Below are 57,671 nucleotides of genomic sequence, written 5' to 3'. Positions count from 1 at the left end.
AAGCCCGGCATTGCCCGGCTTTTCACTGGTAGGCGTACGTGCGTGGCGGGCCTAGAACGTCGCGGTGATCTGCGGTGCGACCTGCGCCAGGTGCTTGCGGAACTCGTCCTTGATGCGCTCCAGCGCCTGCTGGTTGTCGGCTTCGAAACGCAGCACCAGGATCGGGGTGGTGTTGGAGGCACGCAGCAGGCCCCAGCCGTCTTCCCAGTCCGCGCGCAGGCCATCGATGGTGGTCAGGCGTGCGCCTTCGAAGCGTGCGTCGGCCACGAACCGGGCCGCCAGGTCATGCGCGTTGCCGGCTTCCACCGGCACCTTGATCTCCGGGGTGGACAGGGCATTGGGCAGTGCATTGAGGACTTCGCTGGGGGTCTCGGCCCGCGCGGCCAGGATTTCCAGCAGGCGCGCGGCCGCATACATGCCGTCATCGAAGCCGTACCAGCGCTCCTGGAAGAAGAAGTGGCCGCTCATCTCGCCGGCCAGCTCGGCGCCGGTCTCGCGCATCTTGGCCTTGATCAGCGAGTGGCCGGTCTGCCACATCAGCGGGGTACCGCCATGGCGCAGGATCCAGCCCTGCAGCTTGCCGGTGCACTTCACGTCGTAGATCACCAGTGCGCCCGGGTTGCGCTCCAGCACGTCGGCGGCAAACAGCATCAGCAGGCGATCGGGGAAGATGATCGCGCCTTCCTTAGTCACTACGCCCAGGCGGTCGGCATCGCCATCGAAGGCCAGGCCCAGGTCGGCATCGAAACGCTTGACCGTCTGGATCAGGTCCTCGAGGTTGTGCGCCTCGCTGGGATCGGGATGGTGGTTGGGGAAGGTGCCGTCGACTTCGCAATAGAGCGGGATGACATCGGCGCCGATGGCCTCCAGCAATTGCGGCACGATGCTACCGGCCACGCCGTTGCCGGCATCCACCACCACCTTGAGCGGGCGGTCCAGCTGCACGTCATCGGCAATGCGTTGCACGTAATCGGCCGAGACATCGCGTTCCTGCAGCGTGCCCGGGGTAGCGGTCTGATGCAGCCGGCCTTCGTTGATGCGCGTGTACAGGTCGGTGATGGCCTGGCCGGACAGGGTCTGCCCGCCAATGACGACCTTGAAGCCGTTGTAGTCCGGCGGATTGTGGCTGCCGGTGACGGCCACGCTGCTGCCGGTGCGCAGGTGATAGGCGGCGAAGTAGGCCACCGGGGTAGGCGCCAGCCCGATGTCGATGACGTTGCGACCGGCCTTGCGCAGGCCCTCGATCACACCGGCAGACAGTTCCGGGCCCGAAAGCCGGCCGTCACGCCCGACCACGATGTCGACCAGGCCCTGGTCTTCCATCACCGAGCCAATTGCCTGGCCGATGCGTTCGGCCACCTCGACGCTGAGGGTGGAGCCGACCACGCCGCGGATGTCGTAGGCGCGGAAAATGCCCGGGTCCACTTCGATGTGCCGGCCCGAGGCGGGCACGACGCCCGAATCGGCATCGGCGTCGGCATCTGCCGTGTTGCGTGCGCCGGCGACCGGCAGCGGCTCCAGCTGCAGGGTCTGGCCCAGGGTCGGTTCGCTGTCTTCGACTGCAAAGACGCGCCCGGGACGCCGCAGGTTGAGCTTGCCCTTGGCAACCAGCAGGGCCGCAAGGGCCAGCAGCGCCAGCAGCACCGAGGCCACCAGCGCGGGAATCGCACCAAGCCCCAGGGGCGCTTCGATGCCATCGGGAGTGGCTGCGACCACGCGCAGGCCGGTCTTGCCTACCGGCCTGGCCAATGATTCGGCGCCACTGGCCAGGCTGGCATCGCCCAGTTCGCGAACCGTGTAGGCGCCCTGGCGCAGACCCACATAGCCGCGTCCTGGAACGCTGGCCTGATCGAAACTGGACGTCAGCAGGCTCACGGGCAGATGCAGGTAGACGACCTTGCCGGTACCCGCGGGGGCCGCCAGCCCCAGCCGGCTTTCCTTGCCTTCGCGCACCACCCGGGCCACCGGCTGGCCCTGGCTGAGGGCGGCTTCCAGCAGTGCCAGCTTGCTGAATCCGAATTCGGCCGGGGCGCCATACGAGGCGTCCAGGTCCGCGGTCAACACCAGCGGCGCGCTGGCATCCTTCCAGCCCTGGCCGATCGCGCGCGCCAGTGCGGCATCGTCGCCGGCGCGCAGCGCGGCCTGTGCCGGCGCAGAGGCCAGGCGCCCGGCCAGCTGCGTGTTCTGCGCGGAGAGGGTTTGTTCCGCCGCCGCCAGCGCGTTATCGCGCGCACGGCCGACTTCGTCGGAGAGGCCAGCATCGCGCCATTGCTGCACCCCGCCCCAGCCCAGCCATGCCGCCAGCAAGGCAAACAGGATCGCCAGCATCGGCAGCACGCGTCGCAGGTCCGTCGCCGGCAGCTGTGCCTTGCCGGGTTTTTTGTCAGCCATGATTGATCGCCCTGTTCAGCGGACGCCTGTGTGGCCGAAGCCCCCTTCGCCACGCGCGCTGTCCGCAAAAGTATCCACTACCTGCAAGCTTACCCGCGTGATCGGCAGCACAACCAGCTGGGCAATGCGATCGCCCGGCTGGATGGTGAAAGGCTCGGGACTGCGGTTCCACACGCTGATCAGCAAGGGCCCCTGGTAATCGGCGTCGATCAGGCCGGTGCCGTTGCCCAGCACGATGCCATGGCGATGACCCAGGCCCGAACGTGGCAGCACCACTGCGCACAGGTGCGGATCGGCAAGATGGATGGAGATTCCACTGGGTAGCAGCGCGGTATCGCCCGGCCCCAGCAGCAGCGGCGCCTCGATGGCGGCGCGCAGGTCCATGCCCGCGCTGGCTTCGGTGGCGTAGGCCGGCAACGGCCAGTCATCGCCGAAGCGCGGGTCCAGCAACTTCACTTCGATGGACTGGACGGCCGCAGGTCGGGTGGCGTTGCTCATGCGTCCAGGCGCTCCACGATCAGGTCGATCAATTCGTCTGCCAGGCGGGTCTTGGCACCCGGGGTGAAGACGCGTTCGCCCTCCTGCCAGTAGGCGGTCATGGCGTTCTGGTCGCTTTCGAAGCCGCCATCGGCCACGCCGACGCGATTGGCCACGATCAGGTCCAGGTGTTTGGCCACCAGCTTGCCGCGCGCGTAGCCGGCGACGTTCTCGGTTTCGGCGGCAAAGCCGACCACCAGCTTCAGGCCCTGCGTCTGCGCGGCGACTTCGGACAGGATGTCGGGCGTGCGCACCAGGTCCAGCGCCAGCGACTCGTTCGACTTCTTGATCTTGTTGGTGGCCGGCGCACGCGGCGTGTAATCGGCCACCGCGGCGGCGCCTATATAGATGTCGGCCGGGAAGGCGGCAAACACCGCCTCGCGCATCTGCGCGGCCGAGCGCACATCCACGCGGGTCACGCCCGCCGGTGTCGGCAGGTGCACCGGCCCGGACACCAGCACCACTTCGGCACCGCGCCGGCGCGCACTGTCGGCGACCGCGAAGCCCATCTTGCCGCTGCTGCGGTTGCCCAGGTAGCGCACCGGATCCAGGTCTTCATAGGTGGGACCCGCGCTGACGACTACCTTCAGTCCATGCAGCGCCCCGGGTGTCGTGGTCGGCAGCGCCTCTGCGACCGGGGCGAGCGAGGCCACGATCGCCTCCGGCTCGCTCAGCCGTCCGGGGCCCGATTCGCCTTCGGCCAGCGGGCCGTCCTCGGGGCCGATTACCTGCACGTTGCGCGCGCGCAACGTAGCCAGGTTGGCCTGGGTGGCCGGATGCAGCCACATGCGGTGGTTCATGGCCGGGGCCACGGTGATCGGCGCGGTAGTCGCCAGGCACAAGGTGCTCACCAGGTCGTCGGCGAAGCCATGCGCCAGCTTGGCCAGCAGGTCGGCCGTCGCCGGTGCGATCACGATGCGGTCGGCCCAGCGCGCCAGCTCGATATGCCCCATCGAGGCTTCGGCGGCGCTGTCCCACAACGTGGTCCGGGCCGGATGGCCCGACAGGGCCTGGAAGCTGAGCGGGGTGACGAACTGCTGGGCCCCGGCGGTCATTGCCACCTGCACCTCGGCGCCGGCGTCGCGCAGGCGCCGCACCAGTTCCAGCGACTTGTAGGCGGCTATGCCGCCGCCGACGCACAGCAGCACGTGCTGGCCTTTCAGGTGGCTTGCTGATTCTTTTGCCACGTCGGGCAATTCCTATCCCAGTACAGGCACTCAGCTTACCCGATGCTTATGCAGCGGCTGATGCCCAACGGGAATAAGACAAGGCAAGCTGGTCCTATGCACATACGCGATTGGCCCAGCAACGAACGTCCCCGCGAAAAACTGCTGGCCCACGGCGCCAGCGCGCTGTCCGATGCCGAGTTGCTGGCGATCTTCCTGGGCTCGGGGCTGCGCGGCCGTGACGCGGTGCAGACCTCGCGCGAACTGCTGGCCCAGCACGGGCCGCTGCGCGCGCTGCTGGAGAACGACGCCGCACGCCTGGCCCGGCTGCCCGGCCTGGGGCCCGCGCGGGCGTGCCGTCTGGCCGCCGCACTGGAACTGGGCCACCGCCACCTGGCCGCTGCCCTGGAGCGTGGCGAGGTGCTGACCGACCCGGCCGCGGCAGGCCGCTATTTCGCCCAGCGCCTGCGGTCCCGCGGCCACGAAGTGTTCGCGGCCCTGTTCCTGGACACCCGCCACCGCGCGCTGGGCTTCGAGGAAATGTTCCAGGGCACGGTCGACGGCGCCGAGGTCCATCCGCGCGAAGTGGTGCGGCGGGCTTTGGCGCTGAATGCCGCGGCGGTCATCGTCGGCCACAACCATCCCTCCGGTGATGCCGAACCCTCGGCCGCCGACCGCGCGGTTACCGCCCGCCTCAAGCAGGCCCTGGCGCTGGTGGAGGTGCGCCTGCTGGACCATTTCGTGGTGGGCGACGGGCCGCCGGTGTCGCTGGCCTCAAGGGGATGGGTCTGAACACGGCAGCCACAGGCCCACCCTGATCGGCCCACTCGGTTAAAATCGCCGACCCGCCCCGCAGCAGAACCCCGTGAAATCCCAACTCCGCGCCCTGATCACCCAGGGCATCGACGCCCTGCGCAGCGCCGGCACCTTGCCGGCCGACACCGCCACCCCGGATTTCGTGGTCGAACGCCCCAAGACCCGCGAGCACGGCGACTTCGCCAGCAATGCGGCGATGCTGCTTTCGAAGGCGGCCCGCAGCAATCCGCGCGCCCTGGCCCAGGCGCTGCTGGCGGCGCTGCCGCCCAGCGACGACATCGCCAAAGTCCAGATCGCCGGACCCGGTTTCATCAATTTCCACATGAGCCCGGCGGCCTACCAACGCGAAGTGGCGGCCGCGCTGCAGCAGGGCCAGGCCTACGGACTCAACACGTCCGGCGAGGGAAAGATGGCCGGCGTGGAATATGTTTCGGCCAATCCCACCGGCCCGCTGCACGTCGGCCATGGCCGCGCGGCGGCGATCGGCGATTGCATCGCCCGCGTGCTGCAGGCCAATGGCTGGAACATCCGCCGCGAGTTCTATTACAACGATGCCGGAGTGCAGATCGAAAACCTCGCCCTGTCGGTGCAGGCGCGCGCCAGGGGCCTCAAGCCCGACGACGCCGGCTGGCCCGAGGCCGGTTATCGCGGTGACTACATCCAGGATGTCGCCGACGCCTACCTGAAAGGCGAGACCGTCGAGTCCGACGGACACGCCGTCACCGGCGCCGGCGATGCCGACAACCGCGATGCGATCCGCCGTTTCGCGGTAGCTGCGCTGCGCCGCGAGCAGAACGGGGACCTGGCCGCGTTCGATGTCTCCTTCGACACCTATTTCCTGGAAAGCTCGCTGTACGAGGACGGCAAGGTCGCCGAAACGGTCGAGCGACTCAACGCGACCGGCCATACCTACGAGGAAGGCGGCGCACTGTGGCTGCGCACCACCGATTTCGGTGATGACAAGGACCGCGTCATGCGCAAGTCCGACGGCACCTTCACCTATTTCCTGCCCGACGTGGCCTACCACCTGTCCAAATGGCAACGCGGCTACGGCCGCGCCATCACCGAGCTGGGCGCCGACCATCACGGCTCCCTGGCCAGGGTCAGGGCAGGCCTGCAGGCACTCGACGTGGGCATTCCCAAGGGCTGGCCCGAGTATGTGCTGCACCAGATGGTCACGGTGATGCGCGGCGGCGAGGAAGTGAAGCTGTCCAAGCGCGCCGGCAGTTACTTCACCCTGCGCGACCTGATCGAGGAAGCCGGCCGCGATGCCACGCGCTGGTTCCTGATCGCGCGCAAGCCCGATTCGCAGCTGACCTTCGATATCGACCTGGCCCGCCAGCAGAGCAACGACAACCCGGTGTTCTACGTCCAGTACGCCCACGCACGCGTCTGCAGCCTGCTGCGCCAGGCGGGGGAGAAGGGCTATGCCTACGACCAGGGCAACGGCCTGGCGCACCTGGCCGCGCTGGGTGACGAGACCTCGCTGATGCTGATGGTCGAGCTGTCGCGTTTTCCGGAAGTGGTGGAGAACGCCGGGCAGTTGCTGGAACCACACCTCATCGCGCAATACCTGCGTGAACTGGCCTATGCTTTCCACACTTGGTACCACGCCACGCCGGTATTGGTGGAAGACCCCGATACGCGCGATGCGCGCCTGGCCCTGGCCTGCGCAGCGCGCCAGGTGCTGGCCAACGGACTGGAATTGCTGGGCGTCAGCGCCCCTGAAAAAATGTAGTTGCAAGCAGTAATCGGAGATCAGCGGGATGGCGGCACGACGCAACAAGACCCAGGCACGACGCAATACGGGCAACGGCACGCCCGGCTGGGTATGGCTGATCGCAGGACTGGTGCTGGGCGCGGCCGCGTTCTTCATCGTGCCCGGCCTGATCAAGAAGGACGGCGACGGCTTCTTCCGTCCACAGCCCAATCCGGATGCGCGGCCGGCACAGGTGGCCGATGCGGACGGTAATTTCGACGAAGCTGCGCCCGAGACCTCCACCGCCACTTCCCAGCCCGACGCCAAGGCCGAGGAAGCGGCGGCCAAGGAAACCCAGTACGACTTCTACACCCTGCTGCCCGGCAAGGAAGTGCAGATGTCCGACGCCGAACTCGCCGCCAGTGCGCGCGAGGAGCAGGCCCGCGAAGCGCGCGCGCAGAAGGCGGCGGCCGCAGCGGCCGCGACCCCTGCCGCCGGTGAGCCGGTGCCGATTGCGGAAACGACGGCCAAACCCACCAGTGCAGCGACGGTCGCGACCACGGCCACCGCGCCGGCGGCAACGGTCGCGGCCAGCAAGCCGGCGGCGGTCGTCGCCAGCACCGGCAGTGATGCGCGTTACATCCTGCAGGCCGGCGCGTTCGGCGCTTCCGGCGATGCCGAATCGACCAAGGCCAAGATCGCCCTGCTGGGGTTGTCGGCACGGGTAGAGTCGGCGCAGATCGGCGGCAAGACCGTGTATCGCGTGCGCATGGGTCCGTACGGCACCGCGAGCGAGCTGGCCGAAGCCAAGCAGAAGCTTTCCAGTGGCGGCTTGCCGGCCATGGCGATCAAGGCCCAATGAAGCCGTTGTCGCCCGTCGGCCGCCTGCTGGTCGCCTCGGCGGCGGCGATCGCGGTGATGTGGCTGCTCGGTTTCCTGGGCAGCCTGGCCGCCGGAGCCGGCGGACTGTTGTCGGCTGCGGACAACAGTCGCACCAATCCACTCAGCCTGCTGGTTACCGCCATTGCGATGTGCGTGGGCGGCGGCATTGCCGGCAAGCACTTCATCGCGGTGGCATTGGGGCTGATGGTTTTGCTGTGGCTGGGCATCGTGCTGGTGCTGCTGCAGATGGCCAACCCTGCACAGCCCAACGCGCTCGCGCACATCCTTTCCTACAACGGCCTGCAGATCGCGCTGTCGATGCTGGCCGCCTGCGCAGGCGCGGCCGTGGGTGCGTGGCTGCGCATGCAGCGCGCGGCGCGCACGGCCTGATCGCCGGGGGCGACTGCTGATGACCGGATTCGGCTCGCCCCACGGAACACTGTTCGCCACGCTCACCGTGGCCTGGGCCTGCAGCGAGCTGTGGCTGGCCTGGAAGCGACGTTCGGCCGACCGTTCGCGCAGCCGCGACGCCGGCACCCTGCGTCTGCTGCTGATCACCGTGTATGCCTGCATCGGCGTTGCCATCTGGCTGTCACTGCAGTCGCGCGGCCACATTGGCAATGCGGCCATCCGCCTGCCGATGTTCTGGGCCGGACTGGCGCTGATGGCAGGTGGCCTGGCGCTGCGTTTCTGGTCTATCCGCGTGCTGGCCCGCTTCTTCACCATCGACGTCAACATCCAGGAAGGCCACGAACTGATCCGGCGCGGGCCCTATCGCTGGCTGCGCCATCCTTCGTACACCGGCTCGCTGATGACCTTCCTGGGTTTCGGGCTGGCGCTGGGCAACCTGTGGTCGCTGGTGGTGCTGATGGCGCCGGTCACGGTGGCTTTCATCTGGCGCATGCGCGTGGAAGAGCGGGTGCTGGCCGAAGCCTTCCCCGACCAGTACCCCGACTACGCGCGCCAGACCAAGCGGCTGATTCCCTTCGTCTGGTGATGAAGCCGGCGCCTGCCAAACACCTTCCCCTCGATCCACACACTCCATGACCAAGACCGTACTCATCACTGGCGCCACCTCCGGCTTCGGCGCCGCCGCGGTCAGGCGCTTCGCCAACGCCGGCTGGCGCATCGTCGCCACCGGACGCCGGGTCGAACGGCTGCAGCCGCTGGTCGAGGAATATGGCGCCGACACCGTGCATGCGGCCGCCTTCGACATCCGCGACGAGACCGCGCTTGAAGCGGCGTTGTCCGCCCTGCCCGGACGCTTCGCCGACATCGACGTGCTGATCAACAACGCCGGACTGGCCCTGGGCACTGCGCCTGCGCAGACCGCCAGCCTGGCGGACTGGCGCACCATGATCGACACCAACATCACCGCGCTGGTCACCCTGACCCATCGCCTGCTGCCCACGCTGATCGAACGCAAGGGCGTGATCATCAACATGAGTTCGGTGGCGGCCAGCTACCCGTACCCGGGTGGCAACACCTATGGCGGCACCAAGGCCTTCGTGAAGCAGTTTTCGCTGGGCCTGCGCTCGGACCTGCACGGCACCGGCGTGCGCGTGACCAGCATCGAGCCGGGCATGGCCGAAACCGAATTCACCCTGGTGCGCACCCATGGCGACCAGACCGCCTCGGACCGCATGTACGGCGGGGCCGCGCCGATGACCGCCGAGGATATCGCCGAGCAGTTGTTCTACATCGCCACGCTGCCGCCGCACCTCAACATCAACCGGCTGGAGATCATGCCGGTGACGCAATCGTTCTCGCCGTTCCAGGTGGACCGGAAGGCCTGAGCGCGGGTCAGCTGGCGGACGCCTGTGCTTCCGCTGCGCGCCTCGACACCGGCATGCGTGGGCGCAGGCGCAGGAACGGCCGCTCCACAGCGTAATGCAATGCCGCGCCGGCCACGACAGCCGCCGCAGCATAGGCGCAGAACGCCAGTAGCCCCACTCCCTCCAATACATCGCCCCATTGCGCCTGGACCACATGGAACGCGGCCTTGTGCACCAGGTACAGACTGTAGGAAATTGTGGCCAGCCAAGTCGCTCCCGGCACGCGCCCACGCGCGATCACGCTGCGGTGGCCGGCACCGGCGAACACCAGCAAGGCCAGCCCCAGCGACAGCACCGGCCAGCCGATCGCATTGCCAATCAAGCCGGTGCGTTCCTTGAACAGCCACATCGCCGCAGCCACCACTAGCAGGCCGAGCAACAGCGCCGCGTTGGCCCGCGCCTGCACGCGCTCCCAGAGCTGCGGCCGGAATACCTTCACCGTGGCCAGCACTACGCCGGCCAGCAGGCCGTCCAGGCGCGCCCACGTCGGGTAGTAGAGGTCCTCGACAAACCAGTTGCGCTGCATGCCGCCGTTTTCCGCCAGGGCGGTGTCGTGCAGCCAGACCGCACTGCGCAGTGCGATTCCGGCCAGCACCAGCAACAGGCACAGGCTCATGAATTTCGCTGGCGACGGTTTTCGCAGCATCGCCCAGGCCAGCACCGGGAACACCAGGTAGAAATGTTCTTCGACGCACAGCGACCAGGCGTGCGAGAACGCGGCGTTGCTGGCGTAGTCGATCGACAGGTTCAAAGTGAACGTGGCGAACTTCCACCACGGCTCCAGCCCCGGCGCTTCGCGCAACACCGGGAACGCCAGGTACAGCGCCAGCACCACCCAGAACGCGGGCAGGATGCGGAACGCGCGCTTGAGGTAGAAATCCCGGAACGACAAGCGCCCGTCCCGCACGAGCGCCGCCAGCACCTGGGTGCCGATCAGGAAGCCGCTGAGCACGAAGAACAGGTCCACGCCCATCCATCCGTAACGCGACAGCCAGCCGTAGTCCTCGCCCAGGCCGCCGACGAGGAAGGAATGGAACAGCATCACCCAGACGATGGCGATGGCACGCAGGAGGTCCAGGGCGGGGTATTTCACGTGGGTGGGATTTTTTGCAGGAAAAGTAGAGACGAGGCTAGTTCGTATGCGCAGGCAGCCAGGCTCTGGCCCCTCCCCTTGCCCGCACAGCGGGTAGGGGGAGAGCCTGCCCCGGACTTGATCCGGGGTTGGGAGGGGGTGCTCTGCACGAGTTATGGGAAGAACAGCAAGGGCAAGATCAACAGCAACCCCTCCCCCTCAGCCGCTTGAAGCGGCTTCGAGCTCCCCTGCTTCGCAAGGGAGGGGGCCGCAATTTCAGCTCAGCGGCTCGTCGGACAAGTAGGTATACCCGGTCAACCCCGCTTCCAGCGCATCGGCAAGCGCCTTGGATTCTTCCGCCGGCAACCCCGCCTTCGCCACCCGCTCGGCATAGGCCGCCCGCAGATCGGCCAGCGCATAGCCCACGTAATCCAGCATCACGTCGGTGGTATCGCCACTGCGCTGCTGGCTGATGCTGAAGCCGTCGCCATCGCGCTTCACTTCCACCGTGTCGGTGTCGCCGAACAGGTTGTGGATATCGCCGAGGATCTCCTGGTAGGCGCCGACCAGGAAGAAGCCCAGGCGGTAACTCTCGCCGTGGTTCAGCGAATGCAGCGGCAGCGAGGAATCCAGCCCTTCGTTCTCCACGTAGGTCTTGACCATGCCGTCCGAATCGCAGGTCATGTCGCAGATGACGCCGCGGCGCAGTGGCGCCTCGTCCAGGCGCTCGATCGGCAGGATCGGGAACACCTGGTCGATGGCCCACACGTCGGGAATCGATTCGAACACGCTGAAATTGACGAAATACTTGTCGACCAGGCGCTCGTTCAATTCGTCCAGCAGGTCGCGGTGGTTGCGCTCGTCGCTGCTCAGGCGCGCGCGTACCGCGTGGGCGATGGCATAGAACAGGTCGTCGATGCGCGCGCGGTGGGTCAGGTCGATCTGGCCCAGCGCGTACAGCGACAGACCCTCGCTGTGGTGGTGCTGGGCATCGTGGAAAAGTTCCACCGCCGGGCGTGAATCCAGTTCGTCGTGGATCTCGCGCAGGTGCCGGATCACCGCGGGCTCGTCCGCATGCGAGGGCGGCACCCGTCCTTCCGGCGCCTGCTCCACTTCGGACACATTGGCGATCAGCACCGCGTGGTGGGCGGTCATCGCGCGGCCGCATTCGGTGACGATGCGCGGCGGGGTCAGCTTGTGTTCCTCGCAGGCCTCGGCCAGCGGCTGCACGATGTTGCTCGCGTACTGGTTCAGGCCGTAGTTGATCGAGCAGTAGCTGCGCGAACGGGTGCCTTCGTAGTCGATGCCCAGGCCGCCGCCGACATCGACATGGCTGATGTTCGCGCCCAGCTTGGACAGTTCGACGAAATAGCGCGTGGCCTCGCGCATGCCGTTGGCGATGTCGCGCACGTTGGAAATCTGCGAACCCATGTGGAAATGCAGCAGGCCCAGGCAATCCTGCAGGCCGTTGTCGCGCAGCTGTTTCCACAGGTCCAGCACCTGGCGCGGGGAAAGCCCGAACTTGGCCTTGTCGCCGCCGCTGTTCTGCCACTTGCCGGCACCCAGCGAGGCCAGGCGCATGCGCACGCCCAGGCCGGGCTTCACGTCCAGCGCTTTGGCTTCCTCGATCACCAGCGCCAGCTCGGACGGTTTCTCGATGACGATGAAGGTCTGCAGGCCCAGCTTGCGGCCGATCAGGGCCAGGCGGATGTATTCGCGGTCCTTGTAGCCGTTGCACACGATCAGCCCGCCGGGCCGCGACAGAGCCAGCACCGCCATCAGTTCCGGCTTGCTGCCGGCTTCCAGGCCGAAGCCCTCGCCGCTGTGCGAAGCCAGCGTGCCGGCCACGCCGCGATGCTGGTTGACCTTGATCGGATACACCGCCGTGTAGCCGCCGGCATATTCCCATTCCTGCATGGCCTGGCCGAAGGCCGACTGCAGCTTGCCCAGGCGGTCGCCGAGGATGTCCGGGAAGCGCACCAGCAGCGGCATGCGCGCGCCATTGGCACGCGCGCTGTCGACCACCTCCGGAAGCGAGATCGAAGGGCCTGCCGGACCCTGCGGACTGACCACCACGTGTCCGGCCGCATCCACGTCGAAATACCCTTCCGCCCAATGCGGGATGGAATAGGTCTTGCGGGCTTGGTCGAGGGACCAGGTGGTCATGGGCGCAATCCGGCTGGGAAATATCGAGGGACGCGCATTCTAACGTCCTGCATCACATGGGTTCGTTACAATTCGCGGCCGCGCCGCAAGGCAATGGCGGGCGCGACGGGAAGGAACGCGTCGCAACGCGCCAGCAATGGCGAACTGCCGCACCTGCATTGCCGCCCACCCTTGCCCCGGCGGGAGAATCGATCCTCTCGCCCTTCACATCCGGAAACCCCCGCATGACCACCAACGACACCTGGTACATCGAACACTTCCAGCCCACCGGCTCGGCCATCGGCTTCCGCACCACCGGCAAGCTGGACGAAGTGCAGTCGCCGTTCCAGAAGATCGAGATCTACGCCACCACCGACTGGGGCAACCTGATGCTGATCGATGGCGCGGTGATGCTGACCACGCGCGACAATTTCTTCTACCACGAGATGATTTCGCACCCGGCGCTGTACACCCACGCCGATCCCAAGCGCGTGGTGATCATCGGCGGCGGCGACTGCGGCACCCTGCGCGAGGTGCTCAAGCACCAGGGCGTGCAGAGCGCCACCCAGTGCGACATCGACGAGCAGGTCACGCGCATGTCGGAGAAATATTTCCCCGAGCTGTGCGAGAGCAACAGCGACCCGCGCGCCGAACTGCTGTTCGATGATGGCGTGGCCTACATGGCCAACTGCCCGGCCGGCAGCGTGGACGTGGTCATCGTCGACTCCACCGATCCGGTGGGTCCGGCCGAGGGCCTGTTCAACAAGGCGTTCTACGATTCCTGCTTCCGCGCGTTGAAGGACGACGGCATCCTGGTGCAGCAATCCGAGTCGCCGCTGGCCTTGCTGGAACTGATCAAGGAAATGCGCGGCGAGATGCGCAAGGCGGGCTTCACCACCTTCAAGACGTTGCCCTTCCCGCAGCCCTGCTACCCGACCGGCTGGTGGAGCGTGACCCTGGCCCGGAAGTCGGGCAACTTCGATTTCCGCGAAGGCGACGCCAGCAGCAAGACCTTCGAAACGCTGTACTACAGCGCGCACCTGCACACCGGCGCGCTGGTAGCGCCGCCGTTCGTGGCCAAGGCGTTGAGCGAATAACGCCTTCGACCCCATCCGCGCAGCGCCGGGCTTGCCCGGCTGCTCTTGATACGCAAAAAACGATAGACACGGCGTAGGGCGGGCCGCCCGCCATTGCCATCTCTGCGATCGCAATCGAGCTCAAGGCCTGGCCGGACCGGCAGCCGTGCAGGCGCGCTGCACGCCGGCCGGCTGCAATTTGCTACAGGGCGTCCGCATCCAGCTCGCCGGTGCGGATCCGCACCACCCGGTCCAGCGCCGACACGAACACCTTGCCATCGCCGATCTTGCCGGTGCCGGCGGCCTTGACGATGGCTTCCACCACCTTGTCGACCTGGTCGTCGGCTACGGCGATTTCGATCTTCACCTTGGGCAGGAAATCCACGACGTACTCGGCACCGCGATACAGCTCGGTGTGGCCCTTCTGGCGGCCGAAACCCTTCACTTCGGTCACCGTGATGCCGGTGATACCCGCTTCGGCCAGGGCTTCGCGCACGTCGTCCAGCTTGAACGGCTTGATGATGGCCATGATCATTTTCATGCGTCGGTCCCTCCAGGAAGCTGGCCGCAGGATATATCGGTTGCCGGCCGTGCGCTTGCGGGGCCGCCACGCCTCGGGTCCAATGGCCTTCCCGAGGCGCGGCGTGGGATTAACCTGACGCCACGCCGCAACAAGCGCCGATGGCGCGATCACGGCGAGCCGTGCAGGCTGTCCCCCACAGCCGGAGAAAACCACATGATCGACCTCAACCATCTCGATGACCTTGCCCGCCGCCTCAGCGACCTGGTGCCACCTGGCCTGCGCGAGTCGCAGGAAGAGTTGCAGCAGACCTTCAAGAGCACGCTGCAGGCGGGGCTCTCGAAGCTGGACCTGGTGACCCGCGAGGAATTCGATGTGCAACGCGCGGTGCTGCTGCGCACGCGCGAGAAGCTCGAAGCGCTGGAGCGCGCGGTGGGCGCTGCGCTCGAAGCCGAACGCAACCCGCCGCCGCAGCACTAGGCCGCCCCGATGAGCCTGGCGCTGGTGCACAGCCGTGCACGGGCCGGCGTGTCCGCGCCACCGGTCCGGGTGGAAGTACACCTGTCCGGCGGCCTGCCGCAGACCCACATCGTCGGCCTGCCGGAAGCGGCGGTGCGCGAGTCGCGTGACCGCGTGCGCGCCGCCATCCTGTGCGCGCAGTTCGAATTCCCCGCGCGCCGCATCACCGTCAACCTGGCCCCGGCCGACCTGCCCAAGGACGGCGGGCGCTTCGACCTGCCGATCGCATTGGGCATCCTGGCCGCCAGTGGCCAGATCGATCGCAACGCGCTGGGCGAATACGAATTCCTGGGCGAACTGGGACTGACCGGCGAACTGCGCGCGGTCGATGGCATCCTGCCGGCGGCGCTTGCGGCCGCGCGCGCAGGACGCAAGCTGATCGTACCGCTGGGCAGTGGCGCCGAAGCCGCACTGGCGCGCGAAGTCGAGGCCTACACCGCGCGCACCCTGCTGGAAGTCTGCGCGGCATTGAACCGCACGAAGGCGTTGCCCGCCGCCATTGCGCCGCCGCCGCTACCCAGCCTGATTCCGGACATGGCCGATGTGCGCGGCCAGCTGCAGGCCCGCCGCGCACTGGAGGTGGCCGCGGCGGGCAACCATCACCTGTTGTTGCTGGGCACGCCGGGGTGTGGAAAGACGCTGCTCGCCTCGCGCCTGCCCGGCCTGCTGCCAGAAGCAAGCGAGGCCGAGGCACTGGAGACGGCCGCCATCGCCTCGGTCAGCGGGCGCGGGCTGGACCCGGCACGCTGGCGGCAACGACCCTATCGTTCACCGCACCACACCGCCAGCGCGGTGGCGCTGGTCGGTGGCGGCGCCGATCCGCGGCCCGGTGAAATATCGCTCAGCCACAACGGGGTGCTGTTCCTGGATGAGCTGCCGGAGTGGGATCGCAAGGCGTTGGAGGTGCTGCGCGAACCGTTGGAGTCGGGCACGGTCACGGTGTCGCGCGCGGCGCGCAGTTCCGAATTTCCGGCGCGTTTCCAATTGGTCGCGGCCATGAACCCCTGCCCCTGCGGCTGGGCCGGCGATCCTTCGGCGCGCTGTCGTTGCAGTCCGGAGAATGTACGCCGCTACCGCGCCAAGATTTCCGGGCCGTTGATGGATCGCATCGACCTGCATGTCGAAGTGCCGCGCCTGCCGCCGCAGGATCTGCGCCCCGATGCGCCCGCCGGCGAACCCACCCTCCCCATCCGCCTGCGCGTGGAAGCGGCACGCGCCATCCAGCACGCCCGCGCAGGCAAGGCCAACGCGCAGCTGGGCCAGTCTGAAACCATGGCGTTCTGCCGCTTGGGCGAGCGCGACCAGGCGCTGCTGGAACGCGCCATCGAACGCCTGCAGCTGTCGGCGCGTTCCATGCACCGGATCCTGCGCGTGGCCCGCACCATTGCCGACCTGGCCGGCAGCCAGGACATCCAGACCGCGCATCTCACCGAGGCGCTCGGCTACCGCCGCATGGACCGCGGCGCGACCCGCAGCGCAGCCTGACCGACCCCTGCCTTGGGTCACATGCGCGACCCGGCTGAGGCATGCTCCACTGACTTGGCGTTGCGCGCCTGCCGCTGTCCTTGTCGGCATGGCCGCCGGCCCGTCGCCCTTCGCACCTATCCCTTGCACGCATGGAGAAACGCCCGATGCATCGTCATTCGATCACCGCCACGGCACTGCTGCTGTCGCTTTCCATTTCCACCGCCCTGGCCCAGGACCAGGCTGCCGCTGCGCAGCAGGTGGCCGGCACCGAGCTGATTCCGCGCGACCTGCTGTTCGGCAATCCCGAGCGCTCGAGCGTGCTGATCAGTCCCGATGGCAAGACCCTGAGCTGGCTGGCGCCGGTCGACGGCGTCATGAATGTGTGGGTGGCCCCTGCCGCCGATCCCACCCGGGCCAAGGCGGTCACCGCCGACAAGGCGCGCGGCATCCGCAACTATTTCTGGTCCTACCAGCCCGGCGTGCTGCTGTACCTGCGCGACAGCGGTGGCGACGAGGACTTCCATCTCTTCAGTGTCGACGTGGCTTCCGGCAAGGCCACCGACCTGACGCCGTTCCCGAAAACCACCGCCCAGGTGGTCGGGACAAGCCATGCCCATCCCGAATCGATCCTGGTCGGCATGAACGACCGCGACCAGAAGTGGCATGACCTGTATCGCGTGGACCTGGCCAGCGGCAAGCGCACGCTTGTGGAAAAGAACGAGGACGAGATCGGCGGCTATCTGGTCGATGACGGCTACGCGCTGCGCTTCGCCACCAAGTCCCGGCCCGACGGTGGCCAGGAAGTGCTGCAGGCCGATGGCCAGGGCGGCTGGAAGCCCTACGACACGATCCCGTTCGAGGATTCGCAGACCACCATGCCGGTGGGCCTGACCACCGACGGCAAGACCCTGTACTCGCTGGATTCGCGCGGCCGCAATACGGCGGCGCTGTATGCGGTCGACGTGGCCAGCGGCGGCAAGAAGCTGCTGTTCGAAGACAAGCGCGCCGACGCGGGCAACGCGCTGACCGACCCGAAGACCGGGGTGGTCCAGGCGGTCGCGGTGGACTACCTGCGCGAGGAATGGAACCCGCTCGATGCCGGCATCGGCGCGGACCTGAAGAAGCTGCAGGCCCTCGGCCCGGGCGAAGTCGGCGTCAATGCACGCACCTACGACGACAGGACCTGGATCGTGACCTACTCGGCGGCCGAGACGCCGGTGTCCTATTACCGCTACGACCGCGGCGACGGCGGCAAGCTGACCAAGCTGTTCTCCGCGCGTCCGGCCCTGGAGGGCAAACCGCTGGTGCCGCAATGGCCGCAGGAGATCAGGTCGCGCGATGGCCTGAACCTGGTCAGTTACCTCACCCTGCCCCAGGCCGCCGACGCCAACAACGATGGCAAGGCCGATGCGCCGGTACCGATGGTGCTGATGGTGCATGGCGGGCCCTGGGCACGCGACGGCTATGGCTACAGCGGCTATGCGCAGTGGCTGGCCAATCGCGGCTACGCGACCCTGCAGGTCAACTTCCGTGGTTCCACCGGCTTCGGCAAGGAATTCACCAACGCCGGCAACGGTGAGTGGGCAGCCAAGATGCACGATGATCTGCTGGACGCGGTGCAGTGGGCGGTCAAGTCGGGCGTCACCACCCAGGACCAGGTGGCGATCATGGGCGGCAGCTATGGCGGCTACGCCACCCTGGTCGGCGTGACCTTCACTCCGGATGCGTTCAAATGCGGCGTGGACATCGTCGGTCCGTCCAACCTCAACACCCTGCTGAGCACGGTGCCGGCCTACTGGGCCAGCTTCTACGAGCAGCTGGCCAAGCGCATGGGCGACCCGCGCACCGAGGATGGCAAGAAGTGGCTGGTCGAGCGCTCGCCGCTGAGCCGCGCCGACCGGATCACCAAGCCGTTGCTGATCGGCCAGGGCGCCAACGACCCGCGCGTGAAGCAGGCCGAGGCCGACCAGATCGTCAATGCGATGCAGGCCAAGAACATCCCGGTCACCTACGTGCTGTTCCCCGATGAAGGCCATGGCTTTGCGCGGCCGGCCAACAACAAGGCCTTCAATGCGGTCACCGAAGGTTTCCTGGGCCAGTGCCTGGGCGGCCGGGTCGAGCCGATCGGCGATGACTTCGAAGGTTCCAGCATCAGCGTGCCGACCGGCGCCGGCGGAGTGCCCGGACTGGTGGAGGCGTTGAAGACGCACAAGCAGGAGATCAAGAAGTAGTCGTTCGCCACGCATGATTTCCCATCGTCATCCCCGCGACGCCGGGGATGACGACTGGAGAAATCGCACGAAGGAATATCCATGACCACCGCCCACGCCCAATGCCTTTGCGGCGAAGTCAAACTTGAAGCCACGCTGCCCAGCAAGTGGGTCGCGCACTGCCATTGCAGCCTGTGCCGCCGCGCGCATGGGGCGGCGTTCGTGACCTGGGTGGGCATGGAAGCGGCCCGCTGCGTGATCGATGATCCGGCGCAGCGACTGCGCTGGTACCAATCCACGCCAGGCGCCGAACGCGGCTTCTGCAGCCATTGCGGCACCATGATGCTGTTCCGGTCGCCACGCTGGCCCGGTGAACTGCATATCGCCCTGGCCCACTTCACCACCCCGCTCGACCGCGCGCCGCAGGTGCATGCGCACTGGGATGACCACGTGCCCTGGGCCAGTATCGATCCGGACGACGGCCTTCCCAGGAAGCCATAGCGCCGGGCTTGCCGGACTCGCTCTTTGCGGCGCCGAGCTGGGCCTGCGCGTTGGGGTCCTGGGAATTCAACAGCCGCCGGGCAAGCTCGGCTCTACAGGGGCGGCGGCGTCAGGAGGCTTCCCCGGTGCGCCAGATTTCCCCGGCCGGATCCAGTTCCATGGTCACCATTTCGTCGCCGCGCCAGCCGAAGCCGCAGATGGCCAGTGCGCCGTTGCTGGCGTGATCCAGACCGAAGGCCTGCTCCAGCGGCACTTCGTTGATGGCGCAGGTGATGTAGGCGGCCAGCCCGGCCTCGGTCGCGGCCAGGTACAACGTCTGCGAGAGGTGTCCCGCTTCCAGCGTGATGGCGCGGTGGGCCTTGGCGTGGTTGCGGTACTTCCAGAACGAGCGGTCGTAGCGTGGGGCCAGCAACACCATGGCGTGGGCATTGGCGAACCAGTGCTGCTCGGCTACGGCGGCCATCGCCAGTGCGTGCAGGGGCCGGTCCGGCGCCGGCAGCGGCTCCAGTGCATGGGCGACCGGATGGTAGTGGTACAGGCCGGGCGCCAGGCCGGCCACGTTCTGCACGATCAGGTAGGCCTCGATCGGATGCAGGCCGCCGCCGGAAGGGCTGGTCTTCTTGAGGAAGACGGTGTCGTCGCTGACGCGCACCTGCGACTGGGCGGAAAACACGCGCTCCATAAGTTGCGCGAACAAACCATGCGGCAGCGGCGTGCCGGCGTCGAAATTGCGGCAGGTGGCGCGCCGCGCAAGCAGTTGGTCGAAGTCGTTGCGCGCTGCACGCGGCAAACGGATGCGCTGGTCGTGCCCGCCGATTTCCGGCGCCTCCACCGGGGGTGCGCCCAGGACCTGGCGCAATTCGCCGGCGGTTTCGGTGCCGGTGTCCTGCATGGCCTGCACCGCATCGGCCTCGTGCCAGCGGGTGAAGGCATGCAGGGTCGCGGCCAGCGGATGCCAGTACACGCCACGCAGGCGTTCGTCGCGAGCGCGCGGGGCGGCGTGGCGCTTGCCGGCCCCGATGACGAGGCCTGTTTTCAACAGACGTTTGATCGCCAAGGCCGACGCACCGGCCAGCTCACTGCTGTCGATCCATTCGTCGGGGCTCAATGCGCCGAGCAGTTCGCGTTCGTCGGCATCCACTTCTATTTCTTCGCCTAGATGCGGGGCCAGGGCCAGCCAGCGACGCTCGCGACGCATCCCATTGCCGCCAGCAAGCAGGATGTCCAGGTCGAACTCGACCTGCTCGCGCGGCTCCAGGTACAGCACCTTGCAACGACGCACCCGCATGGTGCTTCCCCACTGATATCGACGCGCAACCCTACGGTTGTTTAGCGACGCGGACAAGGCTAGATTGCGATCCGACAGGCCTGCAACGGGCCCTGGCTAGGGGAACAACATGGCAACGAAGAAGACCGGCGCGTCGGGGAAGGCCGCGCCTCTGGATCCGAAGGTCGCGGGCAAGCTGATGGACAAGCTGAGCACGGACAACGAGTTTCGCCGGCTGTTCAAGAACGATCCCGGCGCCGCGCTCCTGCAGGCGGGGCACAAACTACCTAAAGGCGATGCCGAGGCGGCGGCCCGCTTCGAGCAGTGGTGCGGTTGCGCGCGCGTCCAGAACATCGCGCCCAAGAGCGAAATAATCAAGGCGCGACAGGAAATCCTGGCCAATCTGACCGCCGGCCTGGGACATCAGCCGATTCAGTTGAACGCATCGACCGCCGTACGCCGCACGCGCAAGTGATCGGGCAGCGTGGCAAGCGGCCAACGGCGGTCGAATGCCTGCAACTGCTCGCGCGCTTCCCCGGCCCGGCCCTGCCTTGCCAATAGCTCGGCAACCGACAATTTGCCCAGGGTGGTGTCCACCACGTTGAGGGGCTGCTGGCACCAGCCACAGCCCTGCTCAACATAGGCACGGCCACGGTGGGAGCCCAGCCAGTCGGCCTGCGTGCTGGCCTCGTCGACCTTGCCGGCGGCGAGATACGCGGACAGCAATAGCGCGCGGGCCTGATACGGCGGATTGCCTGCAAGCAGCTCCTTCAGCTGCGCGATCGCAAGGTCCGGTTTCTTGTCGAGCAGCGCCTCGCCCGCACGCAATACCTCGAGCAGTTCCGATACCGGCGCCACCTTGCGAAGTCCAGGCTGTTTGTCGAGGGCCTGCAGGACGCGCCGTGAGCGTGCGCGGTCACCCATGCGTTGCGCCAGCAGGGCGCCGGAGATAGCGACGTAGGCGTCAGCGACCGCATCGCTGTTGCTGCGGGGCGCTTCCACGCTGGCGAGGGCAGACTTGAATAGCTCATCCAGCGTCTGCAATGCCTGCTGCCGGTTTCCGCCGAACCATTCGCTTACCGCCAATGGGTAAAGCGCACTGCGTGCCGCCACGGTGCCCGGCTGCGGATACGTACTCAGCAACTTCGCCTCGCGGATGGCGGCCTGCCAATCGCCCTGGTCCAGGTACAAGCTGACCCTGTCGAAGCGCACCCCGGTATCCCTGGCCACGCGCACCCGTTGCCACGCCTTTTCCGCCTCGGTGAATCTGCCCTGCGCGGCGTAGATCATGACCTTGCGTATCGCGGCGGCCTTTACGCCTTGCGCCAATGCGATGGTTTGCGCACGCTCGGATTCCGCGTAGCGTTCGTTCGCCAGCAGGAAATCACCAAGCAGGCGCTGCGTTTGGGCATAGGCCGGGTTCTTGGTGGAATTGGCACGCTGTACCGCGACCAGCCCGTCCGCGTAGCGGTTGCGTTCGATCATGATGTAACCGACGTTCATGGCCGCGGGAAAGTCGTCGGGATACAGGTTGGCCATCTGTTCCCACTTGCCAAGTTCCTCGGCAGGCGCGTCGATGCGTGCCGTCCACGCGTCCACATACAATTGATCGCGCGCCGTGAGCCTGCTCCGCAATGCCTGGGCGCGATGAAGATGCGAAATGCCGGCTGATTCATTGTTGTTGGCGTTTTCAACCCGCAGCAATGCGATTTCAGCCAAGGCGAACCCGGGATCCAGTGCGACGGCATGCCTGTAGTAGCCGCCTGCCTGGGCGTACTCGCTGCGCGCGAAGGACTTCTGACCCAACGCAAAGGATCGAAGCGCATCCAGATTGGCCGACGTGACCTGCGGCAGGGGCGCGGAATTCTTCTCGACCGAGGCCAGCGCCTCTCCCAGCTTTCCACGCAGCATCGCCGTTACCTTGTCGATGGAGCCCAGCGTTGAGCCGACACCCAGTCCATCGGCCGACTCCGCATACACCGTGGTCTGCGTGTGCGGATCAATGACCTCGGCGCTGAAGCGCACCCGTCCACCCACTTCCGACACCGTTGGCAGGATCACCGCGCGCACCCCATCGCGCAACGCGATCTCCGAGGCCACCGCGCGATCGATCAACGTCCCCGGCTTGCGCTGCATGCGCGCCAGGGTGTCGCGCGACTTCATGTCACTCAGCACGTTGACGTAACGCGACTGTTCCAGGCTGATGCGGAATGCCTGCGACAGCGAATCGTCCAGCACCTTCTCGCCAGTGAGGTTGCGCAGGTCGCCGACCACCACCCAGTCGCGTTCGGCGAAGGCGATGGCCGGCTGCGGCTTGGTCAGGAACCATGCGCCCACGCCCAGCCCGACCACCAGCACCAGTTCGGCCGCCAGGGCCGCCGGACGCCGCCACAACGGCGTGTCGCGCCAGGCCTTGGGGATGTTGGGCGGCGCACGCAGGGGCGCCAGCCCGACCTCGCCGACCTCGTAGATCTCCTGCGGCTGCGGCACGCCCTTGAAACGCCAGCGGCCATAGGATTTCCACAGCAGGTTGCGACCCCGTTCGCCCAGCTCGCGGGCGGCGCGATGGGTGAGCGACTCGGCCACTGCCGACAGCAGGATCTGGCCGGGGCGCGCGAGCGTCATCAGCCGTGCGGCCATCGGCTTGGCCAGGCCCTCGACTTCCAGCGGCTTGGCCCCGACCTGCACCGCGGCGTCACTGTTCTTCCAGGTCAGCACTTCGCCGACATGCAGGCCGGCGCGCGCCTGCAGCTCCAGTCCGCGCGCCTTGCCGATGTCGTGCAGCCCGCGGGTGTAATCCAGGGCAAAGCCCAGTCCGTCGATCGGGCGTTCGAACAGCAGCAGCAGGCCGTCGGAGCGATCGATCAGGCGGCCGCGCCAGGCCTGTTGCAGCTTCAGCACCAGGCGGTCGTGTTCGCGGAACAGTTCCGAGGCCGGCGTGTCCCCCAGCCGCTCGACCAGGCCGGTCGAGTCAACCAGGTCGGTCAGCAGCAGCGTACGCAGCTGCGGGCCATCGGACGAGGTGCGGGCCATGTCGTTCATCCGTGTCCCGCCCTGTCCGTCAGTCCTGCCACTCGACGCGATTGCCGCCCAGGCTCTTGGCGCGGTACAGCGCCTTGTCGGCCTGCGCGTACCAGTCGTTCCAGTCGCGCGCCGGATCCATCAGGCAGGCGCCGACGCTCAGCGTGGAAATCAGCGGCGGCGACGGCTGCATCTGCTGCAGCGCATGCGCGGTGCTGACCACGAAGTCGGCATAGCGCAGCATCTCGTCGCGGTGCTGGGCCCGCAGCAGCAGGCAGAATTCGTCGCCGCCCAGGCGGCAGGCGAAATCCTGCGAACCGGCCAGCGAGCGCAGGATGTTGGACACGCTCTGCAGCACGCGATCGCCGATCAGGTGCCCGTGCACGTCGTTGACGTCCTTGAAGCGGTCGCAATCGATCAGCAGCAGGCCATAGCCGCGGAAGCCGCCGTTGAGCCGGCCCTCTTCCAAGTAGGTCGCCAGGCCGCGCCGGTTGTACAGGCCAGTGAGTTCGTCGGTGCGATTGAGTTCCTCGCTCTGGTTGAGCCGGTGCGAGGTGACCCGCAGGCTGTCCAGCGCGGTCTGCAACTCCTGGTTGCGCCGGCGCAGGCGATGGATCAGACCCTGTTCGTTGGAGACCACGCGCATGATGGCGCGGCGCAGGAAATGCGAGACCAGCCCCGCGTCGCGGTCGACCAGCACCTGGAATTCGGTATTGCGCAATTCCAGCAACACGCCGTCGGCCAACACGGTGGCCGACGCACTGCGCGCGTGGTCGCCGATCAGCAGGCCCAGCTCGCCGAAGAATTCACGCGGGCCCAGCTGTTTGTCGCTGAGGTCGTCGCCGAAATCCAGCGCCACGGCGCCCTGCAGGATGACGAACATGCTGGTGCCCACGTCGCCACGCACGAACAGCTTCTCGCCCGCCGTCACCGGGCGCGCCTGGCCCACCACGGCGAACAGCTCGCACTCGGCCGCCGACAGAATCGCCGTGGCCGGATCGTTGGGCAGTTCGTCTGTCGTGGCAAGCGCCGGCGCATAGCCAGCGACCCGCGATACGGTCTCCGAATTCATTGCAGGCCCCAGGTCGCGAAGCGGCAGGATAGCACCACCCCCACACCACAAAGACGCAGGCCGCAGTCCGGTTGCCCGGGCTGCGGCCTGCTGTGCACGCGTCCTGTCCCGGTCGGGGTCAGGCGGCCTTGTCACCGTGGAACTGCTCTTCCTCGGTCGAGCCCTTCAGCGCCGTGGTCGAGGACTGGCCCTGCTGGATCGCCTGGGTCACCGCGTCGAAATAACCGGTGCCCACTTCGCGCTGGTGCTTGACCGCGGTGAAGCCGCGATCGGCGGCCGCGAACTCGGCTTCCTGCAGTTCGACGAACGCACTCATCTGCCGGCGCGCATAGCCATGGGCCAGGTTGAACATGGAGTAGTTCAGCGCATGGAAACCGGCCAGGGTGATGAACTGGAACTTGTACCCGTACTTGGCGATCTCGGTCTGGAACCTGGCGATGGTGGCGTCGTCCAGGTTCTTCTTCCAGTTGAAGGAAGGCGAGCAGTTGTAGGCCAGCAGCTTGCCGGGGAACTTGGCGTGGATGGCTTCGGCGAACTTGCGCGCGAACTCCAGGTCCGGCTTGCCGGTCTCGCACCACACCAGGTCGGCGTAGGGCGCGTAGGCCAGGCCGCGGCTGATGGCCTGGTCCAGGCCATTGTTGGTCTTGTAGAAACCCTCGACGGTGCGCTCGCCGGTGATGAACGACTTGTCGTTGTCGTCGATGTCGCTGGTCAGCAGGTCGGCGGCTTCGGCGTCGGTGCGCGCGACCAGCAGGGTCGGCACGCCCATCACGTCGGCGGCCAGGCGCGCGGCGTTCAACTTCTCGATGGCTTCACGCGTCGGCACCAGCACTTTGCCGCCCATGTGGCCGCACTTCTTGACCGCGGCCAGCTGGTCTTCGAAATGCACGCCGGCCGCGCCGGCCTCGATCATCGCCTTCATCAGTTCGAACGCGTTCAACACGCCACCGAAACCGGCTTCGGCGTCGGCCACGATCGGCTGCAGGTAGTCGACGCTGTCATCGCCCTCGGCATGGTTGAGCTGGTCGGCGCGCAGCAGGGTGTTGTTGATGCGCTTGACCACCGCCGGCACCGAGTCGGCCGGGTACAGCGACTGGTCCGGATACATCTGCCCGGCCAGGTTGGCGTCGGCGGCGACCTGCCAGCCGGACAGGTAGATGGCTTTCAGGCCGGCTTTGACCTGCTGCATGGCCTGGTTGCCGGTCAGCGCGCCCAGCGCGTTGACGAAATCTTCGGTCTGCAGGTAGCCCCACAGCTTCTCGGCGCCCAGGCGGGCGATGGAATGCTCCACGTGCACGGTGCCGCGCAGGCGGACCACGTCGGCGGCGGTGTAGTTGCGGGTGATGCCGGCCCAGCGCGGATTGTTGTCCCACTCGTTCTGGATCTGTTCGGCGGTCTGCAGTGTGCTCATGGTCGTTCTCTTCTATGGTCAAAGGGTGGGGTGTCGCAAGAGCGGTCAATCGAGGTATTCGTAAGCCGGCAGGGTCAGGAACTCGGCCAGCTCGTCGTCGTGGCTGAGCTTGTCGAGCAGGGCGATGGCCTGCGGGATGCGGCCGCCGCCGGGAATCGCGCGGGTGTCGCCCAGTCGCCCCGGCAGGTTCAACAGCGCGCGTTCCAGCAGGGCGAAGTCGATCAGGGTGCCGTCGGCCAGATGCAGGTTGTCCGAATGCAGCCACTGCCAGAGCTGGGTGCGCGAGATCTCGGCGGTGGCCGCATCCTCCATCAGCCAGTGGATGGGCACGCAGCCATTGCCGTCCAGCCACGCGGCCAGGTAACGCACGCACACTTCCACGCTGCCTTCGAAACCGGCGCCGGTGATGGTGCCCAGCGAAGGCCGGGTCAGGTCCTCGCGGGTGGCGGTGACATCCTCGCGCAACAACGCGTGCTGGTTCGCCGCAGGCATGTACTGGTCGAACAGTGCGCGCGCCACCGGAATCAGGGCCGGGTGCGCGACCCAGGTGCCGTCATGGCCGGCACTGACTTCGCGCAGCTTGTCCGCACGCACGCGCGCCATGGCCTGCTCGTTGGCGGCCTCGTCGCCGCTGATCGGGATCTGCGCGGCCATGCCGCCCATCGCGTGGGCGCCGCGCTGGTGGCAGGTCTGGATCAGCAGTTCCGAATAGGCCTTCAGGAACGGCTGGGTCATGGTCAGCTGGCCGCGCTCGGGCAGGACCTTGTCGCGGTGGCGGCGGAAGGTCTTGATGTAGGAAAAGATGTAGTCCCAGCGTCCGCAATTCAGGCCGACGATGCGGCTGCGCAGCGCGTGCAGGATCTCGTGCATCTCGAACGCCGCCGGCAGCGTCTCGATCAGCACGGTGACCTTCATCTGTCCCTGGGGAAGGCCGAGCGTGGCTTCGATGTGCGACAGCGCCGTCTCCCACAGCGCCGCCTCTTCCATCGACTGCAGCTTGGGCAGGTAGAAGTACGGGCCGCGGTCCTTGGCGGCCAGCGCCTTGGCGTTGTGGAAGGCGAACAGGGCCAGGTCGAACAGGCCGCCGGCGATCGGCGTGCCATCGATCAACAGGTGCTTCTCGTCCAGGTGCCAGCCACGCGGCCGCACGATCAGCACCGCCTGCTCCTCGAAAGGCTTCAGTGCGTACTGCTTGCCGGGCGCGCCGGTCGCGGAGACCGGGGCGGTGAATTGCAGGGTGCCGGCGACCGCGCCGATCAGGGACTGCTGGCCGTCGATCAGGTTGGCCCAGGTCGGCGAGGTGGAATCCTCGAAGTCGGCCATGAACACCTTGGCGCCGGAGTTCAATGCATTGATGACCATCTTGGCGTCGACCGGGCCGGTGATCTCCACCCGGCGGTCCAGCAGCGCGGCCGGCAGAGGCGCGACCTTCCAGTCGCCCTCGCGGATGCCGCGGGTGTCTTCGCGGAAGTCCGGGAGGCCGCCGCCATCGAAGAAGGCCTGGCGCTGCTTGCGGGCGGCCAGGCGAGCCTGGCGCTGGGGCTCGACCAGGCGGTGCAGCGAGGCCAGCAGCTCAAGCGCGGCGGGAGTGAGCACGGCGTCCTGCCCGGGGATATGGGCGGTGACCTCGATCCCGGACTGGGGGTTCTCGGACTGGGCGAAGACTGCGGACATGGGGCGCTCCTTACTGGGTCTAGCTGGGCCCGTAACGTGCTCCTGCCCCAACTATTTGACAACACAGTTTTATCAATGCATTTAATAAGCTCAGCTTATATGAGACGTTCACGTGACTGACAAGCCAATCGCAACCCCGCGATTTTCCTACAAATCCGACCGCCTCAAGCCGCTCAGGGCGTTCTGCCAGACGGTACGCCTGGGGTCGGTTTCGCGGGCCTCCGAGGCCCTGTATGTCAGCCAGCCGGCCATTACCCTGCAGTTGCAGGCGCTGGAACGGGAGCTGGGCGTTGGCCTGTTCGAACGCAGCGGGCGGCGGCTGACCCCGACCCGCGAGGGTCAGCTGCTGTACGAACTGGCCCAGCCGCTGGTGGAAAGCCTGGACGGGCTGGGCAGCAGCTTCCGCGAAAAGGTCCGCGGCCTGGACGCCGGCGAGCTCAACATCGCCGCCAACAGCTCCACCATCCTGTACCTGCTGCCGAAGATCGTCGAGCACTTCCGCAGCCAGCACCCGGACGTGCGCCTGACCCTGCACAACGCGGTCAGCGCCGACGGCACCGAGTTGCTGCGTACCGATGCGGTGGACCTGGCGGTGGGCTCGATGCTGGACGTGCCGGCCGACCTCAGCTACGAGCCGGTGTATCGCTTCGAACCACTGCTGATCGCCCCACCCGGGCATCCGCTGATCACCCAGCGCACCCTCAAGCTCGAGGACCTGTCCGCCTACGGCCTGATCCTGCCGCCCAAGCGGCTGGTGACCTACCGGCTGGTCGACCTGGTGTTCCAGCAGCACCGCGTGCCCTATACGGTGGCCCTGGAAGTCGGCGGCTGGGAAGTGATCAAGCAGTACGTGGCCATGGGCATGGGCATTTCCATCATCACCTCGATCTGCCTGACCGACGCCGACCGCGACCGCCTCGCCTCGCGCTCGCTGAGCCAGTGGTTCCCGACCCGCAGCTACGGGGTGGTGGTGCGCAAAGGTAAATACCTGTCACCGCAGGCGCGCGCCTTCATCGAGCTGATCCAGCCGGACCTCTTCATCCGCGCCCATGACCAGACCGGGCATTCGGAACGCTAGCAGGCCGGCGCGCGCCACTCGCGTGATCGGCAGGCCGCCTGGCGGTCAGGTGCTGCCGGAAACCACGACATGGCGGGCCAGGGTCTTGAATCGCACGCCGTCCTCCTGCACGACGGTGACCGTCACGTGGCCGGTCTTGCTGGTCTTGATGTCGGTCACCCGGCCGGCCTTGCCCGCATGGGTGCCGCCCACCACGGTGCAAGGCATGCCGTCTGCAAGTTGCGCCACCGGCTTGGGTGTCATTGTCTTCTCCCTTGCCATGCCACGGGGCTACTAGCGAAGTACATGCGGATTGGTCTCGAACTTTTCCAGCCGCTCGCTGCGGAACGTGAAGCGAAGCTGCAGCGCGACGGGGTGGCCGGATGTGCCACCGCTTGAGCCGGGATCATCGGCCAGGCACTCGGCCACCGGCGGCGCGATCGATGAGTGGAAGCACTCCAGCGCCATGCCGTGCGTGGCCAGGATGGCATCCACCGCCACCTTCGCCGAGCCCGGGGGCAGGTCACGGGCCACGCTTTCATTCCAGAACCTTGCCCGCTCCTCCAGGTTGCTGCGCTTGAACATGCCGTCGAACAGGCCGGTGAAACCCAGCATCCATACTCCGAACAGCACCAGCACCAGGTAAGCAATCGCCTTTCCCATTCACTGCTCCTGCGCTAGGCAGGCTGCCGGCTTTCAGACTCCAGCAGGCGGCCTCGGCCTGGACAACTTTCTGGCAGCGGCCGGCACGCCTGCGTCCCGCAGATCGCCGTACCGGTGCTTGCGCTGTTCCGTATATTGCCACCACGGCCGGGGCGGATTTCCCTCCAGGAAGTCGGTGACCGACATGAAGACGTCCAGCACGCAGGGATCATGCCGCGAGCCGGAGAGACGGCACAGCCTGTCGTAGAGTGCCCGCGGATCGGCGCCCGCCAGTTCGCGCGGATGGGTGAAGCCAAGCCGCACGAAGTCGCCGGCCGATGCCGGACCGATATTGGGAAGGTCGGTAAAGCGTTCAAGTTTTTCCCGCACCACCTTGTCTGGATTCACGGCCGCCAGCGCCTTGAGAGGGCCGACCCCGGGCGGGGTTCGGCCTGGAAGCACGGACGGGTCCGGCCAGGAATGCAGGCGGCCGGGCGGACCAGCCACGCCGACACAAAGAAGCGGGACAGTTGCAGGAGTTCTTGCATGGCGCTCATCCAGCCTCGCGCCGGCCGGCTTCCTGCATCTCCGGGGTGTCCTTGCAGACAGCGCAGTGACGGCCTTGCCGCGCCTGCAGGAAACGCGACACGGTGAACACCGTGGCCGAGATCGCACCCCAGATCGCGCCCTGCAACGCGGCATCTGGCAGTGCGTGGCCTCTCAGCAGCTGCGCCGCACAAATGACCAGGAACGCGCCGCCCACGACGGTGAAGAAACGCCTGATCCAGAAACCGTTGCCCATGGAGCTTCCCTTGTGAGTGCTGACGCCTGGTCCACGCCGACCCGCAACGGAGCGGGGGGCCGGGTTGGAATATAGCCGAAGGCCTGCAACCAGGCACCGCCCCGACGCGGCTTTGGCATGCATGAATCATCCGGTGTTGCCACGAGGCGTCAGCGCGTGGACCGCAGTGCCTCCACCTCGGTCGGTGAAAGCACCAGCGAGTGTCGATAGCCTGGATTGACCGCGATTCCGAATGGCGGCCGGGTGATGCTGATTGCCCAGGAGAAGCTGGTGACAAGCGAATGCTGAAAGGCGGGCTGCTCCTTGAGCCACGGGGTGACCTTGCTGGGATTGGTGAAGACCGCCAGTACCGGGAAGCCCTGCTGCGCATTGAGCGTGAGCGGCTTGAAATCAGCCGGTAGCGCGCCATTCTCCAGGCCTTTGTCCAATGGTACGGCGAGCCTGGACGCCATCAGCGCTTCAATGAGTCGCGGGCGCAGGCCAGGTTCCAATGCGGCACGAATGATCAGCTCTTCCAGTAGTGCCGTGTCCATCCTGTCTCCTAAAACATGACCGTGAATCGAGCCGCGGCGCGTATTGGAGCGATAACAAAGGTCGCAGGTCTGTTGTGGGGGCTTCGATCATTGTCCATTCGCAATGACCTGGCTTTGCGCCGTGTGATCCACTGGCTGGATCAAGCCACGCCGCGAAACGCCGCCGGCTTGATGACTTGTCAGGTGTGCAGCGCGGGCACGCGAGCCAGCACTGCCAGCACGCATGCGATAGTCGCCAGCACCACCGCCTTCCACGAGACCTGTGCAGACGCAGGCGATGAAACGCGCGGCCATGCAACAGCGCAGACGACAATCAACAGGACGGCGGCGCCCAGGTTCAGGCCAACTGCCACCAATCCGGCACGATCAACCAGAAGTTCGCGCAGCAGGAAGAAGGCGAAGGCGCCGCTGAAGCCAGTCAGTCCAATCGCAAAGATATTGCGTGGCTTCAGCTCTTTTAAATCACTTTCCATTCAATTCTCCAATGAAACGTCTCACGCGATTTCAGGGGTGTGGCCCTTGTAGCGTGTTGACTCACCGGGCAACCGGGCGCTCATAGAACAGCGAAAGAACAAGATACACCGGGTAAGCAAGCACCATGATGATGAGGCTTGCTTCATGGCGGGACGAAACTTCGGCCCAGTCCTCCATCCTGCCCGATGGACCAAGCAGGCCCAGGAGGATAAGACCAATGCCACCCAGCAGGAAGAGGGCAATCAAGGCAAACCCCCACCATGGCCAAGTTGTAATTGCTCCGCCATCAAGTAGCAAGCCGGCAAGGCCACAGACAGCAAACGCCAACCCCAGCGTAACCAGGTAGCTGCGGCAATAGGTGGCAGTCGTATCTCGTGCCTTCAGTCTGGGTGACATTCGCATTGCCGCCTGGCGCCTGGATTAAGTCGACCCGCATCCAGGTAGCGACTGGGTGCGAATAGAGCCGAATGCGTGCACTCGGGCGCCGCCCTGCTGCGGTCTCGGCTTGAATCAATTGTCAGGGCCCAACCCCCAGCGCCTTGGGCATGAAAAACTCGACCTTGCCGCATCCCTCGCAAATAAAGGTCTCAAAGGACTCGCGGTTTACCAGAAGCTCGCCCAACTCGCCCAACAGAAATGGCCACGCCCTGGTCCCCTCATGGAATTTAAGCTGGCCCATGGGCCTCATGGCAGCGTTGCAACGCAAGCAGGACGCCGGCGGATAAGGGCTGACGATGGGATCACTCGTCATGGCAGAGCCGCTTCGCGCCTTGGGGTCATAGCCACACTGCGTGCAAACGATCCAATCACCTGGAACCTGCTCACCACATGTTGGACAAATCCATTTACTCATTGATAAGCCTTGGCGCCTGAATTGAGCCGACCCGCGAAGCGGGCTCGGCTTGAACGAATTGTTAGGTCTCTCTGTTGGACAAATGCCAGTAATTGCACTTGCGGCACTCATATGGGTAAAGCTTTTTCCCGTACCTATGGAGCAATCCGCTGGCTTCGCTCTTGGCCTCACCAAGGGTGCGGTAACGAATAAGATCTTTACCGCTGCTCTTGCTTTTACATGGCTCGTTGGTTGGTGTCATGACAGCTTGGCAGAGACCTAACGTCTGAATTAAGCCGACCCGCGAAGCGGGTTCGGCTTGAATGAATTGTTAGGCCCCATTGCCGATCACCTGCAAGAGCTCGGCTTTGACGCCCGGATCTACGTTGAGCCATTTGGTAGTAGCCGCAAGCCGAAGCTCGCAGCCCTGCTCCAGCGCAGCCGCTAGGATCTGCTGGAGCCAGCGCGAGTATGACCACTCCCGAGGCCTGGGTGAGCACAAGGAGCGCCGCACCGGATCCCAGTGAACCTCCATGGCCTCGCGATAGATGTACGGAAAGGCATGAGTAGCCGGCACGACATGGAGATTTCCCCTTGTATCGATCTCTAGCTCAGCGATCATGTCGCGTTTCATGGGGCCTAACGCCTGAATTAAGCCGACCCGCGAAGCGGGTTCGGCTTGAATGAGTAAAAAGGAAGCTCCCCATCCCTGCGGATAACCGCTCGGTCTTGAAGGACCATGATGGTTCTCACCATCGGCAAATCTGGAGGAGGAGCTTCCCATGCGCACTATAACCATCGGCGTGGACTTGGCAAAACAGGTGTTTTCCGTGTGTTCCGTGGATGCCGCAGGACGCATCGCAGACCGGCGGGATCTGCGCCGCGAAGCGTTCATGCGGTGGCTGCCCAGCGTCGCTGCGGGGACGACCGTGGCGATGGAGGCGTGCAGCGGCGCCCACCACTGGGCGCGCCGCTGCCAGGACTACGGCTTGGAGCCGCGGCTGATGGCCGCCCAGTTCGTCGCGCCGTTCCGCAAGAGCCGTACGGCCAAGAACGACCGCAACGACGCCGAGGCGATCGCCACCGCCGCCCGTCAGGGCAACATGCGCTTCATTGCGGTCAAGACGGTGGATCAGCAGGTTCGATTGTCGTGGCATCGCGTGCGCGAGGGTTACAAGGTCGAGGCCTTGGCCACCGGCAATCGGCTGCGTGGCTTGCTGGCGGAGTTCGGCGTGGTGGTGGCGCAGAGCGATTCGGCGTTGCGTCGAACGTTGGCTGATCTCGATGCGCTGTCGCTGCCGTCGGCGTTGGTTGAATTACTGCGCGACGTAGATGCGCAGTGGCAGCAGCTGCGCGCCCGGATAGCGGCGGCCGACCGCCGGATCCAGGCGCACGCCCAGGCCGATGAAGCCTGCAAGCGACTGCGCGAGATCATTGGAGTCGGCCCGATCACCGCCGACGCCGTGGTCGCGACCCTCGGCTCGGCACACTCGTTCGCCAACGGCCGGCAGTTCGCGGCCTGGCTGGGCCTGGTGCCGATGCAGCATTCCAGCGGCGGGCGAACACGCTTGGGGCATATCAGCTGCCGTGGTGACGGCTACCTGCGCACGCTGTTGATCCAGGGCGCGCGCAGCAGCCTGCAACGGGCCAAGGCGGTGACGTGGGACAAGGGCACGCCGGAGCAACGCTGGATCCAGGATCTTGAGCGACGGCTGCCGTTTGGAAAAGTGCTGGTGGCCATCGCCAACAAACATGCACGCCAGCTGTGGGCGATGCTGGCGCGTGGCGAGCACTACGACGCCGAGGCATGGCTGAAGCATCCCATGGTGCAGCGGACGGCGAGCCGGCAAAGCGTATCGGAATGATCGAAACACCTTCACCGTCAGCGCGAGCAAGGTAACAACGGTTCAGACCGACCCGGAGAGAGCCTGACTAACTGTTCGGCGCCATCAGGTGCCGCGGCTGATCCCCGCGGCACCGGCAAAGCCGATGAATGAACGAGGCCTCCGGGTGCGGTTTTTACCCTGGTCCGGACCAGCGGCATTGCGTCCAACAAGACCGATTACGGAAATGCAGTCTGGCAACCGTTGAACCTGTTCAAGCCGACACGCACTACGCAACACCAAGACGAAAAATGGAGAACCAGCTGTCGCCCGAAAGCTAAAGGCAAGAGCGTTTCGTGCGCGGGGTTGACGGGGGCTTCCTTACGGAATTGTTAGGCCTCACTCCCGGCCGCTCAAATGGCCCTCGCCGTCCCGACAGTGACCCTGTCGTTCTCATGCCAGCGATAGGGTTTGGAAGGCGCTTCGAACGCGTGACTCCACTCCTCAGCACTGGGGTCCAGAACAGCGCCGTGAGTTGCACATTTGTTGCAGTAGAGCTCAAGACAAACCTGAGCGAGTGCCGTTGAATATACCGTCCACTCATGCTCGCAGGTGGCAGGATCCGCAAGCACGTAGCGCTTCAGCAAACCATGTAGGAATTTGTCCCATTTCTGACCAAGCGACATGTGAGGCCTAACGCCTGAATTAAGCCGACCCGCGAAGCGGGTTCGGCTTGAATGAATTGTTAGGGCCCTAACCCGGAAAGCTGGGCCCGGTTTGGCGAGCCTGCCACGAATCCATGTAGCTCAGCAACGAACTCGTCAATGGCTGCCGGATCGCAGCGTAGAAACACGGATGCATGCTCGTGACGGTCCGAGCGGTCCACAGGATACGTTGACTCAAATGTGGCCCAAACACCCACATGGCCGAGATTGTCCAGGCAAGTGAACTCCAGTGTGCAAGTGCCAGTACCGTCACTACCAAACTTGTAGTTGAGGCTAGACGATGACGACACCGGAAATCCCGCAAGGGCAGCGGAAAACTTCAGGTGCTCATCGTCGTTGCCCCAAGCGGAGGTGTCGGCGCGGAATAGGTCGTTCTTGATAGCGAGCCGATAGCGGGTAAGTCCGTCGCCGTCATGCTCTAAAGAACTCTCAAGACTTAGCACAGCTTGCATAGGGCCCTAACGCCTGAATTAAGCCGACCCGCGAAGCGGGTTCGGCTTGAATGAATTGTTATGCGTCGTAACGCAAACCCATGAGTGCTGGTCTACAAGCTGCCAATTCCCTGTCCGACGAGCGAACTCCCAAGTCTCCGCGACGCACCAGTCCTCGCGACGACAGTACAACAGGTTCTCGCCAGAAGAGTACCAGCGCCCCTCGACCAATGCCGGTGGATTGGCAAGCGCGGACTTGGCAAGAGACTTGAGAGCAGGGGCATCTGTCGGAGGATTGGCGAGCGACACCCAACCGGCCGGCTCCGTGGCCAAGCAGTTGTCCGAAACAACAGCGGTCTGTGGCTGTGATGCGCAGCCAGATAGGGTGAGGCAGATTGAAGCTGCGATTAGACGCATAACGCCTGAGTTAAGGCGAGCCGCGAAGCGGCTTCGCCTTGAACGAATTGTTAGGCTTATTGGCCACTGCCATTGAAGCCATGGCTTGAACGGCTGCAGTGGCCTCGCTTGAGGTCGTGAGAGTGAAGAGTAACTCTGTCTCTTCCTCGGAGCGATGCCAAGCGTACGACGAAGTTTTGAGCGCGTCAGTGTTAGGTCCTCCGGTCGCTCTAGGGCTGGCAATCAGGGGCTCCGGGGCGGACGCGACTAGGGCAGCGAAGTTGGATTGGATTTCTGCGACTGGGGCATGCTGGGCGAATACAGTACAAACGCCATCATCCCGCCAGCTAACTACGTACATTCCGTCAGGAAGGCGAATGGACCAGGCAGTGCCAGGGGAGCCCCCAAGGAAGAATTGAGACTGCTCTCCTTGAAGTACGGGCGCGCTCTGGGAGGTCATATTGGCTCTCAATTTTTCCGGAGCGTAGAAGTGCTGCATGCAGGTAGTAGCAAAGAGTGCGGTAAACGTCTCTTGCTGGGGTGGCTCGGCGGCGAAGGCACCCGATGAAAGTGCAAAAGCTGCAGTTGCCAATACTGAGATGCGCATTACTTTCCCCATAAGCCTAACGCCTGAATTAAGCCGACCCGCGAAGCGGGTTCGGCTTGAATGAATTGTTAGCTGCCAGCGAGCTTACCAACGACCGCATGCCAACTTGCCGATATAGATCTTGCCCTGAACAGTTAGCCGGGTATACCCATCTTGACCTTTAAGAACGAAGCTTGGCGGGAGGGAGGGGTCACCCGGATTTTTATAGGTGAGGTGGATGCGCTTGGCAAATTGATCGAGGTCAATCACCGTGTAGGACTGCGCCGGGAGGCTCCGAGGCCCACCCTTGCCCTGAATGAGTATGCCGCCGAGCTTCTCATAGCCAAGGAACTCAAGGTCCGCCACGGGCGAGCCAGGCGGTGCGTAAAACATACACATGGTGCTAGTAGCGGAGACAGGAAAAACGGCGAGCACTAGCACTGCTGTAACGATGAGTCGCACGAAGGCCTCCATGGCAGCTAACGCCTGAATTAAGCCGACCCGCGAAGCGGGTTCGGCTTGAATGAATTGTTAGGGCGCACCCTAGTCACCGACAAACCATATGTACGTATGTGACCGAACTGCGCCATCTAGAAGCGTCAAGATAGTTTGAAGATGCGCAAGCGCGCGAGTGTGCGCAACAGTAGAGAGCAACCCTCGCATCTCCATTGCCAGGACCGGAAGCTGCAATTGATTGAAGCAAGCATCTCCCGCAGGGTCGATGAAACGCAAGCACGTGCTGCCCGATTGGCGATAGAGCAAAGAGCTCAGGCCGGCCAATACGTCGTTGTCCTGCACAGCGCCTAGGACTTCGCCGAGCTCATCCTTCCAGTAAACGTCAATGCCCATGTGCGCCCTAACGCCTGAATTAAGCCGACCCGCGAAGCGGGTTCGGCTTGAATGAATTGTTAGGCCGCATCCCATGCAGCCCGTATGCGATTGAACTCCAGGTCTGCGATACCGTCAACGTCGTCGCATGCAAAGTATGCGATAGACAAGGCGGCGTACTGTCCGGGAAAGCGCTCGACTTGGCGCAGCGCAAACAAGCTCTCTAAGACTGACACGAGTTGCTCCGAGACAAGTTTACGGGCCAACGAGAGGATAGGTTGCGCGAGCGGATGCGGTATCCGCAGCTCAATAAGCGATAGCAATTCCGTACTCAAAGACAATGAAACCGCTTCGCCAGCAGGCGGGCGTGAAAGCTCGTCAACGACGGCGAAAGCAGCATTGGCCGAAATAGAGCATGCCTCTTCCGTGATTTCGAGCGCCCGCAGACGATCCTGATACGGAAATCTGCACTCAATACTCTCGATGAACGTCGACTCTCTCATGCGGCCTAACGCCTGAATTAAGCCGGCCCGCCCGTTCAACTGTCCGCTCGTGGCCATAACGAGGCGGGCTCGGGTTGAATGAATTGTTAGGCCACACTGCGGCTAGTCGAGCGAGCTCTGAAGCTACGAACTGCAGCGGCTATAACCAGCACTACTGCGAAAAGAGCGAATGCGCTAGCCAAGTAAAATTGCAAACTCGGGTTGCAGTTGATATCAGCCGGTGGATTGCCACCGACACATTGAACAAAAGTAGCAGTGACCAAACGAGTCCACCACCAAGCGAACCCACCGGATACCGCAGCCGAAGCAAGTGCCAGGGTGAGAATGGATTTTGAAGAGCTAAGCATCTGAAACCTCCTTGTGGGGCCTAACTTTAAGTAGATCCCAAAATCGGGATGTAGCAGGGATAGTCAGGGTTGGTGGCGGGGGCGTCAATCAGACAAAACCTACCCGCCATCAATGGCTTGCCTGATTTCCTGGCTTCGGGCGCAGGGTCATCCTTCGGGCAATTGTTTCAAAGGTGCATGGGTATGACTTATCACCCCAGGGATGAGGTGCTATCGGGTGTCGAAGGCAAGGACGCGCGTGGGCCGGGGTTGCTGGAGGCGGTGCGGGCGCGGTGTCGGGTGAAGCATTACAGCCTGCGTACGGAACGGGCCTACGTGCAATGGGCATGGCGTTTCATCCTGGCCAACGGGCGCAGGCATCCGCGGCAGATGGGGGCGATGGAGGTCGAGGCTTTCCTGTCGCGGCTGGCCACGCGCGATGATGTGGCGGCCAGCACCCAGAACCAGGCGTTGTCGGCCTTGTTGTTCCTCTATCGCGAAGTGCTGGGCATCGAACTGCCGTGGATGGAGACCGTGGTGCGGGCCAAGCGCCCGCAGAAGATGCCAACCGTATTGTCACGCGAGGAGACCCTGCGCCTGCTGGCGATGATGGACGGCCAGGTCGGGCTCATGGCGTCGCTGCTGTACGGCACCGGCATGCGCCTGATGGAATGCGTACGCCTGCGCGTGCAGGACGTGGGCTTCGATCGCAACGAGATCACCGTGCGTAATGGCAAGGGTGGCAAGGACCGTCGCGTGCCGTTGCCACGGCGCCTGCGCGAACGACTGCTCGAACAGGTGGAGCGGGTGCGCCTGGTGCATGCGCGCGACCTCGCCAGCGGAGGCGGCGAGGTCCATCTGCCGCATGCGCTGGGTCGCAAGTATCCCAATGCCGGGCGCGAGTTCTCATGGCAGTACGTGTTCCCGGCCCTGCGCGAATCGAAGGATCCGCGAACAGGCAAGGTCCGTCGCCACCACGTCGATGAAGGCATCCTGCAGCGCGCGGTGAAACGCGCACGCGAACAGGCCGGCATCGACAAGCCGGTCAGCTGCCACACGCTGCGTCATTCCTTCGCCACCCACCTGCTGGAGTCGGGCCAGGACATCCGCACGGTGCAGGAACTGATGGGCCACAAGGACGTGTCCACCACGCAGATCTACACGCATGTGCTTGGGCGCGGCGCCAACGGAGTGCTGAGCCCGCTCGACCACTGATGCATGGCGCGCGCTGCGCCGTGGTCGGTGCTGGTTTCACAAACCGCTGCCTTTGCAAATGCAATCATGAACGCCTTATCTGGCTTCATGGCGACGAATCACACATGCCCACTGCCTGGCGGATCTTTGGTCGTTGGCTGCGCCTGCGCCGGCGCATCTGGCGCTGGCAGCGCGCGGCGACACAGGGGCCGTTGCTGGCCGAGGAACCGCTGCGCGCGCAGCTGTTCAGTGCCGAACAGATGGAATGGCATGGCAAGGCTCTGGCAGGCGAGCACCGCGTGCACTCGCTGGTGCAGCCGGACCTGCTGCTCGCCCGCCTCAAGGACAACGAGGGCCTGCTCGACGATGCCAGCACCCTGCTCACCGGCATGGTCCAGGACGAAGTCCGCATCACCCCGGCCGGCGAATGGCTGCTGGACAACTACTACCTGATCGAGGAACAGGTGCGCACCGCGCGGCGCCACCTGCCCAAGGGCTACAGCCGTGAACTGCCGTCGCTGAACCGGGGTCCTTCGGCGGGCCTGCCACGCGTGTACGACCTGGCCATGGAAGCCATCGCCCATGGCGATGGTCGCATCGATGCCGAAACACTCAGCCGTTTCGTGGCCGCCTACCAGTCGGTCACGCCGCTGAAGATGGGCGAGCTGTGGGCGATCCCCATCATGTTGCGGCTGGCGCTGATCGAGAACCTGCGGCGCATGGCGGTGCGGGTGATGCGCGATGGCGTGGACCATCGCCTGGCCGGTGAATGGGCCAGCCTGTTGAACCAGACCGCCGACAACAGCCCCAAGAACGTGGTGCTGGTGGTGGCGGACATGGCGCGCTCGGAGCCGCCGGTCACCGGCGCGTTCGTGGCCGAGCTGACCCGCGGCCTGCACGGCCGCAGCGCGGCGCTGGCCATGCCGATCGGCTGGATCGAGCAGTGGATCGCCGACAGCGGGCACAGCATCGAGGAACTGGTGCACGCCGAAAGCCAGCAGCAGGCGGCCGACCAGGTCTCCATCAGCAACAGCATCGGCAGCCTGCGCTTCCTGGCCAACATGGACTGGCGCGAATTCGTCGAGACCATGAGCCTGGTCGACGGCGTGCTGCAGCAGGATCCGGCGGGCACCTACGCCAGCATGGATTTCAGCACCCGCGACGCCTACCGCCACGTGGTGGAAAAAGCCGCGCGGCAGAGCGGCGCCAGCGAGATGGAAGTGGTGACTGCCGTGCTGGGGCTGGCCCAGGCCAATGCACAGTCCCGCGACACCGCGTCCCATGTCGGTTATTACCTGGTGGACGAGGGCATTCCGCAGATGAAGGCAGCGGTGGCCGAGCTGGCCAGCGCGCGCAAACCGGTACGGCTGCGCCCGCGCCGGGTGCCGTTGCCGCTGTACCTGTTGCCGATCGGGATGATCGCCCTGGGCTTCACCTGGGCGCTGGTGGCTGAAGCCAGCGCCGACCGTTTCGACTGGGCGTGGCTGTGCGCCATCGGCCTGCTGGGACTGATTGCCTTCAGTGAACTGGGCATCGCCCTGGTCAACTGGGCGGCGACCGTGCTGGTCGCGCCCCAGCCTTTGCCGCGCATGGACTATTCCGAAGGCATTCCGTCCAGCGCCCGCACGCTGGTGGTGGTGCCCAGCATGATCGGCAGCAACGCCGGCATCGATGCGCTGGTCGAAGGCCTGGAAGTGCGCTTCCTGGCCAATCGCGACGCCCACCTGCATTTTGCCCTGCTGACCGATTTCCTCGACGCCAGCCAGCAGGAACTGCCGGGCGACCAGGCACTGGTCGACCACGCAGTGCGGCAGATCGAGCGCCTCAACGCCCGCTACGCGCCCGAACACGTCCAGCAGGGCGGCGGCGACCTGTTCTTCCTGTTCCATCGTCCGCGCCAGTGGAATGCGCGCGAGAACACCTGGATGGGCTACGAGCGCAAGCGCGGCAAGCTGGCCGCCTTGAACCGGCTGTTGCGCGGCGGCGACGGCGAAGCCTTCCTGGCCGTGTCCGGTAACACCGACGTGCTGGCCAACGTGCGCTACGTCATCACCCTGGACACCGATACGCGATTGCCGCGCGATGCGGCGCGCGAGTTCGTCGGCACCCTGGCCCATCCACTCAACCGGGCGCGCTTCGACAGCCAGAAACGCCGGGTCACGCGCGGTTACGGCATCCTGCAGCCCAGCGTGGGCACCAGCATGAGCGGGCGCATCGGTTCGCGCTACGCACGCATGTACGGCAGCGAGCCGGGCATCGATCCGTACACGCGCACGGTGTCGGACGTGTACCAGGACCTGTTCGGCGAAGGCTCCTTCGTCGGCAAGGGCATCTACGACGTTGACGCGTTCGAGCATGCGCTCGAGAACCGTTTCCCCGAGAACCAGATCCTCAGCCACGACCTGCTGGAAGGTTGCTATGCGCGTGCCGGCCTGGTCAGCGACGTGCGCCTGTTCGAGGATTATCCGGCGCGTTATGCGGCCGACGTGAAGCGCCGCTACCGCTGGATCCGCGGCGACTGGCAATTGCTGCCGTGGCTGCTGCCGTGGGTGCCGCGCCCGCAAGGCGGCGTCGAGGCCAATCCGCTGTCGTGGCTGTCGCGCGGCAAGCTGCTGGACAACCTGCGCCGCAGTCTGGTGCCGGCGGCGGCCACCGCCCTGCTGGTTATCGGCTGGACGCTGGTGCCCCAGGTGCTGGCCTGGACCCTGTGGGTGCTGTGCCTGCTGCTGCTGCCGGTGTTGCTGCCGGCGCTGCGCGAGGTGCTGACCAAGCCGATGGACATGACCCTGGAAACCCACCTGCTGCAGGTGGCCAAGTCCTGCGGCCGGCAGCTGCTGCGCGCGGCAGTCAACCTGGCCTGCCTGCCGTACGAGGCGTTCTTCAGCCTGGGCGCCATCGCCCGCACGGCCTGGCGGATGCTGGTGAGCCGTCGCCACCTGCTGCAATGGAACCCCTCCAGCGAGGTCGAGCGCAGCCTGGGCAGCGGCTACGGCGCCGAACTGCGCAGCATGTGGTTCGCGCCGGTGTTCGCGGTCGCGGTGGGCGCGTGGCTGGGCCGGGTCAATCCACTGGCGCTGTGGGTGGCCATGCCCATCCTGGTGCTGTGGCTGGGCTCGCCGCTGCTGATGGCCTGGATGGGTCGCCCGCCACGGCAACGCCAGACCGAGCTGTCGCGTCCGCAGCTGGCCTTCCTCGGCCGCCTGTCGCGCCGCACCTGGGCATTCTTCGAGACCTGGATCCGCGCCGAGGACCACTGGCTGCCACCCGACAACATCCAGGAGCATCCGCTGCTGGTGGTGGCCCGACGCACCTCGCCCACCAACATCGGCCTGTCGCTGCTGGCCAACCTGGCGGCCCATGACTTCGGCTACCTGCAGATGGGCGGGCTGATGCAACGGACCCAGCGCGTGCTGGCGACGATGGAACAACTGCCGCGCCATCGCGGCCACTTCTACAACTGGTACGACACCGAAACCCTGCAGCCGTTGCCGCCGCACTACATCTCCACGGTCGACAGCGGCAACCTGGCCGGGCACCTGCTGACCCTGCGCCAGGGCCTGCTGGCGATGCTGGACCAGCCGGTGCTGGCGCGCGCCACGTTCGATGGCCTGGCCGACACCCTGGGCGTGCTGGAAGAAAACCGGCGCGCGGCGAGCCACGCCGAACCGACCCTGGACGCGGCGCTGTCCGCGTTCGGCGAACGCCTGGAAACCGTGCGCGCGCAGCCGCCGGTGTCGTTGCGCGATGCCGAACGCGTGCTGGCCTGGCTGGCCGCGCAGGCCGCGGCCATCGCTGCCGCCTGGCCCATCCCGGCGATGCCCCCGCCCGAGGGCGAACCCGACTGGCCCGCTTCCCTGGTGCAGGCCTGCCAGGCGGCGCGCGAGGAACTGCTGTTCTTCGCGCCGTGGCTGTCCTCCCCGGATGAAGCCGCCGGTGAGCCGGCCGATGCGGTCACCAGTGGCGTGATCCCCACCTTGCGCCAACTGCGCGCGCAATCGCACAGCAGCGTCGTGCAGGGCCGCGCCCGCGCGCGCATCAACGACCTGGAACGGCTGGCGCACGTGGCCGGCCAGTACTCGCTGATGGAATACGAATTCCTCTACGACCGCAGTCGCCACCTGCTGGCGATCGGCTACAACGCCGAGGAACGGCGCCTGGACCCGGGCTATTACGACCTGCTGGCCTCCGAGGCGCGGCTGTGCAGTTTCGTGGCCATCGCCCAGGGCCAGCTGCCGCAGGAAACCTGGTTCGCGCTGGGCCGCCTGCTGACCGAGGTGGACGGCGATGCCACCCTGCTGTCGTGGAGCGGCTCGATGTTCGAGTACCTGATGCCGCAGCTGGTGATGCCCAGTTACCCGGACACCCTGCTGGACCAGACCGCCAGGCACGCGGTGGAAGCCCAGATCCATTTCGGCGCGCAACGCAACGTGCCGTGGGGCATTTCCGAATCCGGCTACAACACCGTCGATGCGCGCATGAACTACCAGTACCGCGCCTTCGGCGTGCCCGGCCTGGGCCTGAAGCGCGGGCTGGGCCAGGACCTGGTGATCGCGCCGTACGCGACCATGATGGCGCTGATGGTGGCGCCGGAAGCGGCTTGCCAGAACCTGCAGCGCCTGACCGAACTCGGTTTCGGTGGCCGCTATGGCCTGTACGAAGCGATCGACTACACCCCCAGCCGGGTGCCGCGCGGGCAGGACCATGCGGTGATCCGCTCGTTCATGGCCCATCACCAGGGCATGGGTTTCCTGGCCCTGGATTATTTGCTGCGCGACCAGCCGATGCAGAAGCGCTTCCTGGCCGATGCCGAGTTCCAGGCCACCCTGCTGCTGCTGCAGGAACGCATCCCGCGCACCGGCGTGTTCCATCCGCACGAGGCCGAGGCCAGCGCCGCCCGCGTGGCCCCGGCGACCACCGAAACCCAGTTGCGCGTGTTCGCCAATCCCAACACCGCCCGGCCCGCCCTGCAGATGCTGTCCAACGGGCGCTTCCACGGCATGCTCACCAGCGCCGGTGGCGGCTACCTGCGGCTGCGCGACCTGGCGGTCACCCGCTGGCGCGAGGATGGCACCCGCGACCACTGGGGCAGCTTCTGCTACCTGCGCGATGTCCACAGCGGCGAGTACTGGTCGGCGGCCTACCAGCCGACCTGCGTGCCGGTGGACCAGTACGAGGCGATCTTCTCCGATGCCAAGGCCGAGTTCCGTGGGCGCAAGCGCGGCTACGACTCGCACCTGGAAATCGCCATCTCGGCCGAGGACGACATCGAGCTGCGGCGCCTGACCTTGAGCAACCGTTCGCGCCGGCCGCGCACCATCGAGATCACCACCTACGCCGAAGTGGTGCTGGCGCCGGCCATCTCCGACGAGATGCACCCGGCCTTCAGCAACCTGTTCGTGCAGACCCAGATCGTGCGCGACAAGCAGGCCCTGCTGTGCACCCGGCGTCCGCGCGCGCATGACGAAGTGCCGCCGTGGATGCTGCACCTGGTGGCCGTGCATGACGCCGACATCAGCGAGATCTCCTACGAGACCGACCGCGCGCGCTTCCTCGGCCGCGGCAATACGCCGCGCAACCCGCAGGCACTGTCCGCGCAGGACGCCCTGTCGGACTCGGATGGCTCGGTGCTCGACCCCATCGTGGCGATCCGCTGCCGCATCACCCTGGCGCCCGACCAGACCTGCATCGTGGACATGGTCACCGGCATGGGCAGCGATCGCGAGGCCTGCGCGGCACTGATCGACAAGTACCGCGACCGGCGCCTGGCCGACCGCGTGTTCGACCTGGGCTGGACCCACAGCCAGGTGGTGCGCCGGCAGATCAATGCCTCGCAGGCCGATGCGCAGCTGTACGAACGACTGGCCGGGCTGATGGTGTTCGCCCATCCGTTCCTGCGTGCCGACAGTGCGGTGCTGATGCAGAACCGGCGCGGGCAGTCGGGTCTGTGGGGGCATTCGATTTCCGGCGACCTGCCCATCGTGCTGGTGCAGATTTCCGATGCGGACAACATCGAACTGGTGCGGCAGATGGTGCAGGCGCACGCCTACTGGCGCCTCAAAGGCCTCAACGTCGACCTGGTGATCTGGAACGAGGACCAGGCCGGGTATCGCCAGCAGCTGCAGGAACAGATCCTGGGCCTGGTCTCGGCCGGGCCGGAAGGCAACGTGCTCGACCGCCCCGGCGGCATCTTCGTGCGGCCGGCGCAGCAGATCTCGCTGGAAGACCGCATCCTGCTGCAGTCGGTGTCGCGGGTGATCATCAGCGACCAGCGCGGCACCCTGGCAGCGCAAGTCGGCCGGCACATGGCGCCCGAACGCACCGTGCCGCTGCTGTTCGCCGACGGTGCCCCGCCCCTGCCCGAGCCGATGGCCCCGCTTGATCCCCTGCAGGGACTGCCGCCGCCGGCCGCGCACGGCGAGGACGATCCCTGGCCGTTCGAACCGGTCGCCAACGAGTTCATCTTCGACAACGGCACCGGCGCGTTCTCGGCCGACGGCCGCGAATACGTGATCACCCTGCGCGAAGGCGAGGCCACGCCGGCGCCGTGGTCCAACGTCATGGCGAACCCGAAACTGGGCACCGTGCTCAGCGAAAGCTCGCCCGGCTACACCTGGTTCGAGAATGCGCACGAGTTCCGGCTGACGCCCTGGCACAACGACCCGGTCTCGGACACCGGCGGCGAAGCCTTCTACCTGCGCGACGAGGAAACCGGGCGGGTGTGGTCGCCGATGCCGCTGCCGCGGCGTGGCACCGGCACCTACCGCACGCGCCACGGCTTCGGCTACAGCGTGTACGAGCACGTGGAAGACGGCATCGCCAGCGAGCTGTGGGTGTACGTGGCGCTGGAAGATGCGGTGAAGTTCTCTGTGTTGAAGCTGCGCAACCTGTCCGGGCGCCCGCGCCGGCTGTCGGCGACCGGCTACGTGGAATGGGTGCTGGGCGACATCAAGGTGAAGTCGCAGATGCACGTGATCAGCGAACTGGATGGCGCCAGCAACGTGCTCACCGCGCGCAATCCGTACAACACCGAGTTCGCAGGCCGCGTCGCCTTCTTCGACGTCGAGGGCGAGGGACGCAGCTTCACCGCCGACCGCCACGAGTTCCTGGGCCGCAACGGCAGCCTGGCCCATCCCGGCGCGCTGCTGCGGGAAAAACTGTCCGGCAGGCTTGGCGTGGGCCTGGACCCGTGCACCGCGATCCAGGTCCCGATCGTGCTGGGGCCGGAGCAGGCACGCGACCTGGTGTTCCGCCTGGGCATCGGCAGCAACCACGGCGAGGCCGTGGAGCTGGCGCGGCGCACCCGCGGCATCAACGCGGCCAACGATGCATTGGACGGCGTGCGCATCCACTGGCTGGACACGCTGAGCGCGGTGCGGGTGAAGACGCCCGATGCCAGCGTCGATGCGCTGGCCAATGGCTGGCTGCTGTACCAGACCCTGGCCTGCCGCTATGTCGCACGCAGCGGCTATTACCAGTCCGGTGGCGCGTTCGGTTTCCGCGACCAGCTGCAGGACACCATGGCCACGGTGCATGCCAAGCCGGCACTGACCCGCGAGCACCTGCTGCTCAGCGCCGCCCACCAGTTCCCGCAGGGCGACGTGCTGCACTGGTGGCATCCGCCGCAGGGTCGCGGCGTGCGCACACGCTGCTCCGACGATTACCTGTGGCTGCCGCTGGCCGCCTGTCGCTACCTGCAGGTCACCGGCGACCTGTCGGTGCTGGACGAACGCGTGCGTTTCATCGAAGGGCGCCTGGTCAACCCGGACGAGGAGTCGTACTACGACCTGCCGGTCTACTCCGGCGTGCAGCAGTCGTTCTACGACCACTGCGCGCTGGCGCTGAAGCGCGGCACCGAACTGCTGGGCGAACGCGGACTGCCGTTGATCGGCACCGGCGACTGGAACGACGGCATGAATCGCGTGGGCGAAGCCGGCCGTGGCGAAAGCGTGTGGCTGGGTTTCTTCCTCTACGACGTGCTGGTGCGCTTCGGCGAAGTGGCGCTGGCGCGCGGCGACGATGCGTTCGCCGGTTACTGCGCCGAATCGGCCCAGCAGCTGCGCGGCAACCTGGAGGCGCACGCCTGGGATGGCCACTGGTACCGCCGCGCCTGGTTCGACGACGGCACGCCGCTGGGTTCCACCGAAAGCGACGAGTGCCGCATCGATTCCATTTCGCAGAGCTGGTCGGTGCTCTCGGGCGCCGCCGATCCGGCGCGTGCGAAACAGGCCATGGCCTCGCTGGACCAGTACCTGGTCAAGCGCGATGCGGGCCTGATCCAGCTGCTGGATCCGCCGTTCGACAAGACCCCGCACGACCCGGGCTACATCCGCGGCTACGTGCCCGGCGTGCGCGAGAACGGCGGTCAGTACACCCATGCGGCGGTATGGTCGGCGATGGCCTTCGCCCATCTGGGCGACCATGAAAAAGCCTGGGAACTGGCCGGCATGATCAACCCGATCCACCACGCCCAAGACTCCGCGGCCAGCGCGATCTACAAGGTCGAACCCTACGTGCTGGCGGCCGATGTCTACGGCGTGGCGCCGCATGTCGGGCGCGGCGGCTGGACCTGGTACACCGGCTCGGCCGGCTGGATGTACCGGCTGCTGACCGAATCGCTGCTGGGCCTGCACCGTGAAGGCGAACGCCTGTCGCTGCGCCCGTGCATCCCGGCGGACTGGGACGAGTACAAGCTGCAGTACCGCTACGGCGAGAGCATGTACCTGATCACCATCACCCAGGTGGACGCAGGCGAGGCGACGCTGAGCGTGGACGGTTTCGTCCAGCCTGGCTTCGGCTTCCAACTGGTCGATGACCAGTCCATCCACCATGTGCTGGCGAACTGGCCCAGGCCTGTAGTCAGCAGGCCTGTCGTGAGCAAGCCGGCGCCATGAGCGATCGCGTGCGCCTGGAGGCCGAGCTGGAGAACCTGGAGCGCATGTTGCCGCTGTGGCGCGCACGCCTGCGCCATGAGGCCCAGTTCCGGCCGCAGTTCGACGTGCTGGCGAACGAGATCCTGGAGCGCGCCGATCCGGAGGATCGCGAGCTTGCGCAGGAGCGCATCGCCGCCATGCTGGCCGCGCACCTGCCGCCCGCAAGCGAACGCCTCTGACCCGGACAGGGCGTTCACGGCCCGGCGCTGTTGCAGGAGCGACGCCAGTCGCGAAGCCAGGAAATCAGTGGCCCCTGGCGTTACGCGCTGGCCGGCGCCGCGTGCTTCGCGACTGGCGTCGCTCCTGCAACAACCCAAGCTCGTCACAACAAAACGGGACGGCCGTGGCCATCCCGTTCTGATCGACCCGCCCTGGTCGAGTCGTGTCGAGGGACTGCTCGCCCGGTTTGCCCTACTTCAAGCCGCGATTGACCAGCAGCGGCTCCACGCTGGGATCCTTGCCACGGAACTCGCGGTACAGCGTGGCCAAGTCGACGGTGTTGCCGCGCGAGAGGATCTTGTCGCGGAACACCTGGCCGTTCGCGGCGGTCATGCCGCCGTGTTCCTTGAACCACTCGAACGCATCGTCATCCAGCACTTCGGACCAGAAATACGCGTAGTAGCCGGCCGAATAACCGCCGCCCCAGATGTGGTCGAAATAGCTGCTGCGGTAGCGCGGCGGCACTTCGGCCAGGTCGACCTTGAACTTCTTCAGCGCCTCGGTCTCGAAGGCGTCCACGTCCTGCAGCGGCGCGTCCGCCGGCAGCGTGTGCCAGGCCAGGTCGAGCAGCGCGGCCGACAGGTACTCGGTGGTGCCGTAGCCACTGTTGAAGGTGCCGGCTTTCTTGATCTTGTCGACCAGCGCCTGCGGCATCGGCTCGCCGGTCTTGTAGTGCTTGGCGTAGTTGGCGAAGACCTTCGGGTCCGAAGCCCAGTGCTCGTTGAACTGCGAGGGGAACTCGACGAAGTCACGCGAGGTGCTGGTACCGGCGATCGACGGGTACTTCACCTTGGAGAACATGCCGTGCAAGGCGTGGCCGAACTCGTGGAACATGGTGGTGACGTCGTCATAGCTGAGCAGCGCGGGCTGGCCGGCGGCGGGCTTGGTGAAGTTGCACACGTTGTAGACCACCGGCTTGGCGCCGGTCAGGCCGTCCTGCTCGACGAACACGTCCATCCAGGCGCCACCGGACTTGCTGTCGCGCTTGAAGTAGTCGGTATAGAACAGCGCCAGCGAGCTGCCATCCTTGTCGAACACTTCGTACACCTTCATGTCCGGGTGGTAGACCGGCAGGTCGGTGCGCTGCTTGAAGGTGATGCCGTACATCTGCGTGGCGGCGTAGAAGACGCCGTTCTGCAGCACGTTGTCCATCTCGAAGTAGGGCTTGATCTGCGATTCGTCCAGGTCGAACTCGGCCTTGCGTACCTGTTCGGCGTAGAAATCCCAGTCCGAGGCGGCCAGCTTGAAGCCCGGCGTCTTCGCCTCTGCGGCCTGCCTGTCGATCACCGCCTGCATCTTGGCGATCTCGCCGCGGGCCTTGGCGGTGGCGGCGGGCACGGTATCGGTCAGCAGCTTCAGCGCCTTGTCCGGGGTGATGGCCATCTGGTCGGCCAGGCTGTAGGCGGCATAGGTGTCGAAGCCCAGCAGCTTGGCCTTCTGTGCGCGCAGCTGGGCCAGGCGCTGGACGATCTTGCGGGTGTCGTTGGCGTCGCCGCGCTCGGTGCGCGTTTCCGAGGCCTGCAGCACCTGGGCGCGCAGCTCGCGGTCCTTCAGCGAGGCCAGCACCGGCTGCTGGGTGGTGTTCTGCAGGGCCAGCAGCCACTTGCCGTCGAGCTTGCGCGACTTGGCGTCTTCGGCGGCCGAGGCGATGTCGCCTTCGGACAGGCCATCGAGCTTGGCCTTGTCGTCGACCTGCACCGCGCCGGCGGCCGCGGCGGCGACCAGCTTGGTGTGGAAGTCGGTGGACAGCGTGGTTTCTTCCACGTTGAGCTTGCGCATCACGTCCTTGTCGGCATCGGACAGCTGGGCGCCGGCGCGGACCATTTCCTGGTAGTCGCGCTCGACCACGCGCAGCTGTTCGGGATCGAGCTTGAGGGTGGCGCGCGCGTCGTACACCGACTTCACCCGCGCGAACAGCTTGGGATCCAGCGCGATCTCGTCCTGGTGGGCGGCCAGCTTGGGCGCGATTTCCTCCTGGATCTTCTGGCGTTCGGGATTGGTATCGGCCTGGACCAGGCCGAAGAAGATGCGGCTGACGCGGTTCAGGGTTTCGCCGGCGCGTTCCTGGGCTTCGATGGTGTTGGCGAAGGTCGCCGGTTCCGGGTTGTCCGCGATCTTGCGCATCTCGGCCAGGTGCTGCTGCATGCCGGCCTCGAACGCAGGCAGGTAGTGGCTGTCCTTGATCTTGTCGAAGGCAGGCGCGCCGAAGGGCAGCGTGCTGGCCACCAGCAGCGGGTTCTCGGCCGCTGCGGGGGTGGCGGCGGGGGTCTTTTCGGTCACGGGTTCAGGGGTGTTTGCGCTGCAGGCCGCAAGGGCCAGGCTGATGGCGGCGGCGAGGACGACGGTACGCGACATGGACACTTTCCAGGGTCAGGGATCAATCCCACTACCCTAGCGCGCCACGGCGCCCGGTGCATGTGTCGCCGGCGCGGGCGCCGTGGCGCCGGTTCAGTCAGACCGTGTCGCGGTTGCGGCCCTGCCATGGCCGGTACCACTCGCGGATGCGGGCCATGTCGTGTTCCAGACTGTCGCTGGTGAGGAAGACCTGGCCAATGCCGATGGTCTTTTCCGGATAGTGGAAGTAGGCCATCACGATGGGCACGTCGGCGGCGCGGGCGATCTTCCAGAAGCCGGTCTTCCAGTGCTCCACGCGCTTGCGCGTGCCCTCGGGCGTGAGGGTGAACCAGATCCGGTCGAACTTTTCGATGATGGCCACCGCCTGTTCCACCGTGCCCTTGGGCGAACTGCGGTTGACCGGGATCGCGCCCAGGCGGCGCAGCAGCGGGCCCAGCGGCCACCAGAACAGCTGTGCCTTGCCCAGTACCCGGACCTGCAGGCCCAGCGCGATCTTGGCGGCCATGCCCCAGATGCCATCCCAGTTGGACGAATGCGGGGCCACGATCAGCACGGCCTTGGCCAGGTCCGGAATCGGCCCGACCACGCGCCAGCCGCCCAGCCTCAGCGCGGTGCGGCCCAGCCAGCGGGTAAACCGGTTGGGCCTGACCTGCGGCATGTTGGGTGGAATGGCCGGGATCACCGCGGTGCTGTCATTGGAGGTCGGATCGCTCAATCGGTGTCTCCCTTGGTGGAACGCCCGCGCTTGATTTCGCTGCGGCCGCGCTTGGCGTCCAGCCTGCGCAACTTGGAGCCATGCGTGGGTTTGGTGGCGATGCGCTTTCGGGGCGCGGCCAGGCCGGTGGCGATGAACGCGGCCAGGCGTTCGCGTGCGTCCTGGCGATTGCGGTCCTGGGTGCGGAAACGTTGCGCGTCGATGACCAGCACGCCGGCGTCGGTGATGCGACGGTCGCGCTTGGCCAACAGCCGCGCGCGCACGGGCTCGGGCAACGACGGCGAGGCGGCCAGGTCGAAGCGCAATTCCACCGCGGTCGATACCTTGTTCACGTTCTGGCCGCCGGCGCCGCTGGCGCGCACGAAGCGTTCCACCAGTTCGGCCTCCGGTATCGCCAGCGCGGGCGTGATTTCCAGTGCTTCGCTCCCCATGCGTCAATTGTAGGCATGGCGCGCTGCTTGGGGAATGCACGTCGCCGCGCGGCGTCCACGCATTGTTTAACCGCCTGTTTACTTTGCGCTGGGCACACTGCGGCCTCGGTCGACGACCCCACGGAATCCACTGCATGCTGATCCCACGCCCGCTGTCGCGCCTGCTGGCCGCCACCCTGCTTGCGCTGTGCACCGCCACCGCGCTGGCCGCGCCCCCCACCGATGCGGACATCGAACGCCTGCTCAAGGCCTCGCGCGCGGAAAGCATGCTCATTGCGATCCAGCCGCAGATGCAGGAGATGCAGCGGCAGCAGTTCGCCCAGATCACCGCCGGCAAGCAGTTGACCGCCGAGCAGAAGGCCGACGTGGACCGCATCCAGGCGCGCACTACCGAGATCGTGCGCAAGACACTTTCCTGGCAGGAGATGCGTCCGCTGTACATCGACGTCTACAAGAAGACCTTCACCAGCCAGGACGTGAAGGCCATCGCCAAGTTCTATGAAAGCCCGGCCGGCCGCAGCCTGCTCGACAAGACCCCGGCCCTGATGCAGAACCTGATGGCCGCCATCCAGCAGAAAGTGGTGCCGATGATGGAAGAACTGCAGACCGAGCTGAAGGAATCCACCAAGCCGCTGCCGGCCCCGGAAGTGACCCCGCCGGCCAAGCGCAAGAAGAAAAAATAAGGTCCTAAGGCCCGGAGGAGTTCCCGCTGGGGGCCAGCTCCAGCTCGGCCCTGGGCGGCAGGCGCCAATCGATCGGCGTCTTGCCCTTGTGGGCAAGGAACTGGTTGGTGGCCGAAAAATGCGCGCAGCCCATGAAGCCGCGATGGGCCGACAGCGGCGAGGGGTGCGGCGCGCGCAGCACCCGGTGGCGGCGCGCATCGATGACCTTGCCCTTGGCCTGCGCATAAGCGCCCCACAGCAGGAACACCAGGTCCTCGCGCTCACTGGCCAGGCGCTCGATGACGTGGTCGGTGAAGCCTTCCCAGCCCTTGCCCTGGTGGGCGCCGGCCCGCCCTTCTTCCACGGTCAGCACCGCATTGAGCAGCAGCACGCCCCGGCGTGCCCACGGCAGCAGGCAGCCGTGGTCCGGACGCGCGATGCCCAGGTCACGGTTGATCTCCTTGAAGATGTTGTCCAGCGATGGCGGTACCGGCACGCCGGGCAGGACCGAAAAACACAGGCCATGCGCCTGTCCTGCCCCGTGGTAGGGATCCTGGCCGAGGATCACCACCTTGACCTGGTCGAACGGCGTGGCATCGAAGGCGGCGAAGATCTGCGGCCCGGGCGGGAAGACGTGCGCGCCGGCCTGCTTGCGCTGGCGCAGGAACACCGCCAGCTCGCGCATTTCCGGCCGCTGCAACCAGTCGCCGACTTTTGCTTTCCACGAAGGTTCGAGTCTGATGTGGTCGGTGTCGGGCATGGGCCGGGAATCGGGAATCGGGAATCGGAAGGATCTTGCTGCGCCCGCATTCAAAAAAGGGGCGACGGAGGATTTGCGTTTGACGTTGCCGGCAACAAAACCGACCCTCCTGCAAAAAAAAAACGGCCCTCAGGTCAGCGTGCGTGCCTGGCCCAGGTCCGACACGCGCAGCTGGAACAGCACCTTGGTGATCAGCAGGCGCTCTTCGATCGGCTTGAGCACCAGGTCGTTGGCGCCGGCCTTCAGCAGTTCGGACTGGTTGTCCTTGTTGTCATCGCCGGTCATGACCAGGATCGGCAGGCGACGCTTGCCGTAGCCGAAATCGACGCGCACGCGCTGGACCACGTCGCGGCCGCTCAGTTCGCCCTTCAGGGTCACGTCGGTGAGCACGATGTCGAAGCGGTGGGTGGAATGGCCCAGCGACTCGGCGGTGAGCAGGGCGAAGGCGTCCTCGGCCCGGAGTACGTGGACCACGGCCAGGTCGTGGCGCTCGAGCATGCGCTTGGTGGTCTCGGCGACCACGCGGCTGTCTTCCACGTACAGCACGGTGGCGCCCACCACCGGTTCGGGCTGCACGTAGCCGCGGATGAAGGCGGCCAAAGCCTCGTGGCCCAGCGATTTGTCGAAATAGTCGGTGACGAACTCGGTGAAGCGCCGCTCCACCAGGTGCTGCTGCGCATCGCCGGACACCACGATCACCGGCACGTAGGCCTGGCCGGCCGCTTCGCGTACCGCGCGCGCCACTTCCAGGCCGTCGCCGTCGGCCAATGCCAGCGAGGTGGTGACCAGGTGCACCGCGCCGGTCTCCAGCGCCGCACGCGCCTCGGCGATGCTGGCGCAACCGATCACCTCGACCCCGGCCAGCTCGCGCTTGAGCACGTCGGCGATCATCTTGCGCACCATCTTCGAGCCGTCGACCACCATCACCCGCGGGGTGTCGCTGATCAGGTGTCGAAGTTCCTGCGCATGCATAGAGGGTCGCCTAGGTTTCGGTCGGTCGGGTCTGGCGCAGGAAGTGGCCGGTCACCAGCCATGCGCCCAGCCAGCCGATCACCGTGGCGGCGAGCACGAAGCCCGCCGCGCGCAGGGGATCCAGACCATTGAGCGCGAAACCACTCCCATAACTTTGCGCCAGTGCCAGCAACGGCGCGCGCAGAGCATACGCTGCCGCCGTCAGCAGGCCCAAGGCCAGGGCGCCGGCGGCCAGCCCGTACCAGGCGCCGAGGTAGATGAAGGGACGACGGATGAAGCCATCGGTGGCGCCGAGCAACTGCAGCACGCCGATCTCTTCGCGGCGCGACTGGATGTCCAGGCGCACGGTATTGCCGACCACCAGCAGGGCACCCAGCCCGAACAGCGTGGCCAGCACCCAGGCCAAGCGTTGGCCGAAGCCCAGCCAGCCCTGCAGCCGCTCGCGCCAGGCCGCGTCATGCTGCAGCAGGCCGGTCTCGGGCAATGCCTGCAGGGCATGGAGCAGGGTCGGGTCGTCGTTGCGCGGCGTGATGATGAGCAGCGTGGGCAGCGGGTTTTCTTCCAGCGCGCCGATCGCTTCGCCCAGTCCGCTGCGCGCGCGGAACTCGGCCAGCCCCTGTTCGGGGGTGCGCAGTTCCACCTTGGCCACGTCGCCGCGGCCGCGCAACTCGGTAGCCAGCGCCTGCGCGCGGACCGCGTCGACCTCGTGTTTCAGGAACAGCTCGATCTCGCGCGACTGTTCCACGCTGCCGGCGAAATGGCGCAGGTTGTCCAGCGCCAGTCCCAGTCCGAGCGGCAGCGCCATCGCCACGGCCATCACCCCGATGGTGAGCAGCGTGGTCCACGGCCGGCGCAGCACCCGGCCCAGGCTGGCGACGAAACTGTAGAGGTGCTGGTCGAACCAGATGCCGGCGCCGGAACGCGGACGCGGGTCGACCCGGGCGTTTTCGCCGGCCGCCGTCATTCGGCCAGGTCCGCCGGAGAAATATCGTCCATCAGCTTGCCGTGGTCCAGGATCAGCACGCGCTTCTTCATGCGCTTGATCAGTGACAGGTCATGGCTGACCACCAGTACGCTGGTACCGCGCTCGGGCATCGACGCGAACAGCGACATGATCTCCGCGGCCAGGGTCGGGTCGAGGTTGCCGGTGGGTTCGTCGGCGACCAGCAACCGGGGTTCGCTGACGATGGCGCGGGCGATGCCGACGCGTTGCTGTTCGCCGGCCGAAAGCTGCGAGGGCAGCGCCTGCTCGCGATGGCCCAGGCCCATGCGCGCCAGCACCTCGCGCACGCGCTTGCCGATGTCGGCGCGGCGGTCGCCGCGCAGGATCAGCGGCAGGGCCACGTTCTCGCCGACCGTGCGTTCGCCCAACAGGCGGTGGTCCTGGTGCACGGCGCCCACTTCGCGACGGTGCAGGGGAACGCGGCCGCCGCGCACTTTCAGCAGGTTGCGCCCACCGAACACCACCGCGCCGCGGCTGGGGCGTTCGCTTAGATGTATGAGCTTGAGCAGGGTGCTCTTGCCGGCGCCGGAATGCCCGGTGACGAACAGCATCTCGCCCTGCGCCACTTCGAAACTCACGTCCGCCAGCGCCTCATGGCCGCCGGGATACTGCTTGCTGACGTTTTCGAATCGAAGGACGCTCATGGCATGGATTATGCCGGAGCGACAGCGGGGAAAGGGATACACATGAGGGAAGGCGCGCCGGTCGCCTTCCCTGTCGGGCAGATCAGGACCCGGACACCAACGACTTGAGCTTGCGGCCCAGCTTGGTCAGGAACGAGGAATTATCCGCGGATGCAGCCGCTTTCGGTGCCTGCGCGGCCTGTGCCTGCTGCGGTGCTGTGGCCGTGGCCGTTGCGCCATCGACCGGCACGCCATGACGACGGCGCCGACGCTTGCGCGGCGGACGCGTGGCATCGGCGTCGCCTGCAGCGGCGGACACGGCCGCGCTGGCAACCGGCGCGGGAGCCGGCGTGGCCACCGGCGTCGAAGTGACGCCGGCCTCGCGCGGTGGCCGCGGTGCGCGCGGCTTGCCCTCGCTGGTGGACGAAGGCGAAGCAGAGCGCGGACGCGACGGACCGCTGCCACTGCGGCCGCCGGCGCTGCTGCCGGTACGACCGCCACTGCGACGCTGTTCGTCGGCGAGGCGCTGCTCGCGCGCTTCCTTGAAGATGGTGCCGATGCTTTCGCCGGCATCCTCGTCCACTTCATCGCCCGGCTGCGGTGCCGCGCGCGGCGCCCGCGGCACGGCCGTGAGCAGTTCTGCGGTCACCGGCTCGACCGGCAGCTTCTGGTCGATGTAGGCCTCGATGTCGGGCAGGCTCTGCGCGTAGATCTCGCAGGCGAAGCTGATCGCGTCGCCTTCGGCGCCCAGGCGCGCGGTGCGGCCGATGCGGTGCACGTAGTCCTCGGCATCGAACGGCAGGTCGTAGTTGTAGACGTGCGACACGCCATCGATGTGCAGGCCGCGCGCGGCCACGTCGGTGGCGACCAGGATCTCCAGCTGGCCCTTCTGGAAGCGCGCCAGCAGCGACTCGCGCTTCTTCTGCGGTACGTCGCCCGAAAGCACGCCGACCCGGTAGCCGGCCTTTTCCAGCGAACGCGCCACGCGTTCCACCCAGGCCTTGGTGTTGACGAAGATCATGGTGCGCGCGCCTTCGCTGCGCGACAGCAGGCCGATCAGCAACGGGATCTTTTCCTCGTTGGCCGGGAAGTAGACCTTCTGGCGGACCTTGGCGGCGGTGATGAATTCGGTCTCGACGACGAGCTTCTGCGGCTCGTTCATGTGCTCGTAGGCCAGCTCCAGCACCCGATGGCTCAGCGTGGCCGAGAACAGCAGGGTCTGGCGGGTGGTGCGCTCGGGCATCTTGCGCAGCAGGAAGCGGATGTCCTTGATGAAGCCCAGGTCGAACATGCGGTCGGCTTCGTCCAGCACGCAGATCTCGCAGGCGTGCAGCGACACGACCTTGCTCTGCTTGACGTAGTCGATCAGGCGGCCCGGGGTGGCGATGATCACGTCCACGCCCTGGGTCAGCAGCTCGCGCTGCTTGTCGTAATCGACGCCGCCGTAGACCAGGGCGAAGCGCAGGCCCAGGTCGGCGCCGAACTTGACCGCATCCTTGTGGATCTGGATGGCCAGTTCGCGGGTCGGCGCCAGGATCAGCGCGCGCGGGTCCTCGGGCTTGCGGTCGGCCAGTGCCGGCCGGGTCAGCAACCGGTTCATGACCGTGACCAGGAAGGCCAAGGTCTTGCCGGTGCCGGTCTGGGCCTGGCCGGCGACATCGCCGCCCGGCAGCGCGACCGGCAGGGTCATGGCCTGGATAGGGGTCGTCCGCGAGAAGCCGGCGGCTTCAAGCCCGGCGAGCAGGGCCGGATGCAGGTCGAAGGAGGAAAAAGTGATGTCGGTTAGCGGCTTGTCGCTCATGCTTTCTTCTTTGGGCTTTGTTTCTTGGGCACGCGCACTGCGCGGGTCGATGCGCTTGCATCGTCGGCACCGGCGTCGCACACTGCGTTCCATGCCGGTGTAAGCGATTCCTGGGCTAAGCCCTTGAACGGAATCGCGGAACGCCCCAGTTTACAGCAATGCGGCGACCATCCGGTCCCGCCATCCGCGGATCCCGCAGGAGACCCCCAGTGAGCGATAAGGTGACACACGTCGGCGACGCCGATTTCGAAACGGCCGTGCTGCAGTCCGACGAACCGGTTCTGGTTGATTTCTGGGCCGAATGGTGTGGCCCCTGCAAGATGATCGCCCCGGTCCTGGATGAGCTGGCCCAGACTTACGAGGGCAAGTTGAAGGTGGTCAAGCTCAACGTGGACGAGAACCGCGCCACCGCCATCAAGTACCACGTGCGCAACATTCCGCTGCTGCTGCTGTTCAAGGACGGCCAGGTCCAGGCCACCCAGGTCGGCGCCGTGGGCAAGGGCCAGCTGACCCAGATGATCGAAAAGGGCATCGGATCGGCGGCCTCAACCGCCTGACCCGACTGCAGGGCCGGGCTTTGCCCCGCTGCTTTTCCCTGCGAGGAAGAGCGGCCAAGCAAGCCCGGCTCTGCAAGGCTTCAATCTGAACGGGTTTTCTGGCGCGGCGCTTGCCGCAGCCGCTTCCCGGTGCTAGTTTTCGTTTTATCCGGCGCGGGGTCTGCGCCGCACCCATCTGACTGCACTCATCCGAGAGCCGCTCTCCCACCC

49 protein-coding genes are annotated in these 57,671 nt (G+C 66.2%); 19 read left to right on the top strand and 30 right to left on the bottom strand.

Translation table 11 applies throughout. From position 1 onward, the window contains the following. Positions 1 to 51 precede the first annotated feature (51 nt). The 3 genes from DT603_RS13115 to coaBC are packed head-to-tail and all read right to left on the bottom strand — an operon-like array spanning position 52 to position 4,115. Positions 52 to 2,391 carry a phosphomannomutase/phosphoglucomutase gene (locus DT603_RS13115; protein ID WP_246191830.1) on the bottom strand — a complete coding sequence of 780 codons (2,340 nt, stop codon included), beginning with the start codon at positions 2,389 to 2,391 and terminating at the stop codon, positions 52 to 54. Positions 2,392 to 2,406: 15 nt separating this feature from the next. Then, positions 2,407 to 2,889, bottom strand: coding sequence for a dUTP diphosphatase (dut, locus tag DT603_RS13110; protein ID WP_162350434.1), 483 nt, complete (start codon positions 2,887 to 2,889; stop codon positions 2,407 to 2,409). Further along, complete coding sequence (gene coaBC, locus DT603_RS13105; RefSeq protein WP_162350432.1) at positions 2,886 to 4,115, bottom strand: bifunctional phosphopantothenoylcysteine decarboxylase/phosphopantothenate--cysteine ligase CoaBC; 1,230 nt, start codon at positions 4,113 to 4,115, stop codon at positions 2,886 to 2,888. Before coaBC ends, dut begins: the two co-directional genes overlap by 4 nt. 96 nt (positions 4,116 to 4,211) lie before the next feature. Here coaBC and radC point away from each other — a divergent pair, with 96 nt between their 5' ends. The 6 genes from radC (at position 4,212) to DT603_RS13075 (ending at position 9,287) form a co-directional block, all read left to right on the top strand. Next, positions 4,212 to 4,886, top strand: a complete 675-nt coding sequence (radC, locus tag DT603_RS13100; RefSeq protein ID WP_162350430.1) for a RadC family protein — start codon at positions 4,212 to 4,214, stop codon at positions 4,884 to 4,886. 73 nt (positions 4,887 to 4,959) lie between these two features. Beyond that, positions 4,960 to 6,648, top strand: a complete 1,689-nt coding sequence (argS, locus tag DT603_RS13095) for an arginine--tRNA ligase (protein WP_162350428.1) — start codon at positions 4,960 to 4,962, stop codon at positions 6,646 to 6,648. A gap of 28 nt (positions 6,649 to 6,676) precedes the next feature. Continuing rightward, positions 6,677 to 7,471, top strand: coding sequence for an SPOR domain-containing protein (locus DT603_RS13090; protein ID WP_162350427.1), 795 nt, complete (start codon positions 6,677 to 6,679; stop codon positions 7,469 to 7,471). Continuing rightward, on the top strand, positions 7,468 to 7,881 hold the full coding sequence (locus DT603_RS13085; RefSeq protein WP_162350425.1) for a hypothetical protein: 414 nt from the start codon (positions 7,468 to 7,470) through the stop codon (positions 7,879 to 7,881). The genes DT603_RS13090 and DT603_RS13085 overlap by 4 nt, the downstream gene beginning before the upstream one ends. 19 nt (positions 7,882 to 7,900) lie before the next feature. After that, a complete protein-coding gene (locus tag DT603_RS13080) occupies positions 7,901 to 8,488 on the top strand; it encodes a methyltransferase family protein (RefSeq protein WP_162350423.1) in 588 nt (195 codons plus the stop codon). Positions 8,489 to 8,534: 46 nt separating this feature from the next. Then, on the top strand, positions 8,535 to 9,287 hold the full coding sequence (locus tag DT603_RS13075; protein WP_162350421.1) for an SDR family NAD(P)-dependent oxidoreductase: 753 nt from the start codon (positions 8,535 to 8,537) through the stop codon (positions 9,285 to 9,287). Positions 9,288 to 9,294: 7 nt separating this feature from the next. On the opposite strand, the gene DT603_RS13070 is transcribed toward DT603_RS13075, so the two are convergent. Together DT603_RS13070 and speA are read right to left on the bottom strand one after the other, a co-directional pair. After that, positions 9,295 to 10,419, bottom strand: a complete 1,125-nt coding sequence (locus tag DT603_RS13070) for an acyltransferase family protein (protein WP_162350419.1) — start codon at positions 10,417 to 10,419, stop codon at positions 9,295 to 9,297. Between the two features lie 255 nt (positions 10,420 to 10,674). Then, complete coding sequence (speA, locus tag DT603_RS13065; protein WP_162350417.1) at positions 10,675 to 12,564, bottom strand: arginine decarboxylase; 1,890 nt, start codon at positions 12,562 to 12,564, stop codon at positions 10,675 to 10,677. 224 nt (positions 12,565 to 12,788) lie between these two features. On the opposite strand from speA, the gene speE reads away from it, so the two are divergent. Then, the gene (speE, locus tag DT603_RS13060; protein ID WP_162350415.1) at positions 12,789 to 13,640 is read left to right on the top strand and encodes a polyamine aminopropyltransferase; all 852 of its coding nucleotides are present in this window, start codon (positions 12,789 to 12,791) and stop codon (positions 13,638 to 13,640) included. Positions 13,641 to 13,821: 181 nt separating this feature from the next. Here speE and glnK read toward each other — a convergent pair whose 3' ends face one another. Continuing rightward, on the bottom strand, positions 13,822 to 14,160 hold the full coding sequence (glnK, locus tag DT603_RS13055; RefSeq protein ID WP_162350413.1) for a P-II family nitrogen regulator: 339 nt from the start codon (positions 14,158 to 14,160) through the stop codon (positions 13,822 to 13,824). Between the two features lie 195 nt (positions 14,161 to 14,355). Between glnK and ubiK the strand changes: the two genes are divergently transcribed. The 4 genes from ubiK (at position 14,356) to DT603_RS13035 (ending at position 18,836) form a co-directional block, all read left to right on the top strand. Beyond that, positions 14,356 to 14,619, top strand: coding sequence for a ubiquinone biosynthesis accessory factor UbiK (ubiK, locus tag DT603_RS13050; protein WP_162350403.1), 264 nt, complete (start codon positions 14,356 to 14,358; stop codon positions 14,617 to 14,619). Between the two features lie 9 nt (positions 14,620 to 14,628). Next, complete coding sequence (locus tag DT603_RS13045; RefSeq protein WP_162350401.1) at positions 14,629 to 16,143, top strand: YifB family Mg chelatase-like AAA ATPase; 1,515 nt, start codon at positions 14,629 to 14,631, stop codon at positions 16,141 to 16,143. Positions 16,144 to 16,289: 146 nt separating this feature from the next. Further along, positions 16,290 to 18,356, top strand: a complete 2,067-nt coding sequence (locus tag DT603_RS13040) for a S9 family peptidase (protein ID WP_162350399.1) — start codon at positions 16,290 to 16,292, stop codon at positions 18,354 to 18,356. 81 nt (positions 18,357 to 18,437) lie between these two features. Next, entirely contained in the window at positions 18,438 to 18,836 is a 399-nt protein-coding gene (locus tag DT603_RS13035; RefSeq protein WP_162350397.1) for a GFA family protein, read from the top strand. Between the two features lie 109 nt (positions 18,837 to 18,945). On the opposite strand, the gene DT603_RS13030 is transcribed toward DT603_RS13035, so the two are convergent. Next, positions 18,946 to 20,124: a putative peptide maturation dehydrogenase gene (locus DT603_RS13030; protein ID WP_162350395.1), complete on the bottom strand. Its 1,179-nt coding sequence runs from the start codon at positions 20,122 to 20,124 to the stop codon at positions 18,946 to 18,948. 109 nt (positions 20,125 to 20,233) lie between these two features. Here DT603_RS13030 and DT603_RS13025 point away from each other — a divergent pair, with 109 nt between their 5' ends. Next, entirely contained in the window at positions 20,234 to 20,578 is a 345-nt protein-coding gene (locus DT603_RS13025) for an NHLP-related RiPP peptide (protein WP_162350393.1), read from the top strand. Here DT603_RS13025 and DT603_RS13020 read toward each other — a convergent pair. The 4 genes from DT603_RS13020 to aceB all read right to left on the bottom strand — a co-directional run bounded on the left by DT603_RS13020 (position 20,536) and on the right by aceB (position 27,281). Next, positions 20,536 to 23,145: a putative peptide modification system cyclase gene (locus DT603_RS13020; RefSeq protein WP_162350391.1), complete on the bottom strand. Its 2,610-nt coding sequence runs from the start codon at positions 23,143 to 23,145 to the stop codon at positions 20,536 to 20,538. The genes DT603_RS13025 and DT603_RS13020 overlap by 43 nt on opposite strands. A gap of 19 nt (positions 23,146 to 23,164) precedes the next feature. After that, positions 23,165 to 24,196, bottom strand: coding sequence for a GGDEF domain-containing protein (locus DT603_RS13015; protein WP_162350390.1), 1,032 nt, complete (start codon positions 24,194 to 24,196; stop codon positions 23,165 to 23,167). 118 nt (positions 24,197 to 24,314) lie between these two features. Further along, entirely contained in the window at positions 24,315 to 25,607 is a 1,293-nt protein-coding gene (gene aceA / locus DT603_RS13010) for an isocitrate lyase (RefSeq protein ID WP_162350388.1), read from the bottom strand. A 45-nt stretch (positions 25,608 to 25,652) separates the two neighbouring features. Further along, on the bottom strand, positions 25,653 to 27,281 hold the full coding sequence (gene aceB / locus DT603_RS13005; protein ID WP_162350386.1) for a malate synthase A: 1,629 nt from the start codon (positions 27,279 to 27,281) through the stop codon (positions 25,653 to 25,655). Positions 27,282 to 27,393: 112 nt separating this feature from the next. Here aceB and DT603_RS13000 point away from each other — a divergent pair, with 112 nt between their 5' ends. Then, positions 27,394 to 28,359 (top strand): LysR substrate-binding domain-containing protein, encoded by a 966-nt coding sequence (locus tag DT603_RS13000; protein ID WP_162350384.1) that lies wholly within the window; start codon positions 27,394 to 27,396, stop codon positions 28,357 to 28,359. 45 nt (positions 28,360 to 28,404) lie between these two features. On the opposite strand, the gene DT603_RS12995 is transcribed toward DT603_RS13000, so the two are convergent. From DT603_RS12995 to DT603_RS12960, 8 genes are all read right to left on the bottom strand, one after another. Further along, positions 28,405 to 28,602: an RNA-binding protein gene (locus DT603_RS12995; RefSeq protein ID WP_162350383.1), complete on the bottom strand. Its 198-nt coding sequence runs from the start codon at positions 28,600 to 28,602 to the stop codon at positions 28,405 to 28,407. 30 nt (positions 28,603 to 28,632) lie between these two features. Next, on the bottom strand, positions 28,633 to 29,001 hold the full coding sequence (locus DT603_RS12990; RefSeq protein ID WP_162350381.1) for a hypothetical protein: 369 nt from the start codon (positions 28,999 to 29,001) through the stop codon (positions 28,633 to 28,635). 33 nt (positions 29,002 to 29,034) lie between these two features. Then, the gene (locus DT603_RS16100) at positions 29,035 to 29,388 is read right to left on the bottom strand and encodes a helix-hairpin-helix domain-containing protein (RefSeq protein WP_162350379.1); all 354 of its coding nucleotides are present in this window, start codon (positions 29,386 to 29,388) and stop codon (positions 29,035 to 29,037) included. 145 nt (positions 29,389 to 29,533) lie between these two features. Continuing rightward, positions 29,534 to 29,782, bottom strand: a complete 249-nt coding sequence (locus DT603_RS16095; RefSeq protein WP_162350377.1) for a hypothetical protein — start codon at positions 29,780 to 29,782, stop codon at positions 29,534 to 29,536. A 149-nt stretch (positions 29,783 to 29,931) separates the two neighbouring features. Continuing rightward, positions 29,932 to 30,315, bottom strand: coding sequence for an SseB family protein (locus DT603_RS12975; RefSeq protein ID WP_162350375.1), 384 nt, complete (start codon positions 30,313 to 30,315; stop codon positions 29,932 to 29,934). 179 nt (positions 30,316 to 30,494) lie between these two features. Further along, complete coding sequence (locus DT603_RS12970) at positions 30,495 to 30,788, bottom strand: hypothetical protein (RefSeq protein ID WP_162350373.1); 294 nt, start codon at positions 30,786 to 30,788, stop codon at positions 30,495 to 30,497. Positions 30,789 to 30,849: 61 nt separating this feature from the next. Beyond that, complete coding sequence (locus DT603_RS12965; RefSeq protein WP_162350371.1) at positions 30,850 to 31,185, bottom strand: hypothetical protein; 336 nt, start codon at positions 31,183 to 31,185, stop codon at positions 30,850 to 30,852. A gap of 767 nt (positions 31,186 to 31,952) precedes the next feature. Next, complete coding sequence (locus DT603_RS12960; protein ID WP_162350369.1) at positions 31,953 to 32,255, bottom strand: hypothetical protein; 303 nt, start codon at positions 32,253 to 32,255, stop codon at positions 31,953 to 31,955. A 148-nt stretch (positions 32,256 to 32,403) separates the two neighbouring features. Here DT603_RS12960 and DT603_RS12955 point away from each other — a divergent pair, with 148 nt between their 5' ends. After that, positions 32,404 to 33,486 (top strand): IS110 family RNA-guided transposase, encoded by a 1,083-nt coding sequence (locus DT603_RS12955; protein ID WP_162350367.1) that lies wholly within the window; start codon positions 32,404 to 32,406, stop codon positions 33,484 to 33,486. 1,541 nt (positions 33,487 to 35,027) lie between these two features. Here DT603_RS12955 and DT603_RS16325 read toward each other — a convergent pair. The 3 genes from DT603_RS16325 to DT603_RS12945 all read right to left on the bottom strand — a co-directional run bounded on the left by DT603_RS16325 (position 35,028) and on the right by DT603_RS12945 (position 36,913). Further along, complete coding sequence (locus DT603_RS16325; RefSeq protein ID WP_425500978.1) at positions 35,028 to 35,603, bottom strand: NMCC_0638 family (lipo)protein; 576 nt, start codon at positions 35,601 to 35,603, stop codon at positions 35,028 to 35,030. Positions 35,604 to 35,687: 84 nt separating this feature from the next. After that, a complete protein-coding gene (locus DT603_RS12950) occupies positions 35,688 to 35,975 on the bottom strand; it encodes a hypothetical protein (protein ID WP_162350365.1) in 288 nt (95 codons plus the stop codon). 515 nt (positions 35,976 to 36,490) lie between these two features. Further along, entirely contained in the window at positions 36,491 to 36,913 is a 423-nt protein-coding gene (locus tag DT603_RS12945) for a hypothetical protein (RefSeq protein ID WP_162350363.1), read from the bottom strand. Positions 36,914 to 37,443: 530 nt separating this feature from the next. On the opposite strand from DT603_RS12945, the gene DT603_RS12940 reads away from it, so the two are divergent. From DT603_RS12940 to DT603_RS12930, 3 genes are all read left to right on the top strand, one after another. Then, positions 37,444 to 38,454 (top strand): integron integrase, encoded by a 1,011-nt coding sequence (locus DT603_RS12940; RefSeq protein WP_162350362.1) that lies wholly within the window; start codon positions 37,444 to 37,446, stop codon positions 38,452 to 38,454. A gap of 104 nt (positions 38,455 to 38,558) precedes the next feature. Beyond that, on the top strand, positions 38,559 to 47,324 hold the full coding sequence (locus tag DT603_RS12935) for a GH36-type glycosyl hydrolase domain-containing protein (protein ID WP_211368433.1): 8,766 nt from the start codon (positions 38,559 to 38,561) through the stop codon (positions 47,322 to 47,324). Beyond that, entirely contained in the window at positions 47,321 to 47,542 is a 222-nt protein-coding gene (locus DT603_RS12930; RefSeq protein WP_162350360.1) for a hypothetical protein, read from the top strand. Before DT603_RS12935 ends, DT603_RS12930 begins: the two co-directional genes overlap by 4 nt. 232 nt (positions 47,543 to 47,774) lie before the next feature. Here the strand turns inward: DT603_RS12930 and dcp are convergent, their stop codons facing one another. From dcp to arfB, 3 genes are all read right to left on the bottom strand, one after another. Beyond that, on the bottom strand, positions 47,775 to 49,937 hold the full coding sequence (gene dcp / locus DT603_RS12925; RefSeq protein WP_162350358.1) for a peptidyl-dipeptidase Dcp: 2,163 nt from the start codon (positions 49,935 to 49,937) through the stop codon (positions 47,775 to 47,777). A gap of 97 nt (positions 49,938 to 50,034) precedes the next feature. Next, positions 50,035 to 50,595 (bottom strand): lysophospholipid acyltransferase family protein, encoded by a 561-nt coding sequence (locus DT603_RS12920; protein WP_162350527.1) that lies wholly within the window; start codon positions 50,593 to 50,595, stop codon positions 50,035 to 50,037. 53 nt (positions 50,596 to 50,648) lie between these two features. After that, on the bottom strand, positions 50,649 to 51,083 hold the full coding sequence (gene arfB / locus DT603_RS12915) for an alternative ribosome rescue aminoacyl-tRNA hydrolase ArfB (RefSeq protein WP_162350356.1): 435 nt from the start codon (positions 51,081 to 51,083) through the stop codon (positions 50,649 to 50,651). 134 nt (positions 51,084 to 51,217) lie between these two features. On the opposite strand from arfB, the gene DT603_RS12910 reads away from it, so the two are divergent. Further along, on the top strand, positions 51,218 to 51,766 hold the full coding sequence (locus DT603_RS12910; protein ID WP_162350354.1) for a DUF2059 domain-containing protein: 549 nt from the start codon (positions 51,218 to 51,220) through the stop codon (positions 51,764 to 51,766). 4 nt (positions 51,767 to 51,770) lie between these two features. Here the strand turns inward: DT603_RS12910 and ung are convergent, their stop codons facing one another. The 5 genes from ung to rhlB all read right to left on the bottom strand — a co-directional run bounded on the left by ung (position 51,771) and on the right by rhlB (position 56,904). Continuing rightward, complete coding sequence (ung, locus tag DT603_RS12905; protein WP_162350352.1) at positions 51,771 to 52,505, bottom strand: uracil-DNA glycosylase; 735 nt, start codon at positions 52,503 to 52,505, stop codon at positions 51,771 to 51,773. Between the two features lie 129 nt (positions 52,506 to 52,634). Continuing rightward, on the bottom strand, positions 52,635 to 53,477 hold the full coding sequence (locus DT603_RS12900) for a response regulator (protein ID WP_162350350.1): 843 nt from the start codon (positions 53,475 to 53,477) through the stop codon (positions 52,635 to 52,637). A 10-nt stretch (positions 53,478 to 53,487) separates the two neighbouring features. Beyond that, positions 53,488 to 54,441 carry a permease-like cell division protein FtsX gene (ftsX, locus tag DT603_RS12895; RefSeq protein WP_162350348.1) on the bottom strand — a complete coding sequence of 318 codons (954 nt, stop codon included), beginning with the start codon at positions 54,439 to 54,441 and terminating at the stop codon, positions 53,488 to 53,490. Continuing rightward, positions 54,438 to 55,124, bottom strand: coding sequence for a cell division ATP-binding protein FtsE (ftsE, locus tag DT603_RS12890; RefSeq protein WP_162350346.1), 687 nt, complete (start codon positions 55,122 to 55,124; stop codon positions 54,438 to 54,440). Before ftsE ends, ftsX begins: the two co-directional genes overlap by 4 nt. Before the next feature lie 82 nt (positions 55,125 to 55,206). Continuing rightward, entirely contained in the window at positions 55,207 to 56,904 is a 1,698-nt protein-coding gene (gene rhlB, locus DT603_RS12885) for an ATP-dependent RNA helicase RhlB (protein ID WP_162350344.1), read from the bottom strand. 209 nt (positions 56,905 to 57,113) lie between these two features. Between rhlB and trxA the strand changes: the two genes are divergently transcribed. Beyond that, positions 57,114 to 57,461, top strand: a complete 348-nt coding sequence (trxA, locus tag DT603_RS12880) for a thioredoxin TrxA (RefSeq protein WP_162350342.1) — start codon at positions 57,114 to 57,116, stop codon at positions 57,459 to 57,461. Positions 57,462 to 57,671 lie beyond the last annotated feature (210 nt).

Source organism: Pseudoxanthomonas gei, from assembly GCF_010119615.1.
In the GTDB taxonomy this organism is placed as follows: domain Bacteria; phylum Pseudomonadota; class Gammaproteobacteria; order Xanthomonadales; family Xanthomonadaceae; genus Pseudoxanthomonas_A; species Pseudoxanthomonas_A gei.
The sequence above is the reverse complement of the archived record's forward strand: the minus strand, read 5'-3'. Positions and strand labels throughout refer to the sequence as shown.

Coding starts and splice junctions, on each gene's coding strand:
- DT603_RS13115 (WP_246191830.1), bottom strand. CDS start 2,391: ATGGCTGACAAAAAACCCGGCAAGGCACAGCTGCCGGCGACGGACCTG.
- dut (WP_162350434.1), bottom strand. CDS start 2,889: ATGAGCAACGCCACCCGACCTGCGGCCGTCCAGTCCATCGAAGTGAAG.
- radC (WP_162350430.1), top strand. CDS start 4,212: ATGCACATACGCGATTGGCCCAGCAACGAACGTCCCCGCGAAAAACTG.
- DT603_RS13090 (WP_162350427.1), top strand. CDS start 6,677: ATGGCGGCACGACGCAACAAGACCCAGGCACGACGCAATACGGGCAAC.
- DT603_RS13085 (WP_162350425.1), top strand. CDS start 7,468: ATGAAGCCGTTGTCGCCCGTCGGCCGCCTGCTGGTCGCCTCGGCGGCG.
- DT603_RS13080 (WP_162350423.1), top strand. CDS start 7,901: ATGACCGGATTCGGCTCGCCCCACGGAACACTGTTCGCCACGCTCACC.
- DT603_RS13075 (WP_162350421.1), top strand. CDS start 8,535: ATGACCAAGACCGTACTCATCACTGGCGCCACCTCCGGCTTCGGCGCC.
- speA (WP_162350417.1), bottom strand. CDS start 12,564: ATGACCACCTGGTCCCTCGACCAAGCCCGCAAGACCTATTCCATCCCG.
- speE (WP_162350415.1), top strand. CDS start 12,789: ATGACCACCAACGACACCTGGTACATCGAACACTTCCAGCCCACCGGC.
- glnK (WP_162350413.1), bottom strand. CDS start 14,160: ATGAAAATGATCATGGCCATCATCAAGCCGTTCAAGCTGGACGACGTG.
- ubiK (WP_162350403.1), top strand. CDS start 14,356: ATGATCGACCTCAACCATCTCGATGACCTTGCCCGCCGCCTCAGCGAC.
- DT603_RS13045 (WP_162350401.1), top strand. CDS start 14,629: ATGAGCCTGGCGCTGGTGCACAGCCGTGCACGGGCCGGCGTGTCCGCG.
- DT603_RS13040 (WP_162350399.1), top strand. CDS start 16,290: ATGCATCGTCATTCGATCACCGCCACGGCACTGCTGCTGTCGCTTTCC.
- DT603_RS13035 (WP_162350397.1), top strand. CDS start 18,438: ATGACCACCGCCCACGCCCAATGCCTTTGCGGCGAAGTCAAACTTGAA.
- DT603_RS13030 (WP_162350395.1), bottom strand. CDS start 20,124: ATGCGGGTGCGTCGTTGCAAGGTGCTGTACCTGGAGCCGCGCGAGCAG.
- DT603_RS13025 (WP_162350393.1), top strand. CDS start 20,234: ATGGCAACGAAGAAGACCGGCGCGTCGGGGAAGGCCGCGCCTCTGGAT.
- DT603_RS13020 (WP_162350391.1), bottom strand. CDS start 23,145: ATGAACGACATGGCCCGCACCTCGTCCGATGGCCCGCAGCTGCGTACG.
- DT603_RS13015 (WP_162350390.1), bottom strand. CDS start 24,196: ATGAATTCGGAGACCGTATCGCGGGTCGCTGGCTATGCGCCGGCGCTT.
- aceA (WP_162350388.1), bottom strand. CDS start 25,607: ATGAGCACACTGCAGACCGCCGAACAGATCCAGAACGAGTGGGACAAC.
- aceB (WP_162350386.1), bottom strand. CDS start 27,281: ATGTCCGCAGTCTTCGCCCAGTCCGAGAACCCCCAGTCCGGGATCGAG.
- DT603_RS12995 (WP_162350383.1), bottom strand. CDS start 28,602: ATGACACCCAAGCCGGTGGCGCAACTTGCAGACGGCATGCCTTGCACC.
- DT603_RS12990 (WP_162350381.1), bottom strand. CDS start 29,001: ATGGGAAAGGCGATTGCTTACCTGGTGCTGGTGCTGTTCGGAGTATGG.
- DT603_RS16095 (WP_162350377.1), bottom strand. CDS start 29,782: ATGGGCAACGGTTTCTGGATCAGGCGTTTCTTCACCGTCGTGGGCGGC.
- DT603_RS12975 (WP_162350375.1), bottom strand. CDS start 30,315: ATGGACACGGCACTACTGGAAGAGCTGATCATTCGTGCCGCATTGGAA.
- DT603_RS12970 (WP_162350373.1), bottom strand. CDS start 30,788: ATGGAAAGTGATTTAAAAGAGCTGAAGCCACGCAATATCTTTGCGATT.
- DT603_RS12965 (WP_162350371.1), bottom strand. CDS start 31,185: ATGTCACCCAGACTGAAGGCACGAGATACGACTGCCACCTATTGCCGC.
- DT603_RS12960 (WP_162350369.1), bottom strand. CDS start 32,255: ATGAAACGCGACATGATCGCTGAGCTAGAGATCGATACAAGGGGAAAT.
- DT603_RS12955 (WP_162350367.1), top strand. CDS start 32,404: ATGCGCACTATAACCATCGGCGTGGACTTGGCAAAACAGGTGTTTTCC.
- DT603_RS16325 (WP_425500978.1), bottom strand. CDS start 35,603: ATGCGCATCTCAGTATTGGCAACTGCAGCTTTTGCACTTTCATCGGGT.
- DT603_RS12950 (WP_162350365.1), bottom strand. CDS start 35,975: ATGTTTTACGCACCGCCTGGCTCGCCCGTGGCGGACCTTGAGTTCCTT.
- DT603_RS12945 (WP_162350363.1), bottom strand. CDS start 36,913: ATGAGAGAGTCGACGTTCATCGAGAGTATTGAGTGCAGATTTCCGTAT.
- DT603_RS12940 (WP_162350362.1), top strand. CDS start 37,444: ATGACTTATCACCCCAGGGATGAGGTGCTATCGGGTGTCGAAGGCAAG.
- DT603_RS12935 (WP_211368433.1), top strand. CDS start 38,559: ATGCCCACTGCCTGGCGGATCTTTGGTCGTTGGCTGCGCCTGCGCCGG.
- DT603_RS12930 (WP_162350360.1), top strand. CDS start 47,321: ATGAGCGATCGCGTGCGCCTGGAGGCCGAGCTGGAGAACCTGGAGCGC.
- dcp (WP_162350358.1), bottom strand. CDS start 49,937: ATGTCGCGTACCGTCGTCCTCGCCGCCGCCATCAGCCTGGCCCTTGCG.
- DT603_RS12920 (WP_162350527.1), bottom strand. CDS start 50,595: ATGCCGCAGGTCAGGCCCAACCGGTTTACCCGCTGGCTGGGCCGCACC.
- arfB (WP_162350356.1), bottom strand. CDS start 51,083: ATGGGGAGCGAAGCACTGGAAATCACGCCCGCGCTGGCGATACCGGAG.
- DT603_RS12910 (WP_162350354.1), top strand. CDS start 51,218: ATGCTGATCCCACGCCCGCTGTCGCGCCTGCTGGCCGCCACCCTGCTT.
- ung (WP_162350352.1), bottom strand. CDS start 52,505: ATGCCCGACACCGACCACATCAGACTCGAACCTTCGTGGAAAGCAAAA.
- DT603_RS12900 (WP_162350350.1), bottom strand. CDS start 53,477: ATGCATGCGCAGGAACTTCGACACCTGATCAGCGACACCCCGCGGGTG.
- ftsX (WP_162350348.1), bottom strand. CDS start 54,441: ATGACGGCGGCCGGCGAAAACGCCCGGGTCGACCCGCGTCCGCGTTCC.
- ftsE (WP_162350346.1), bottom strand. CDS start 55,124: ATGAGCGTCCTTCGATTCGAAAACGTCAGCAAGCAGTATCCCGGCGGC.
- rhlB (WP_162350344.1), bottom strand. CDS start 56,904: ATGAGCGACAAGCCGCTAACCGACATCACTTTTTCCTCCTTCGACCTG.